General features: G+C 48.2%; 62 protein-coding genes and 2 riboswitches (2 of these 64 cut by a window edge). Of the genes, 46 read left to right on the top strand and 16 right to left on the bottom strand.

The window, feature by feature from the left end; all coding sequences use genetic code 11:
• From HP570_RS18290 to HP570_RS18235, 12 genes are all read left to right on the top strand, one after another.
• A protein-coding gene (locus tag HP570_RS18290; RefSeq protein WP_173626664.1) for an ABC transporter substrate-binding protein crosses the window boundary here: on the top strand, positions 1–689 show its 3' portion. It extends 307 nt beyond the left edge of the window; the window shows 689 of its 996 coding nt (coding positions 308–996); its start codon lies beyond the left edge, outside the window; the stop codon is at positions 687–689.
• Entirely contained in the window at positions 686–2,872 is a 2,187-nt protein-coding gene (locus tag HP570_RS18285; protein WP_173626663.1) for an ATP-binding protein, read from the top strand. The genes HP570_RS18290 and HP570_RS18285 overlap by 4 nt, the downstream gene beginning before the upstream one ends.
• 7 nt (positions 2,873–2,879) lie before the next feature.
• Positions 2,880–4,259, top strand: coding sequence for a sigma-54-dependent transcriptional regulator (locus HP570_RS18280; protein ID WP_173626662.1), 1,380 nt, complete (start codon positions 2,880–2,882; stop codon positions 4,257–4,259).
• Between the two features lie 159 nt (positions 4,260–4,418).
• Complete coding sequence (locus HP570_RS18275; RefSeq protein ID WP_015893053.1) at positions 4,419–5,351, top strand: c-type cytochrome; 933 nt, start codon at positions 4,419–4,421, stop codon at positions 5,349–5,351.
• Between the two features lie 152 nt (positions 5,352–5,503).
• Entirely contained in the window at positions 5,504–6,172 is a 669-nt protein-coding gene (locus HP570_RS18270; protein WP_173626661.1) for an HAD family hydrolase, read from the top strand.
• Positions 6,173–6,239: 67 nt separating this feature from the next.
• Positions 6,240–6,388, top strand: a riboswitch (FMN riboswitch).
• A 112-nt stretch (positions 6,389–6,500) separates the two neighbouring features.
• Positions 6,501–6,645, top strand: a riboswitch (FMN riboswitch).
• 131 nt (positions 6,646–6,776) lie between these two features.
• A complete protein-coding gene (gene ribD / locus HP570_RS18265; protein WP_173626660.1) occupies positions 6,777–7,883 on the top strand; it encodes a bifunctional diaminohydroxyphosphoribosylaminopyrimidine deaminase/5-amino-6-(5-phosphoribosylamino)uracil reductase RibD in 1,107 nt (368 codons plus the stop codon).
• A gap of 19 nt (positions 7,884–7,902) precedes the next feature.
• On the top strand, positions 7,903–8,559 hold the full coding sequence (locus tag HP570_RS18260; protein ID WP_173626659.1) for a riboflavin synthase: 657 nt from the start codon (positions 7,903–7,905) through the stop codon (positions 8,557–8,559).
• Between the two features lie 16 nt (positions 8,560–8,575).
• On the top strand, positions 8,576–9,775 hold the full coding sequence (locus HP570_RS18255; RefSeq protein ID WP_173626658.1) for a bifunctional 3,4-dihydroxy-2-butanone-4-phosphate synthase/GTP cyclohydrolase II: 1,200 nt from the start codon (positions 8,576–8,578) through the stop codon (positions 9,773–9,775).
• Between the two features lie 16 nt (positions 9,776–9,791).
• Positions 9,792–10,256, top strand: a complete 465-nt coding sequence (gene ribH / locus HP570_RS18250) for a 6,7-dimethyl-8-ribityllumazine synthase (RefSeq protein ID WP_015893048.1) — start codon at positions 9,792–9,794, stop codon at positions 10,254–10,256.
• 126 nt (positions 10,257–10,382) lie between these two features.
• Positions 10,383–11,885: a spore germination protein gene (locus HP570_RS18245; RefSeq protein ID WP_173626657.1), complete on the top strand. Its 1,503-nt coding sequence runs from the start codon at positions 10,383–10,385 to the stop codon at positions 11,883–11,885.
• 4 nt (positions 11,886–11,889) lie between these two features.
• Entirely contained in the window at positions 11,890–12,978 is a 1,089-nt protein-coding gene (locus HP570_RS18240; RefSeq protein ID WP_173626656.1) for a GerAB/ArcD/ProY family transporter, read from the top strand.
• Positions 12,975–14,093, top strand: coding sequence for a Ger(x)C family spore germination protein (locus HP570_RS18235; protein WP_173626655.1), 1,119 nt, complete (start codon positions 12,975–12,977; stop codon positions 14,091–14,093). The genes HP570_RS18240 and HP570_RS18235 overlap by 4 nt, the downstream gene beginning before the upstream one ends.
• A 23-nt stretch (positions 14,094–14,116) precedes the next feature.
• Here HP570_RS18235 and HP570_RS18230 read toward each other — a convergent pair whose 3' ends face one another.
• The 3 genes from HP570_RS18230 to HP570_RS18220 all read right to left on the bottom strand — a co-directional run bounded on the left by HP570_RS18230 (position 14,117) and on the right by HP570_RS18220 (position 17,392).
• The gene (locus tag HP570_RS18230) at positions 14,117–15,649 is read right to left on the bottom strand and encodes an aldehyde dehydrogenase family protein (protein ID WP_173626654.1); all 1,533 of its coding nucleotides are present in this window, start codon (positions 15,647–15,649) and stop codon (positions 14,117–14,119) included.
• A gap of 21 nt (positions 15,650–15,670) precedes the next feature.
• Positions 15,671–16,279, bottom strand: coding sequence for a TetR/AcrR family transcriptional regulator (locus tag HP570_RS18225; RefSeq protein WP_173626653.1), 609 nt, complete (start codon positions 16,277–16,279; stop codon positions 15,671–15,673).
• A gap of 105 nt (positions 16,280–16,384) precedes the next feature.
• On the bottom strand, positions 16,385–17,392 hold the full coding sequence (locus tag HP570_RS18220) for a M23 family metallopeptidase (RefSeq protein WP_015893042.1): 1,008 nt from the start codon (positions 17,390–17,392) through the stop codon (positions 16,385–16,387).
• A gap of 206 nt (positions 17,393–17,598) precedes the next feature.
• Between HP570_RS18220 and HP570_RS18215 the strand changes: the two genes are divergently transcribed.
• The 4 genes from HP570_RS18215 (at position 17,599) to lipA (ending at position 22,610) form a co-directional block, all read left to right on the top strand.
• Complete coding sequence (locus HP570_RS18215) at positions 17,599–18,150, top strand: DJ-1/PfpI family protein (RefSeq protein ID WP_015893041.1); 552 nt, start codon at positions 17,599–17,601, stop codon at positions 18,148–18,150.
• Between the two features lie 136 nt (positions 18,151–18,286).
• Positions 18,287–19,414, top strand: a complete 1,128-nt coding sequence (locus HP570_RS18210) for a metallophosphoesterase family protein (RefSeq protein WP_173626652.1) — start codon at positions 18,287–18,289, stop codon at positions 19,412–19,414.
• Complete coding sequence (locus HP570_RS18205; RefSeq protein ID WP_173626651.1) at positions 19,411–21,606, top strand: ATP-binding protein; 2,196 nt, start codon at positions 19,411–19,413, stop codon at positions 21,604–21,606. The genes HP570_RS18210 and HP570_RS18205 overlap by 4 nt, the downstream gene beginning before the upstream one ends.
• Positions 21,607–21,707: 101 nt before the next feature.
• A complete protein-coding gene (gene lipA / locus HP570_RS18200) occupies positions 21,708–22,610 on the top strand; it encodes a lipoyl synthase (protein WP_015893038.1) in 903 nt (300 codons plus the stop codon).
• Positions 22,611–22,676: 66 nt separating this feature from the next.
• Here lipA and HP570_RS18195 read toward each other — a convergent pair whose 3' ends face one another.
• Positions 22,677–23,639 carry a YhcN/YlaJ family sporulation lipoprotein gene (locus HP570_RS18195; protein WP_173626650.1) on the bottom strand — a complete coding sequence of 321 codons (963 nt, stop codon included), beginning with the start codon at positions 23,637–23,639 and terminating at the stop codon, positions 22,677–22,679.
• Positions 23,640–23,718: 79 nt separating this feature from the next.
• Between HP570_RS18195 and HP570_RS18190 the strand changes: the two genes are divergently transcribed.
• Positions 23,719–24,384, top strand: coding sequence for a YutD family protein (locus HP570_RS18190; RefSeq protein ID WP_015893036.1), 666 nt, complete (start codon positions 23,719–23,721; stop codon positions 24,382–24,384).
• Positions 24,385–24,481: 97 nt separating this feature from the next.
• Here HP570_RS18190 and HP570_RS18185 read toward each other — a convergent pair whose 3' ends face one another.
• The 3 genes from HP570_RS18185 to glpX all read right to left on the bottom strand — a co-directional run bounded on the left by HP570_RS18185 (position 24,482) and on the right by glpX (position 26,323).
• Positions 24,482–24,913, bottom strand: a complete 432-nt coding sequence (locus tag HP570_RS18185; protein ID WP_173626514.1) for a hypothetical protein — start codon at positions 24,911–24,913, stop codon at positions 24,482–24,484.
• Between the two features lie 153 nt (positions 24,914–25,066).
• On the bottom strand, positions 25,067–25,336 hold the full coding sequence (locus HP570_RS18180) for a DUF3055 domain-containing protein (protein WP_015893034.1): 270 nt from the start codon (positions 25,334–25,336) through the stop codon (positions 25,067–25,069).
• 12 nt (positions 25,337–25,348) lie between these two features.
• Positions 25,349–26,323, bottom strand: coding sequence for a class II fructose-bisphosphatase (gene glpX / locus HP570_RS18175; RefSeq protein ID WP_064201371.1), 975 nt, complete (start codon positions 26,321–26,323; stop codon positions 25,349–25,351).
• Between the two features lie 395 nt (positions 26,324–26,718).
• Between glpX and hepT the strand changes: the two genes are divergently transcribed.
• The 4 genes from hepT to HP570_RS18155 all read left to right on the top strand — a co-directional run bounded on the left by hepT (position 26,719) and on the right by HP570_RS18155 (position 30,409).
• Complete coding sequence (gene hepT, locus HP570_RS18170; protein ID WP_064201372.1) at positions 26,719–27,153, top strand: type VII toxin-antitoxin system HepT family RNase toxin; 435 nt, start codon at positions 26,719–26,721, stop codon at positions 27,151–27,153.
• Between the two features lie 111 nt (positions 27,154–27,264).
• Complete coding sequence (locus tag HP570_RS18165) at positions 27,265–27,894, top strand: helix-turn-helix transcriptional regulator (protein ID WP_064201373.1); 630 nt, start codon at positions 27,265–27,267, stop codon at positions 27,892–27,894.
• A gap of 336 nt (positions 27,895–28,230) precedes the next feature.
• Positions 28,231–29,472 (top strand): DUF4073 domain-containing protein, encoded by a 1,242-nt coding sequence (locus HP570_RS18160; RefSeq protein ID WP_173626649.1) that lies wholly within the window; start codon positions 28,231–28,233, stop codon positions 29,470–29,472.
• Positions 29,473–29,629: 157 nt separating this feature from the next.
• Positions 29,630–30,409 (top strand): TIGR01457 family HAD-type hydrolase, encoded by a 780-nt coding sequence (locus HP570_RS18155; RefSeq protein ID WP_173626648.1) that lies wholly within the window; start codon positions 29,630–29,632, stop codon positions 30,407–30,409.
• Here HP570_RS18155 and HP570_RS18150 read toward each other — a convergent pair.
• Positions 30,404–30,919: a phosphatidylglycerophosphatase A family protein gene (locus tag HP570_RS18150; RefSeq protein WP_173626647.1), complete on the bottom strand. Its 516-nt coding sequence runs from the start codon at positions 30,917–30,919 to the stop codon at positions 30,404–30,406. The genes HP570_RS18155 and HP570_RS18150 overlap by 6 nt on opposite strands.
• Before the next feature lie 120 nt (positions 30,920–31,039).
• On the opposite strand from HP570_RS18150, the gene HP570_RS18145 reads away from it, so the two are divergent.
• Genes HP570_RS18145 through HP570_RS18135 form a run of 3 tightly spaced genes read left to right on the top strand, consistent with a single transcriptional unit; the run spans position 31,040 to position 33,958 of the window.
• Positions 31,040–32,125 (top strand): protein kinase family protein, encoded by a 1,086-nt coding sequence (locus HP570_RS18145; RefSeq protein WP_142497085.1) that lies wholly within the window; start codon positions 31,040–31,042, stop codon positions 32,123–32,125.
• Positions 32,082–33,041, top strand: coding sequence for a 2-hydroxyacid dehydrogenase (locus HP570_RS18140; RefSeq protein ID WP_173626646.1), 960 nt, complete (start codon positions 32,082–32,084; stop codon positions 33,039–33,041). Before HP570_RS18145 ends, HP570_RS18140 begins: the two co-directional genes overlap by 44 nt.
• Positions 33,038–33,958 (top strand): alpha/beta hydrolase, encoded by a 921-nt coding sequence (locus tag HP570_RS18135; protein ID WP_173626645.1) that lies wholly within the window; start codon positions 33,038–33,040, stop codon positions 33,956–33,958. The genes HP570_RS18140 and HP570_RS18135 overlap by 4 nt, the downstream gene beginning before the upstream one ends.
• A 51-nt stretch (positions 33,959–34,009) precedes the next feature.
• Here HP570_RS18135 and HP570_RS18130 read toward each other — a convergent pair whose 3' ends face one another.
• Positions 34,010–34,237: a NifU family protein gene (locus HP570_RS18130; RefSeq protein ID WP_007715787.1), complete on the bottom strand. Its 228-nt coding sequence runs from the start codon at positions 34,235–34,237 to the stop codon at positions 34,010–34,012.
• Between the two features lie 195 nt (positions 34,238–34,432).
• Between HP570_RS18130 and HP570_RS18125 the strand changes: the two genes are divergently transcribed.
• From HP570_RS18125 to HP570_RS18090, 8 genes are all read left to right on the top strand, one after another.
• Positions 34,433–35,356, top strand: coding sequence for a PLP-dependent cysteine synthase family protein (locus HP570_RS18125; protein ID WP_015893023.1), 924 nt, complete (start codon positions 34,433–34,435; stop codon positions 35,354–35,356).
• A gap of 1 nt (position 35,357) precedes the next feature.
• Complete coding sequence (locus HP570_RS18120; RefSeq protein ID WP_064201381.1) at positions 35,358–36,491, top strand: bifunctional cystathionine gamma-lyase/homocysteine desulfhydrase; 1,134 nt, start codon at positions 35,358–35,360, stop codon at positions 36,489–36,491.
• A 29-nt stretch (positions 36,492–36,520) separates the two neighbouring features.
• The gene (locus tag HP570_RS18115; RefSeq protein ID WP_015893021.1) at positions 36,521–36,856 is read left to right on the top strand and encodes a YuzD family protein; all 336 of its coding nucleotides are present in this window, start codon (positions 36,521–36,523) and stop codon (positions 36,854–36,856) included.
• Positions 36,857–36,992: 136 nt separating this feature from the next.
• Positions 36,993–38,204, top strand: coding sequence for a hypothetical protein (locus HP570_RS18110; RefSeq protein ID WP_173626644.1), 1,212 nt, complete (start codon positions 36,993–36,995; stop codon positions 38,202–38,204).
• Between the two features lie 115 nt (positions 38,205–38,319).
• Positions 38,320–39,213 carry a hypothetical protein gene (locus HP570_RS18105; RefSeq protein WP_173626643.1) on the top strand — a complete coding sequence of 298 codons (894 nt, stop codon included), beginning with the start codon at positions 38,320–38,322 and terminating at the stop codon, positions 39,211–39,213.
• A gap of 144 nt (positions 39,214–39,357) precedes the next feature.
• Positions 39,358–39,699, top strand: coding sequence for a hypothetical protein (locus tag HP570_RS18100; RefSeq protein ID WP_173626642.1), 342 nt, complete (start codon positions 39,358–39,360; stop codon positions 39,697–39,699).
• Positions 39,700–39,810: 111 nt separating this feature from the next.
• Positions 39,811–40,716: an ATP-grasp domain-containing protein gene (locus HP570_RS18095; protein ID WP_173626641.1), complete on the top strand. Its 906-nt coding sequence runs from the start codon at positions 39,811–39,813 to the stop codon at positions 40,714–40,716.
• A 15-nt stretch (positions 40,717–40,731) separates the two neighbouring features.
• The gene (locus tag HP570_RS18090) at positions 40,732–41,490 is read left to right on the top strand and encodes a carbon-nitrogen hydrolase family protein (protein ID WP_041749615.1); all 759 of its coding nucleotides are present in this window, start codon (positions 40,732–40,734) and stop codon (positions 41,488–41,490) included.
• A gap of 70 nt (positions 41,491–41,560) precedes the next feature.
• Here HP570_RS18090 and HP570_RS18085 read toward each other — a convergent pair whose 3' ends face one another.
• The 3 genes from HP570_RS18085 to HP570_RS18075 form a co-directional block, all read right to left on the bottom strand.
• Positions 41,561–42,421: an MBL fold metallo-hydrolase gene (locus tag HP570_RS18085; protein WP_173626640.1), complete on the bottom strand. Its 861-nt coding sequence runs from the start codon at positions 42,419–42,421 to the stop codon at positions 41,561–41,563.
• An 82-nt stretch (positions 42,422–42,503) separates the two neighbouring features.
• Positions 42,504–42,974, bottom strand: coding sequence for an NUDIX hydrolase (locus tag HP570_RS18080; RefSeq protein WP_173626639.1), 471 nt, complete (start codon positions 42,972–42,974; stop codon positions 42,504–42,506).
• Between the two features lie 78 nt (positions 42,975–43,052).
• The gene (locus tag HP570_RS18075; protein ID WP_015893012.1) at positions 43,053–44,120 is read right to left on the bottom strand and encodes an NAD(P)/FAD-dependent oxidoreductase; all 1,068 of its coding nucleotides are present in this window, start codon (positions 44,118–44,120) and stop codon (positions 43,053–43,055) included.
• Positions 44,121–44,293: 173 nt separating this feature from the next.
• Between HP570_RS18075 and HP570_RS18070 the strand changes: the two genes are divergently transcribed.
• On the top strand, positions 44,294–44,557 hold the full coding sequence (locus HP570_RS18070) for a DUF1450 domain-containing protein (protein ID WP_015893011.1): 264 nt from the start codon (positions 44,294–44,296) through the stop codon (positions 44,555–44,557).
• Between the two features lie 103 nt (positions 44,558–44,660).
• On the opposite strand, the gene mqnE is transcribed toward HP570_RS18070, so the two are convergent.
• Complete coding sequence (gene mqnE / locus HP570_RS18065) at positions 44,661–45,764, bottom strand: aminofutalosine synthase MqnE (RefSeq protein WP_015893009.1); 1,104 nt, start codon at positions 45,762–45,764, stop codon at positions 44,661–44,663.
• A gap of 381 nt (positions 45,765–46,145) precedes the next feature.
• On the opposite strand from mqnE, the gene HP570_RS18060 reads away from it, so the two are divergent.
• The 4 genes from HP570_RS18060 to HP570_RS18045 all read left to right on the top strand — a co-directional run bounded on the left by HP570_RS18060 (position 46,146) and on the right by HP570_RS18045 (position 48,594).
• Positions 46,146–46,367, top strand: coding sequence for an aspartyl-phosphate phosphatase Spo0E family protein (locus HP570_RS18060; protein WP_041749614.1), 222 nt, complete (start codon positions 46,146–46,148; stop codon positions 46,365–46,367).
• 150 nt (positions 46,368–46,517) lie between these two features.
• Positions 46,518–46,877, top strand: coding sequence for an iron-sulfur cluster insertion protein ErpA (erpA, locus tag HP570_RS18055; protein WP_015893007.1), 360 nt, complete (start codon positions 46,518–46,520; stop codon positions 46,875–46,877).
• 240 nt (positions 46,878–47,117) lie between these two features.
• The gene (locus HP570_RS18050) at positions 47,118–47,702 is read left to right on the top strand and encodes an RNA polymerase sigma factor (RefSeq protein ID WP_173626638.1); all 585 of its coding nucleotides are present in this window, start codon (positions 47,118–47,120) and stop codon (positions 47,700–47,702) included.
• A complete protein-coding gene (locus tag HP570_RS18045) occupies positions 47,677–48,594 on the top strand; it encodes a hypothetical protein (protein WP_173626637.1) in 918 nt (305 codons plus the stop codon). The genes HP570_RS18050 and HP570_RS18045 overlap by 26 nt, the downstream gene beginning before the upstream one ends.
• Positions 48,595–48,629: 35 nt before the next feature.
• Here the strand turns inward: HP570_RS18045 and HP570_RS18040 are convergent, their stop codons facing one another.
• Positions 48,630–49,211, bottom strand: a complete 582-nt coding sequence (locus tag HP570_RS18040; protein WP_217364710.1) for a hypothetical protein — start codon at positions 49,209–49,211, stop codon at positions 48,630–48,632.
• A gap of 55 nt (positions 49,212–49,266) precedes the next feature.
• Between HP570_RS18040 and HP570_RS18035 the strand changes: the two genes are divergently transcribed.
• The 4 genes from HP570_RS18035 to HP570_RS18020 all read left to right on the top strand — a co-directional run bounded on the left by HP570_RS18035 (position 49,267) and on the right by HP570_RS18020 (position 51,975).
• The gene (locus HP570_RS18035) at positions 49,267–50,061 is read left to right on the top strand and encodes a metallophosphoesterase (RefSeq protein ID WP_173626635.1); all 795 of its coding nucleotides are present in this window, start codon (positions 49,267–49,269) and stop codon (positions 50,059–50,061) included.
• Between the two features lie 120 nt (positions 50,062–50,181).
• On the top strand, positions 50,182–50,556 hold the full coding sequence (locus HP570_RS18030) for a cupredoxin domain-containing protein (protein WP_015892999.1): 375 nt from the start codon (positions 50,182–50,184) through the stop codon (positions 50,554–50,556).
• Positions 50,557–50,949: 393 nt separating this feature from the next.
• A complete protein-coding gene (locus HP570_RS18025; RefSeq protein WP_015892997.1) occupies positions 50,950–51,309 on the top strand; it encodes a hypothetical protein in 360 nt (119 codons plus the stop codon).
• A 45-nt stretch (positions 51,310–51,354) separates the two neighbouring features.
• Positions 51,355–51,975: a hypothetical protein gene (locus HP570_RS18020; protein WP_173626634.1), complete on the top strand. Its 621-nt coding sequence runs from the start codon at positions 51,355–51,357 to the stop codon at positions 51,973–51,975.
• 30 nt (positions 51,976–52,005) lie between these two features.
• Here HP570_RS18020 and HP570_RS18015 read toward each other — a convergent pair whose 3' ends face one another.
• Positions 52,006–52,296, bottom strand: coding sequence for a hypothetical protein (locus tag HP570_RS18015; RefSeq protein WP_015892995.1), 291 nt, complete (start codon positions 52,294–52,296; stop codon positions 52,006–52,008).
• Between the two features lie 114 nt (positions 52,297–52,410).
• Positions 52,411–53,421, bottom strand: coding sequence for an NAD(P)/FAD-dependent oxidoreductase (locus HP570_RS18010; protein ID WP_015892994.1), 1,011 nt, complete (start codon positions 53,419–53,421; stop codon positions 52,411–52,413).
• A 348-nt stretch (positions 53,422–53,769) separates the two neighbouring features.
• Here HP570_RS18010 and HP570_RS18005 point away from each other — a divergent pair, with 348 nt between their 5' ends.
• The 5 genes from HP570_RS18005 to HP570_RS17985 form a co-directional block, all read left to right on the top strand.
• Complete coding sequence (locus tag HP570_RS18005) at positions 53,770–54,960, top strand: NAD(P)/FAD-dependent oxidoreductase (protein ID WP_173626633.1); 1,191 nt, start codon at positions 53,770–53,772, stop codon at positions 54,958–54,960.
• 4 nt (positions 54,961–54,964) lie between these two features.
• The gene (locus HP570_RS18000) at positions 54,965–55,216 is read left to right on the top strand and encodes a hypothetical protein (protein WP_007716742.1); all 252 of its coding nucleotides are present in this window, start codon (positions 54,965–54,967) and stop codon (positions 55,214–55,216) included.
• 65 nt (positions 55,217–55,281) lie between these two features.
• Positions 55,282–55,770 carry an NUDIX domain-containing protein gene (locus tag HP570_RS17995; protein ID WP_015892992.1) on the top strand — a complete coding sequence of 163 codons (489 nt, stop codon included), beginning with the start codon at positions 55,282–55,284 and terminating at the stop codon, positions 55,768–55,770.
• 148 nt (positions 55,771–55,918) lie between these two features.
• Positions 55,919–56,083 carry a YuiA family protein gene (locus tag HP570_RS17990; protein WP_015892991.1) on the top strand — a complete coding sequence of 55 codons (165 nt, stop codon included), beginning with the start codon at positions 55,919–55,921 and terminating at the stop codon, positions 56,081–56,083.
• A gap of 206 nt (positions 56,084–56,289) precedes the next feature.
• Positions 56,290–56,520, top strand: the 5' portion of a protein-coding gene (locus HP570_RS17985) for a YuiB family protein (RefSeq protein ID WP_015892990.1). It continues 30 nt past the right edge of the window; only the first 231 of its 261 coding nucleotides appear in the window; its start codon is at positions 56,290–56,292; the stop codon falls past the right edge of the window.

Genomic DNA, 56,520 nt, shown 5'->3' with positions numbered 1-56,520 from the left:
ACGAGACCTTTTTGATTCAACAGGAGACAACGACGGTTCCTATCGTTTTTATTGGTGTCGCTTCCTTGGTCGAGCTACCACTTGTTGAGACAGAGGGGACGGTTACGTGTGGAATCAGCAATGGCCAAATGAATGTGATTGGGAAAAGGTTGGAGCTGACAACGCGTTTGTTGCCTGATGCCAAGCGCATTCTGGTCATTGCCGATTCTCATGCTCCTACGACAGAGCAAGCCATCGTAGAAGCAGGGTCAGCTGCTTCTTTGCTCGGTGTTCACTTGCAGGTGGAGCAGGTTGCTTCCCCAAGAGATTTAGAGCTATTGCTCAGTAGGCTCTCTCCAGGAGAATACGACGCCATGCTTCCTTTACCTAGCTATGTTCTGGAAGACGCGATTACCGATTGCTTGCCTCTTTTGATCGAGAAGCAATTGTTTGTCATGGGCTCTTACCCCGAGCAGGTGAAGGCTGGTTTGTATGCCGCTTACGGCGTTTCTTTTCATGCACAAGGCATGCAGGCTGCTCATATGGTGGCGCGGGTGTTGGATGGAGTGCCGCCTACCGCTCTGTCTATCGAATGGCCGGATGACGTGCGATTCGTTGTCAATGCGACTTCCCTGTCCAAGCTTCCGATTACTGTAACCGATCAACAGTGGTCACTGGCACAGGAATGGTATGGAGTGAAGGACAAATGAGGAGGAGCAGACTACCGCGCATCAATCGACTGAAGACAAAGATGCTCCTGTTTGGACTATGCATGTCCATCATCCCTTTTCTGATTCTTGGTTCAATCAATCTGCATACCAGTAAAGAAAAGGTTCGAGAAGAGGTAGACAGAGCCAATCAGATCTACGTGGAAAATACGTTGGCACAGTTGGATATGCTTTTTTTACACACTTCCCAATCCATGCAGGTGGTTCAGCAGCGTTTTCTCAATGAGCGCCCTAGCGATGAAGATGCTTATTTTTTGTTGAATACGTTATTGAAAACCTCCCCTTACATGGAGGAGGTCGCGCTGTTTCATCAGGATGGAGAGCCGCAGTTTTTGCTGAATCGCTGGAAGCACCAAAGACTGGACACAACCAGGGAGCAGGACAACCAACTTCTTCCCACCATCCAGTCAGGAAAGCCATACATCGGAAGCATTGTCCGATCAGCGGAAGGGAAGCTGCTGGTAACAGTCGCGATCCCTCATGTATCTGCCAACGGTGTAAAAGGCGGCATGTACGCAAAGCTCAATGTAAAGCAGTTGCTGGAACAAGTCACGCTGCGAGCCCGATATGAAAACGAGGCCTATTTGTTTGTCACAGATGGGAAAAGCGATCGGTTTGCAGATCCGTTTATGCTGGGCAAGCCTTCTGATGGCTCCTTGACCTATTATGAACAAGCGGTTCCTCCCTCCTGGACACTACCAGATCGAACAGACAAGCCTGTTATCCGTACGTATCAAGCCTCCAATGGAGATGTCATGGTCAACTATGCCATGCGCTCCTTTGTCACACATTGGGTCATTATGCTGGAGCAGTCGAGCCAAACGGCGTTTGCTGCCTTTTCAAAATTGGAACAGTCTCTGCTCTTTACGACCTTATTCATCGCACTTATCGTGTTGGGGATTAGCATTGTGTTTTCTGTCTCATTTAGCCGATTAATGGAAATGATCGAATCCGCTGTGCAAAAAATCGCAGGTGGCGACTTATCCGTGCGAATACCAGTGACGACCTCAGATGAAATTGGCAGACTAGCAGCGTCCTGCAATGAAATGGCACAGAGTCTGGAGACGAAAACCAATCAGCTTCTGGATGAAAAGAAACGGCTTGATCTTGTCGTCAGTGGTATGGGGATGGGGCTGATTCTCGTAGATGAATCTTTTCGCATTCGCTGGATTAACCAAACAGCGTCGGCGTGGTTCCAGGATGCCGCGAATCTCCTAGGGAAAGACTGCCACCTGACGATTGGTCAGCAATTCAGTTCATGCAATAGTTGCATGCTCCGAACGCGACAAATGGTAAACGAAAAGCAGACTGACCTTATTTCGTCTAGAGTCGATCAAGATGGACGTGTCCGCTCTTATCGCCATCAGGTTTTCCCTCTGTATCCGGAGAAAGAGTCGTCTGCTTTTCTAGAGGTTATCGAGGACATCACGGAGAAACGAGAGCTGGAAGCCGCAATCGCACAAGCAGACAAGCTCGCTGCTATTGGACTCTTGGCGTCGGGCATCGCTCATGAAATCAATAATCCATTAGGCATTCTGTCGTTGTATGGACAAGACTTGCGAGACCGTCTGGTGGAAGAGGATATTCGAGAGTTACAGGACACAGGAGAGCTTACCCAATACTTGGACACGATGGACAAACAAATTAACCGCTGCAAGGAAATCACGACCCGATTGCTGCACTTTTCGGGGAAATCACCCGTTATCGTAGAAAAAGTAGATATTCATCAAGTCCTATCAGACATTCTCATTCTTCTGTCCCATGAAATACGTGTCAAACAGGTAACAGTGAACCAGTCTCTGTCGGCCTCTGCTCCTTTTCTTCTTGCTACCCCTGGACAGCTTCAGCAGATTTTGCTCAATCTGTTAACCAATGCGTTGTACGCGACCGAGGAGCGAGGAACTATTGAGATAGCAACGGATTCTCCATCGGTTGATAGACTCCGTCTGTGGATCAGAGATGATGGATGCGGAATACCCGCAGCAGATTTGCCACACGTTTTGGAGCCCTTTTATACAACCAAGCCTCCTGGAAAAGGGACTGGTCTCGGGTTATCAGTCTGCTACGGGATTGTGACGAATTTAGGCGGAGAAATCGAGATCGAAAGTACGCCAAACATAGGCACGACTGTTACGGTCATCCTGCCGTCGGCAAAGGGGGAATGAACTAAAGATGCACACTGACACACGTATACTCATTGTTGATGACGAAGCAGATTTCCGCCATCTATTAACCAGTCGATTGAAAAGAAAGGGATATACCACGCTGGAAGCATCTGACGGAATCAGCGCACAGAAGCTAGTAACCAGCGAAACGATTCATGTCATTCTGCTTGATTTGAAAATGCCCGGGATGGACGGTCTCTCCTTTTTGCAATGGTGCAAGGAAACCGCTCCTGCGATTCAAATCATTGTTGTGACGGGACACGGAACCATCGAAACAGCGATCGAAGCAATGAAACGCGGCGCTTATGATTATTTGACAAAGCCTTACAACCTCAATGAATTGGAGGTTTTGATTTCCAAGGCCGTCGAAAAACAGCAGTTGACCGAGGAAAACCAACAGTTGAGAGAAGCGCTATCGACAAACGGGAAAACGACGTTTCAAATCGTTGCGGAAAGCCCGAAGCTAAAGGAGGTCCTAGCTACTGCCAAGCGAGTAGCCAGTACGGATTTTCTCGTTCTCTTGAAAGGGGAAAGTGGGACAGGGAAGGATGTCATCGCGAGACTCATATATGAGTATAGTGAGAGAGCATCAAAGGCATTCGTACCGATCAATTTGGGAGCAATACCAGAAACGATGCTGGAAAGTGAACTGTTCGGGCATGAAAAGGGAGCCTTTACAGGCGCAACTGCTCAGAAAAAGGGACTGGTAGAGATTGCCCATCAAGGAACGCTCTTTTTGGATGAAGTAGGGGATTTGCCGTTTCCTTTGCAGGTCAAGCTACTCCGTTTTCTGGAAACCGGTGAATTTCGCCGAATAGGGAGCCCGATTCTGCACAAGGTGGATGTGCGGATCATCGCTGCTACCAATGCCGATCTGGAAAAGAAAGTGGAAGAAGGAACGTTTCGATCCGATCTTTATTTCCGGCTGCATGTCATGGATATAACAATTCCACCCCTCACGCAGAGAAGAGAGGACATTTTGCCACTGTCTGCTTTCTTTTTGAATCGCCTCAAGCGTAAGTATCCGGTCAAACCGCTTTCTGTGAAAGCGCAGGCAGCTCTTTTGGCCTACTCATTCCCGGGGAATGTTCGGGAGTTGGCTCATATGATCGAACGCGCTGTCGTTTTGGCAAAAGGAGAGGAGATAGACGACAAGGATCTCTTTCCGCATGAACAGCCAGTACCTCACAACCCATTAGAACGGAAGCTCCTTTCATCAGCAGAAACGGGCGAGGAAGAGGCATTTTTACTGAAAAATGTAGAGCGAGAACATATCAAGCATGTGCTGGACGTTTCCCAATGGAACAAGACCAAGACAGCTGAGAAGCTGGGGATCAGTGTACGTAATCTGTATCGAAAAATCGAAGAGTACGAGCTGCGACCGTGACATTTTGTCGCGAACTGACCATGACATTTTGGCATGGTCTTTTCTTTTTCTTGCTCTTTGGAAGCCCCAAGTCGTTCGTTTTCCAGCTTTTATGGCTTGGCACGCCTCTTGCTACTCTTACCCTAGTGAATACACGATCAACATGGAGGAGTGAGACCTATGATCAAAAAAGAGAAGACAGGCTGGAAGAAGCTGTCCATGGTTGTAGTGGCGATGCTAGTCTTTGCTGGCTGCGCTACACAGCAGACCGCCCAACCCACCTCAACAGCGAGTGAGGCCAAAGATAAAACAGCGAGTGGGGCATCGGGAGCAATCAATCTAGATTCCTACACCCCGCCTAGTATGGACAAGGTGCCAGAAGGGCCATTGGGAGAATCGATTAAGTATGGACATAAGTTAATGAATGAAACGAGCACAGTGATCCCTGAATACACAGGGAATAAGCTCTCCTGCTCTAGCTGTCACGGTAATGCCGGAATGGATGCGACCTCCCCTTTAACGGGTGTCACCGCAGTCTATCCCCAGTACATTCCAAGGTCTGGCAAAGTGGTTACCATTGAAGATCGCATCAATGGTTGTTTTCAACGAAGCATGAACGGAAAGCCATTGCCTTATAACAGCGATGAAATGAGAGCGATGGTAGCCTATCTGTCGTATATCTCAACAGATGTACCAGTAGGCATTAAAGAGCGCCCGTGGATAGAGAAAAATGATATGAAGAGCGTACCTCAACCGAATGTGGCAAATGGAGAAGCCCTCTTTCAAAAATCGTGTTTACAATGCCACGCAGCTGATGGTTCAGGAACAGGACCAAACTCTGGACCAGCTCTATGGGGGGATAACTCCTTCAATATTGGTGCAGGTATGGCCCGTATTTCCAAAGCTGCTGGCTACATTCAGCGCAATATGCCTCTAGGGGAAATGGGCGGTATTAAGCAAGGCTCGTTAACCGATCAAGAAGCAGCGGACCTAGCTGCCTATATTTTGTCCAAGCCGCGTCCGGACTTTGCCAAAAAGGCACAAGACTGGCCAGCTGGAGGCGTTCCAAAGGATGTGCCGTATGAAGTAGACAGCGCCAAGAAGAAGCAATAGGAACTCAATACCGAACCCAAGAAAGGGGACTGTCCCAAAAGTTATAAAATGACGGAGGGGTAGTCCTCTTTTTGATAAAATGGGAGGAGCGCACCAGATTATTCCGTCATTCTTGGACAAGCATCGCGTATTATCAAAAAAGGAGACCCAAAATGAGTAAAATCTTTCAAAAAGGCATTATTTTCGATATGGACAATACCTTATTGCAATCCAGGATCAACTTCGCAGAGATGAAGCGGGCCATCTTTCAGCTATGGGTGGACAATGGGATCGTTTCTCCCACACTTGAGTGGGAAAAGCATACCGCATCACAGCTCATTGAGATCGGGCGAAAAGCAGAGCAAATGACGAGAGAGCTGGAGCAAGCGATGTGGGATGCGGTAACCGCGATCGAGAAGGAAGGGATGCATGGAGCTGTGCTGGAGCAGCACGCGGTAGAAGTGTTAGAAGAATTGAAGAACCGCTATCAGCTGTATATCCTGACCAACAACGCTTATGCCGCTGCGGAGGAGGCTTTGAACGAGACGGGAATCGCCTCTTACTTTGACGAAATCGTCGCCCGCGAGCAGATGACGATCTTGAAGCCATCTCCATCGGGCATTCACTATATTCGCAGCCGCAAGCCGGATTGGCCTGTTTCAGCTTGGACGATGATCGGGGATTCGTGGATCGATGGTAAGGCGGCATGCGACGGACAAGTCGCTTTTATTGCCTATCAAGGGAACGAGCAGGACATGGAGCGAAATGGTGTTGTGCCAAGGGCATACATTAGGGACTTAAAAGAACTACTGACGGTCCTCGAAATGTGCGAGCAAGGGTAAAGTGCACTTCTCCCATAAATGATTACAGACTATCGCGAAAAATATGCTATACTTTGCCTAACTGAATACCAGCCTTCAGGGTAGGGTGCAATTCCCGACCGGCGGTAATGACGAACGCACGTCTGAGCCCGCGACTCGCTATCGTAAGCAGTTGATAGCGACTGACTTGGTGCAAATCCAAGGCCGACGGTACAGTCCGGATGGGAGAAGGTATTTGGAACGGCCTGTTTCGCTGTTTTTTTCAAAAAACGGTAGAAGCAAGGCTTCTTTCTGAACGCCCTGAGCATAATATTCATGGGCGTTTTTATTTTTCACAAAACTTCATAGCGACAATCTTCAGGGCAAGGTGAAATTCCTGACCGGCGGTAATGGCGTACGTACGTCTGAGCCCGCGACTCGCTGACCACACTTGCAGCGACTGATCTGGTGAAAGTCCAGAGCCGACGGTACAGTCCGGATGGAAGAAGATTATGTGCTTTCTTCATTTGTTTTTTTTGGAAAACGGATGAGGTAAAGCTTCTTTCCCTATGCCCTGAAACGCTTTGAGGTTTCAAGGGCTTTTTGTGTTGTTTGGCTGGAATGATGGAACAGAAAGGAGTGCGGTATGGAACAGGACAGCAAGTACATGGATCTGGCGCTGGAATTGGCACGATCGGCACGAGGTCAAACCAGTCCGAATCCCATGGTCGGAGCTGTGATTGTGAAAGATGGAACCATCGTCGGAATGGGAGCGCATCTGCGAGCAGGAGAGCCCCATGCTGAGGTGCACGCACTGCGGATGGCTGGGGAAAAAGCGCAAGGTGCGACCGTGTACGTGACCTTGGAGCCTTGCAGTCACTATGGGAAAACACCGCCGTGTGCAGAGGCGTTGATCGCAGCTGATGTACGTCGTGTCGTTGTAGCGACGCTCGATCCGAATCCATTGGTGGCGGGAAGAGGAGTGGAGATGCTGCGGGCAGCAGGAGTGGAAGTAGCGGTGGGCGTGAGAGAAGAGGAAGCGAAGGCGCTCAATGAAGTCTTTTTCCATTACATCCAAACCAGACGTCCATTTGTGACGGTAAAGACGGCCAGTACATTGGATGGAAAAATCGCTTCGTTCACGGGACACAGTCGATGGATTACTGGTGCAGAGGCTCGGGCAGAGGTGCACGAACTGCGCAGGCAGCACGATGCGATCCTCGTTGGGGTTGGGACGATTCTCGCGGATGACCCACTGTTGACGGCGCGTCAGGAAGAGCAGCGTTTTGGAAGCCAACCAGTTCGCGTGATTTTGGACAGCCATTTACGGACGCCGCTGGATGCCCGTGTGGTCCAGAATGCAGATGCGAAGACATGGATCTTTGCGACAGATGCAGCCCCAAAGGAAAAGCAGGAGCTACTTGCGGCAAGAGGAGTAAAGGTCATCTCAACGGCAGGGCCAATTCGCGTGGAAAAGGTGCTGGATACGTTGGGAGAGCTGGGAATTACCTCGCTGCTTGTGGAAGGCGGGCAGGAGGTCAATGGCTCCTTTTTGCAGGCGAGAGCGATTCAAAAGGTCGTGAGCCATATCGCGCTAAAGCTGATCGGGGGAAGCAGTGCACCTTCGCCATTCGGAGGTCAAGGCTTTTCGACGATGGGAGAAGCGGTACAGCTGGCAAATGTCACGATCACGCCGATCGGGAAAAGCGATGTACAGATCAGCGGGTACCCACAATGGGAGGATCAGACGTAGCGAGTGAGGAGGAGAGAGCATGTTCACAGGACTGGTCGAAGAAGTGGGCGTGTTGGAATCGATTCAAGGGAACGAGCAGGCGAGTCGACTGGTCATCCGCGCACACCAGGTACTCGAAGGGGTGAAACTCGGTGACAGCATCTCGGTCAATGGTATTTGCCTGACCGTTACTTCTTATACCAATCGCCAGTTTAGCGTCGATGTGATGCCAGAGACGATGAACAAGACGAGCTTGCGCCAATTACGCAATGGGCAGCGAGTGAATTTGGAGAGAGCGATGCGGCTGGGGGACCGATTCGGCGGTCATATCGTCTCCGGACATGTAGACGGGACTGGAATGGTTGCTTCACGAGAGGTGAATGCGAATGCTGTCGTGTTTCGGATCGAGGCCAAACTGCAGCTGTTGAAGTACGTTATTGCCCGTGGATCGATTTGCATAGATGGCATCAGTCTCACTGTGGTGGAGGTAAACGATAGCGGTTTTACCGTTTCGATCATTCCGCATACGCTGGCGAATACGAGTCTTGCAGACAGACGCCCTGGGGACTTGGTAAATCTCGAAACGGATGTCATCGGCAAATATGTGGAGCGTTTGTTAGGTTATCAAAACCATGGCAGTACAGAAAAATCTGGCGGGCTCAGTCTAGACTTTTTACAGGAAAACGGCTTCGCGTGAATAGGAGGGAGAAAGCATGTTTCACAGCATAGAAGAAGCATTGGAAGATTTGCGTCAGGGCAAGGCGGTCATCGTGGTAGACGATGAGGATCGGGAAAACGAAGGAGATTTTGTCTGCATGGCCGAAGCGGCTACGCCTGAAATGATCAACTTCATGATCACACATGGCAGGGGACTCGTTTGCGTACCAGTGACAGAAGAGCACGCGACTCGCTTGCAGCTGGCTCCGATGGTGAATGCCAATACAGACAAGCAAGGAACGGCTTTTACCGTGTCTATCGATGAAGGGAGTACACATACAGGGATATCCGCTCATGAGCGCTCTCAGACGGTCTTGGCGATGCTTGACGAGCAGAAGGTCGCAGACGATTTCCGCAGACCGGGACATATTTTTCCGTTAATCGCGAAGGCTGGCGGTGTATTGCGCAGAGCGGGACATACAGAGGCGGCAGTTGATTTGGCTCGCTTGGCGGGGGGCATTCCAGCGGGAGTGATCTGCGAAATTATGAATGAAGATGGCTCTATGGCACGTCTGCCGCAATTGGTAGAGATCGCACGCCGCTTTGATCTCAAGCTGATTACCATTGCAGACTTGATCGCGTATCGGATGCGGACGGAATCCATGGTGAAAAAGGAAATCGAAGTGCAGCTTCCGACCGCCTACGGTGATTTTCGGATTGCAGCTTACACGAATGAGCTGGATGGCAAAGAGCATGTAGCTCTCATCAAGGGAGAGATCGGACCGGATGAGCCCATTCTCGTCCGCGTGCATTCGGAGTGCTTGACAGGAGATATTTTCGGCTCTCATCGTTGCGATTGCGGCCCACAACTGCACGCAGCATTGGAACAGATCGAAGCGAATGGACGCGGCATTTTATTGTACATGCGCCAGGAGGGCAGAGGCATTGGCTTGATTAATAAGCTGCGTGCCTACAAGCTGCAGGAGGAAGGCTTGGATACGGTTGAGGCCAATGAAAAGCTAGGATTCGCCGCTGATCTGCGAGATTACGGTATCGGTGCGCAAATTTTGCGGGATTTAGGCGTGCAACGCATGCGGCTTTTGACCAACAACCCACGAAAAATCCGCGGGCTTACCGGTTACGGATTAGCAGTAGAAGAACGGGTGCCGCTTCAAACGCCGGAGCATATGCACAACAAACAGTACCTATCAACAAAACAAGAGAAGCTGGGTCACCTGCTTCAACTTAACGGATAAGGAGAGGGAATAAACGATGAGAACATTCGAAGGACATTTGGTTGGAACAGGCTTGCGTGTAGGGATTGTGGCAGGACGCTTTAACGAATTAATCGTTAGTAAGCTGGTCGGAGGGGCTCTCGATGCCCTGAAGCGTCACGGCGTAGAGGATGAGCAGGTAGACGTGGCATGGGTACCGGGAGCGTTTGAAATTCCGTTGATCGCCAAAAAAATGGCGGAATCCGGTCGCTATGATGCGGTGGTTACATTGGGAGCTGTTATTCGTGGCTCCACTCCACACTTCGATTATGTCTGCAATGAGACCGCAAAAGGAGTTGCGTCTCTATCACTATCGACTGGGATACCCGTTATTTTTGGTGTTTTGACGACAGACAATATCGAGCAAGCCATCGAGCGAGCAGGAACCAAAGCAGGCAATAAAGGCTGGGAAGCAGCAACGGCAGCGATCGAAATGGCTAACTTATCTAAGCAGTTCGCCTAATCATTTCATATGGGTAGCGAGATAGTTCAACGGGGGCTTCGGCTCCCGTTTTCTATTTTTTTGGATAAAGTAACCACAGATAGGTCAAAGTAAGAAAGATTTTCCTGAAAAAAAGGGGGATCTAGCATGAAGCCGACTGATTGGTGGAGAGCGCAAGTAGAGGCCATACAAGCAAAGCAGCGCATCCGTTCGGTTCATGCGCGGCGAAGCGAACAAATTACACCGGATATGGTAAAACAACGTATGCAAAACGTGGATGACCTCAGCAGCTTGTCATTGAAGATGAATGACGAGGAGGTACACGTTTTTTTTCTCGATACGCTGGTGGATGTGTCCCAGATTTATGAGAATGTCTTTCTTCCGTTGCAGCGTTCCGATGGTAGAGATCCGATGGAGGTGCTCCCTTTCTCACAGGAATGTCTTCTTGGCGATATGGAGACGTTGATGAGTAACTTGCTACGCGGTCATACCATCTTGTTTTTTCTGGAAAGGGATCTCATTCTTCATGTAAATACATTTCAGGTCGCGCATCGTTCCATTACGAAATCCGAGACGGAGGCGACCGTCCTTGGACCGCAAGACTCCTTTGTTGAAATGCTGGAGATCAATTTGTCCTTGCTTCGGAGAAGACTCGCTACACCTCATCTGAAAGTATCGAGCTACACGATCGGCACTGAGGCGCACAACAAGGTAGCCGTGATTTATTTGGAGAACATCGCGAACGCGGAAAATGTGGAGCGCGTGAAAAAAAGGATCGACAATGTCAATTACCATGGATTTGTCGGGATGCCAGTCCTAAAGCAAATGCTGGAGGACAAGCCGTACTCTCCGTTCCCGCAGTTTGGCTTGACGGGTCGGCCTGACAATGCAGCAGCAGCTTTGTTGGACGGCAGGATCGTAATCATGCTGAATGGCAGCCCGGATGCCGCGATCTGTCCGACGTCCTTTCTGGAGATGTTTAGCAGCCCCGAAGACTTTTACAATCGATGGTCTACGGCGAGCTTGCTGCGGATGATTCGTTTTTTCGGATTGTTTATCACCATTATGCTCACCTCCAGCTACGTCTCTGTCTTGACGTATCATCCGGAAATGCTTCCTCCCGCTTTGCTGACGATTTTGTCTGAATCGCGCAGTCGGGTGCCTTTTCCACCCGTGATCGAGGTGCTCATTATTGAGCTCGTCATCGAGATCTTGCGGGAAGCGGGGATACGCATGCCGACTAAAATCGGTCAGACAATCGGTATCGTTGGCGGTATCGTGATCGGGACAGCCTCTGTACAAGCGGGGTTAGCCAGTAATATCCTGATCGTCCTTGTTTCTGTATCGGCATTGCTTTCTTTTGTGCCACCCAATTTTTTGATGAGTAATGCGATTCGGCTCGTTCGCTATGGTTTCATCCTGATGGCAGGTGTATTGGGCATGTACGGCCAGATGCTGACACTGGCGTTTTTATTCGCGCATTTACTCAATTTGACTTCACTCGGTACGCCGTACATGACCCCGGGAGTTCCGCGTCAATGGACGGATTTGATGAATGGTCTCGTACGTGCACCATTGAGGTTTATCGTCAATCGCAACCGCATGTCCCGGGCAAAGCAAAAGCATGTCCGGCCAGTTGGGGAGGACTAGGGGGATGGATAGAGGGAGAATTGCCAGCCTGAATCCGATCCTGGTAATCGGATTGATTATGAATACGATGGTGGGTGTTAATTTACTTGGATTGGCTCATTCTGCTAGCAAACTAGGCTACAATCTGTGGTGGTCTCCGATTTTGTTGGGAAGCATCGTCAGCTTAACGTTAATTCCAATGATGGCCTTGTGTCGTCGCTATCCAGAGGATAATCTTTTTCGGATTCACGAAAAGCTGTTGGGAAAATGGCTGGGACGCTGTTTCAATGTGCTGATTATCCTCTACGCCATTCTGAGTGTATCTACCGCCAATGAAGGATATGTTAGGCTGGTGCAAACCTCCATGCTGAACAATCAGACAGTCACATTACCTTTGATCGGATTGACTTTGGTCATGGTCTACATTACAAATGGCGGCATCAAATTGATCGCGCGTTTTTGTCTGCTAACCTTCTTTTTTACGGGCTGGATGGTTTTTCTTTTGCAGTACGGATTTCAAAAGGGAGGAATCACGCATATTTTTCCTCTTATTAATACCGATTGGCGCAGTATAGCCGAAACCATACACAATTCTTCCGCGAGCATGCTGGGGTATGAATTGGTCCTGTTTTTCTATCCATATATCCAAGAGAAGAACAAGGCACAGAAGCATGTGCTGATTGGGGTATGGAGCGTGGTTTTGTTATACGTCCTGATTCTGATCACAAGCGTATCTTATTTTTCCGAATGGCAAATGGACAATCTTATTTATCCTGTATTGAATTTGTTTAAGGCTGTAGAGCTGTCTTTTTTGGAGCGGATCGAAAATCTCGGGATTGGTCTCTGGGTCTTCCTCATTCTCAGCACGAGTACGGGATATTTGTGGGTTGCCCGTACCGGTCTGGAAGAAATGGCAGGCAAGACGAAGCTGTGGCATCTGTTTTTACCGACAATCATTTCGTTTCTATTCATTGTGGGACCATTATCTGTAGAAAGACAACGCTACATTTATGACAAGGTTTCTGTTTATATGGCCTATGGATTGATCTTATGGCCGATTTTTTTGTTATTGCTTCATTCCTTGAGGTTCGGTAGAGGAGAGCGGGTATCATGAAGAGGGCGAGCAGGTTCTTTGTTACGGTTATCCTCTTGCTCAGCCTTTGCGGTTGTGGGGGCGAACTTGAACGGCCGTCACTGGAAGACATGGCCATGATTGGGGTTATGGGCTTCGATTATGTGGATCGTGAAAAGATAGATGTCACCGTATCCGTACCGGTTCCCTCCAAAAATAAAGAATCCACGCAAGTGTACGCTACGTATGCCTCGATGACGAGTGAGGCGATGCTGAATCTCGCGACAAAAGCGGAGAGGACAATGTCGCTCTCGCAGTTGCGCGTGATTTTGTTCGGGGAAGAATACGCACGCAAAGTAGGGATCGGAAAAGTCATCCTTGATCTCTATCGCAATCCGATTGTCGGAGAAAATGTATACATTGCCATCGTAAAAGGAAAAGCGAAAGATGTTATCAAAGGAACCTATAGCCACAGTCCGGAAATCAACACGTATATGAACAACTTGCTCCGTCCGCGAATGGAAACGGCCTTTTCGTCTTTTGCGACCATTCACGATTTTGTTTTTATGATGACCAGCAACACGATGGACCCCAATCTCCCTTATCTTATCCGCAGTGACGGAGAGATTCAGATCACCAAGGTGGCCCTTTTTCGAGTGGACAAGATGATTGGAATGTACTCACAGCGAGAGGGAAAGCTGGTTCAGGGGTTTCTGGGTAGAAAGCGCTTGCCCCGTATGAGCTTCGAGTTCAAGCACGAAGCGAAGACAGGTAAAAAACAAACGGAAAAGGTCGTCTTCGATTTTGTACGGGCAAAAACGAAAGTAAGAAGCAATGGTAACATGAAAAAGCCTGTCATCCACATCGAGCTTCGGGTGAGAGGGATGCTGGTGGGCTATTCAGGCAGCAAGGATTTGGAGAAGCGGGGTCAATTTCGGACCATGGTTCAAGAGCTTGAGAAACGGATCAGTAAGGAAAGCATGGAAATGCTGGTACGTTTTCAAAAGCAAGGGGTTGACCCGTCGCAGCTCGAGGAGAGCATTCGCCAAAAATATGTTGGCAAATGGACACGCGAAACGGGTCTCGCCCTATATAAAAAAGCAAAATTCAGTATCAAAGTTCATGTGGACATCGTCGGGTTTGGCACACTGAAATAAGGAGCAGCAGCATTCCGCTGTGGTTAGAACAGACGCTTGAATTCGCGCCAAATCGCACCCAAAGTCCGGTGATTTACATTTTGGAGCTTGCCGTACAGCAGATTCGTCAAACCAATAAAGGTGAGCTCCTGATCTTTCGTATACGGATACCAATTAAACTCACGCTTGCGTTTGCCCGGATCATGGATGACAGAAATGCTATGCGTAAAGGCTTGCAATCCTGAAGGCCCGCGATAACGACCGATGCCACTCTGTTTGACCCCTCCAAAAGGAAGATGGGGATTGGCGTAGCTGATAATGACGTCGTTGATGCACACATTGCCGCTGTCGAGCTGACGAGCTACGCGATCCGCTTTTGTTTTATCGCCTGACCAGACGGAGGCATTCAGCCCGTACGGTGAGCTGTTAGCCAGACGAACAGCCTCCTCTTCGGTGGCAAAAGTCATGATGGGTAACACTGGACCAAAGGTCTCTTCCCGCATGATTTTCATGTCAGATGTCACGCTTGTGAGAATGGTCGGCGCGATATACATGCTGTCAGAGGAAGGAAGCCCTCCGGTGACCGCAGTCGCCCCAGCGGCCAGTGCTTCGTTCACATGCTCACGGACAATTCCGATTTGTTGGGAAGACGTCATCGAACCGACCTCGGCCTGATCCGGATAGCTTTGGCGCAATGCTTTTGTCTTTTCGGTGACCAGCTTGAGAAAATCAGGATATACCTTTTCATGGACAAAAAGCCGTTCGACAGACATACACACCTGTCCCGAGTTCGTAAAAGCCCCCCACACCGCGCCATTTGCTGCCCGCTCCAGATGAGCGTCTTCGAACACGATCATCGGGTCTTTGCCACCCAGCTCCAATTCAACAGGGATCAAATGCTCCGACGCCGCAGCCATAATTTTTTTGCCTGTCGCAACAGAGCCTGTAAAAAATATTTTATCTGGGCGAGCAGCCACTAGCGCCTGTCCAGCTTCGCGTCCCCCATGAAGGACGGTCACGACTCCATCTGGCATTGAAACAGCGGAAAACACCTCTTCAATGAGCAGTCCGGTAGAAGCAGTCACCTCGGAAGGTTTTAAAATAACGGTATTGCCTGCTACAAGGGCTGATAATACAGGAATGATGGCAAGCTGAAACGGATAATTCCACGGAGAGATGACCGCGACGACACCCATTGGCTTGTAGTGGATATACGATTTCTTCGGCCACAGCACGATAGAGGTTGGTACCGGCTGATCGGCCAGCATCTGATAAGCATGTTTTTCATAAAAACGGATCGTGTCGACGGTGACGAAAATTTCGGTCATGTACGCTTCCAGCGTAACCTTTCCGGTAGCCTCACTAATTTTTCGGGCGATTTCTTCGCCATGATCGACTAAATAGTGCCGCAACCGCGTCAAATAGTCCAGACGCTTGGCCAACGATGTAGTAGACCAAGCTGGAAAGGCAAGCCGCGCACGTGCCACCGCGTCTTCTACCTGTGCTGGAGTCGCTTCCTGTAAAGAGCCAAGCTGCTCACCAGTGGCGGGATTTTGCATAGACATGACTGCCATCATGATTCACCTCGATTCAGGAGATTAGGATTCAGATGAGAAGAGTGTATGCATCAAATGGGCAAAGGTCTGTTCAAAGCGGGCAATCGCTTCTTCCGGACTCTGTAACTCATCGAGTAAAAAATGAAAAAGGAATCCGTCGATTGCAGAGTAAATGAGTGAGATTGCGGAGTCTTCGTCGATGGTCAATGAAGTTTGTTCTTCGAGCTGCAATCGTACGAGCATACGAGAGATGAGCTGATGCAGACGGGATCGAATGACTTTTACCTGTTCACCAAACACTGGAACGTACATGGCCTGTACCTGCAAGTCATACCAGAGCCGATGCAGCTTTCGATCTTCTTGTAGACTACGGCACAAAACACGGCCTAAAGCTGCTGACCATTTTCCGGATGGAGCTGCGAGTACTTCGCGTTCCAGCTCCTCCATAAAACGTCCTTTGTAGCTAGAGATTACAGCGAGCAAAAGCTCTTCTTTGCTTGTAAAGTAATAATGCAGAATGCCAAGTGAGACGCCAGATTCCTTGGCAATGTCGCGCAAGGAAACAGAGGCATACCCTTTGTCAGCCAAACAAGCAGTCGCTTGCTCAATCAAAAATGCCCGTTTTGCTTCGGCTTTTTTCTGGGTAGTCACTTTCTCACCTCTTTTTTGGACAACTGTCCAGTTTTTCTGTTTTTATTGTATTTTTACGGATGATGTCTGTCAATGAAAAGAGCAACCCATAAAAAAGAAGCGGCTTCATTGCCGCTTCTTTTGCCGTTCCCATCGTCGTAAATACGGATAAGGATCAAATGACCAATCTGCGCCACCTGTCTCCCGGTACATACCGTAATGCAGATGGGGAGGGAATTTGCCGGAAGTACCGGGTTTCCCATAACCAGAGCTGCCAATATATCCGAGGACTTCTCCTGGCTCCACGATGTCACCTGGCTTCAACCCCTTTTTAAACGAGGACAGATGTGCAAAGTAATGATACACATTGCCCATGTCACGCATGCCGATTCGCCATCCGCCAAATCTATTCCAGCCGATTACTTCGATGACTCCGTACGCTGTGCTGAGGACAGGGGTACCGTGACTCGCAAAAATATCTGTCCCCTCGTGGATGCGACGACCACCCCAGCCGCGTGGCGCTCCCCATGTACTGCGGTAGCTGTAATCGTACCTGGCGGGGATAGGAAAATGCCGCTCATCTAGGTCCAGGTGTTGATACTTTGCATACACCTGCGCGAACTGCCTGATCGTCTTCACGGAACGATCCCGCTGATAGTACGACCAGAGACCGATTTGCCAATCTTCGTGGGAGAAGCCGTACTGGGATAGGTAATGTATGAAAGTAGTGAGTGCATCGAGATCGTTGTGACGATCTGCGACACCATCGCCATCCCCATCCATGCCAATCCCTTGAAAAAATTGGATAGATACCGGATTCGTATCCTCCGCGTCAGGATTGAACGCTCCTGCCCAACGATCACTTGGGATGTCCACAGCTGTTAGCCGCGAAACGTTTTCCTGCTCCTGCTTCTTTCGGCGTATTTTCATGGTACGCTCGTATTGATCAATTGCTGCTAAATAATTCCACGGAATGCCATACATCGATTCCAAGCGCAAAAAAACTTGCAGGCGTTCTTGAAGAACCGGGTCTTGCTCTTTGGCGGACGGAGCGATTCCGGCGGCGGATTCTAGTGGAGAAATAGCTGCAACCACGCACAAGCTGATCTGAATGATTAGGCGGAAAACTCGCATGCCGTCTCCCTCCTGCCTCGTAGTCTTTTGTTGTAGTTTCTGCCAGTTGGAGTGAATTATCCAAGATACTTTTGGAAGGGCTTTTGGTTGTTACCGAGGAAAGTTTTGTAAATTTGCGGTAAAAGAGGCAGGAGCACACCCTATCGTCAAAGAATTGAAATCTGGAGGAGTGTATTCCTTAAAAATCGTCATGAGGAGGCTGTGTGATGAGCAAAAAAGTGTTGATTGTAACAGGCGACGCTGTAGAGGCACTGGAGGTTTTCTATCCGTATTACCGCTGCTTGGAAGAAGGGTATGAAACGGTCATTGCAGCGCCCAGCGTGAAAACCCTGCACACCGTTTGCCATGATTTCGAAGCACACAGTGAGACATACACAGAAAAGCCAGCTTATCAGCTTCCCGCCCATGTTGCCTTTTCGGACATTAATCCTGAGGCGTTTGACGCTTTGATTATTCCGGGAGGACGAGCACCAGAGCATATCAGGCTCAATGAACACTTGAAGCCGATTGTCGCGCACTTCTTCGAGACGAACAAGCCAGTCGCAGCCATCTGCCATGGCTCCCAAGTATTGACGATTGTTCGCGAGCACTTAGCCGGTCGTGAAATCACAGCGTACCAGGCTTGCAGACCCGATGTAGAAGCGTGTGGAGCGATCTACCAAACGGAAACGCTCCATGTCGATGGTAATCTTGTTTCCGGACATGCTTGGCCAGACTTGCCAGGCTTCATGCGTGAATTCCTCCATTTGCTCAAGTAAACAACCAGTTCCCCAAACTTCCGTCATTGCTGGCGGAAGTTTTTTTCGTTCTGACAATGCTTTTCATCCAGCCTTTTCCTCTGTATCATAAAGGGAAAATATGTTCGTCTGTTTCATGTGAGGAGTGGAAATAATCGTGCTGTCATTTATTCATACAGCGGATGTCCATCTGGATGCGCCGCTTCAAATGTTGGGGGAGCGCTACGAGCTGCGTCAGGATGATTTTCGTCAAACGATGAAAAGAATCCGTGACCTCGTTCAGGAAAAGGAAGCAGACTTCTGGCTCATTGCTGGAGATTTGCTGGAATACCACGGGGGAAGACGATCCACTGCTTTGTTTTTACGTGATCTTTTTGCTAGCATCGCACCAATCCCTATCGTGATCGCACCTGGCAATCACGATCCGTGGAGAGCGGATTCGTTTTATCAAACATTGGAATGGCCGGGGAACGTCTACTGGTTTACATCCGAGTGGGGGGTCTATGAATTTCCCGAAAAGTCGTGCGTGATTTACGGCTGGGGCTTCGGGCAGCCACATGTGTACGAGTCGCCACTCGATACATTTCCAGGAAAATTGGAAGGGTATACCCATCATCTGATGGTTCTACATGCAAGTGTGCTTTCCAATTCAGGAGAAGGAGAGCATCATCCGTATGCGCCTGTCACCTTGCAGCAGCTTGTACAGACGGGCATGGATTATGTTGCGATGGGACACATTCACAAGCCGGAATCATTCATGCATCCTGTCAAAAAACAACCGTTCGCAGCTTACCCAGGCTCTCCAGAAGGATTGACGAGCAAAGAAGCGGGAGAACGACATGTTTTGTATGGAGAGCTGGATCATGATGGTAGGTTGCAGCTCACGGCGATTCCTGTCCAGTCACGCAAAATTCAAAAGCTGGACATCAAAGCGAATGGAGTCGAAACAACTGAGCAGCTCATTGATCGAATGGAGCAGCAACTCATAGAGGAAAACGATTCCGATATGATGTACATCACGCTGATAGGGGAGCGAGCAGCCCATTTTCAACCTCCCTTGTCCGTCCTTCAACAGCGATTTTCCCGATTTTTTTTGTTGCAGCTGACAGACCAGACCTGGCCTGATGTGGATGAGGACAAGCTGATCGCAGATGGTGGCGTCTGGGGGAGATGGCTTTCCAAACTGGCAGAGGCGGAGTCCCGTGCACAAAATGAGGACGAGCGAGAAATCGTCAGGCTAGCCAAACAAGAGGCTTTGGCGCGGATTGGAGGGACCATTCGATGAAAATAGAGGAGTTAGTGCTGGGGAGCTTCGGAAAATGGCAGGATGCTTCCTTTCGTTTTACTCCAGGCATCAATCTGTTTTATGCCCCCAATGAGTCAGGAAAATCAACCATCCTACAAGGTATTTTCGCTGCCTTGTATGGAATGAAACGCGATTACGTCAAAACGGCGCGATACTTGCCTGAATATGAAAAGTACCGTCCGTGGCAGAGTGGCTCATATGAAACGATTATTACGTACAAATTAGCGGGCAAAACCTATCGTCTGCACCGTCAATTGACGAAGGAACGGGAGGAGGCACGCCTCTTTTTGGACCCCGAATGGACGGAGCTGACTGAGCTTTATTTGGAAGACAGGCGCAAGGAACGGAATTTTATCGAAAAACATACTGGCCTTACACGCAGTCTATTTACGGATTTGACGTGGATCAGAAGGGAACCGCTTCAAGCGGCTGAGCATTTGATTCCGACTTTTACGACTGCGGAAGAAGCCAATCCGGCTGTCCAACAAATTTTGGCGGAGCTGGATCGAGAGGTTGCCCTCATCGGTAAAAAAGAACGGGCCGAAAATACACTTTTGGGAAAAGCCGCTACAAAGGTGGCGCAAAAAGAGCAGGAGAAAGAAAACGCAAAGGTAGCTTGGCGAACAATCAGCCAACTGACGCTGCAAATAGCGGAAGCGAAAGAAGAATGTCAGCAATTAGAACTGCGGAAAAGCCGATTGCAGCAGCATCTGGAGCGTTCGTTTGGACAAGCAAAAGTGTTGCAGGAACGCTGGCAACGAAGCCATGCTCCTGTCAGTCAACAAGACTGGGAGTGGTGGGAGCAAACAGCTCATTCAGAGGGTGAATTGGCCATTCATCAAGAGGCAAGACGAGGTCTCACTCAAGTAAACATGCCGACGGTAGCCGTACAACAGATGGATGACCAGCTTATCCCCTTGCAGCACGATTATGAAAAAGGAACACAATTGCTCAAACAGCGAGAAGCACTGCATATTCGTTTGGCGACATTGGCGGTGTCCGCCCTTTCTACAAGTCCGCGAAGATCAGCATCACGCAGCACCCGACAAGGCAATCAGGCAAAAAGGAGACGGGGAGCTGCCCTTATGTGGGGCGGCGCAGGGATATTGTCTGTTCTCGGGTTAATCGGCTTTGTAAGTGGACATTCCATTCTGGGAGGGATTTCTGCGACTGTCGCTTTGTTGCTGTTTGGTTTTGGGGTTTTCTTGCTGCGAGTAGGCGGGAGTACGGGCGGAGTCAAACAAACAGCAGATCAAGATGCGGTACAGGATAGTCAAAGGGTACAAGAAGAGATCGCTTCCATCGATGCTGAGGTCACCACACTCGTTCAGAGATGGGGGGCGAGTAATTGGGATACATTTTTGGAAAGACGGGAAGGGCTACTGAAAAGCACAAACAAGCAACAATCTGAGCAGCTTCTATCGGAAATGGCGAAAACGAAGCAGGAAGCTGATCTGTCTGCAAGCTGGGGTGAGGCACTTCGCAACTTGCTGGATCAGGAAAAAAACGCGCTTGAAACCGAGCAAGGCAAATTACGCATCGAGATGGCAGGGATTGAGGATAGGCTGCAGGAGCTGCGGGAACAAATGGCAAGAGGAAGTGGGGAGATGGCGGTTCACGAGAGCCTGTCATTATCTCGCGCAACGGATGAGCTTGAGGAAGCGCAGGCAGCACTTCGTCAGCTGCAAAATAAGCGAGATGCCCTTCAGCTGGCTCGGGAAATGCTGCAGGAGGCAGTAGGGGAATGGCGGCGAGATAGCACACCCGCTGTGAATCAGCAGGCTTCGGAGATCATCGAGCATATTACAGGGGGAGCGTATCGAGATGTCAGACTCGATCCCCGTGACGGATTTGCCGTTCGTTTGCTTGCGCCGACCAAACAAATAGTACTCGAGCAGGACCAATGCTCTACTGGGACTATCGATCAGCTTTACCTTGCCCAGCGTTTAGCCTTGATGCATCATGCCAAGCAGGCGGAGCCATTGCCTCTCTTTTTCGATGATCATTTTGTCCATTATGATGAAGAACGGCTTCGTCGAACGCTTGACTATGTCACCATGCTGGCACAAGAACATCAAGTGTTTCTCTTCACCTGTCATGAGCGAGAGCTGCGCATGCTTGCGCCATTGCTTCGTCAAGAGGAGCGCCATGCCGTTCACCGAATCGGGTAATTGTTTCCGGGGCAGGAAAGAGGTTGCCCCTCCGAAATCCAACCTCTATAATGGAAATTGTTATTGTCTTGTACCATGATGTCACATGAGGAGTGAGCCCTATGACGCAACGCAAGCCGGAGTGGCTCAAGATCAACCTTGTTTCAGGATCAGAACTAGCCAGCTTTAAAGAGCTTAAGCAAACCATGCGCACGAAGACGCTACATACCGTTTGTGAAGAAGCAAAATGCCCCAACATTCATGAATGCTGGGCAAGCGGTACAGCAACTTTCATGATTTTGGGTGATATATGTACCCGTGCCTGTCGGTTTTGTGCAGTAAAAACGGGGTTACCGACGGAGCTGGATACAGCTGAACCGGAACGTGTAGCAGAAGCAGCTGAACAAATGCGTTTGAAGCATGTCGTTGTTACTTCCGTTGCTCGTGATGATTTGGCAGATGGAGGCGCACAGATTTTTGCCGATACGATTCGTGCGATTCGTCGTCGACTGCCGTTTGCTTCCGTAGAAGTATTGATTCCCGATTTTATGGGGAACTGGGATGCGTTAAAAGTGGTCATGGACGCAAAGCCTGACGTACTCAACCACAACATTGAGGCGGTTCGCCGGATGTCAGATCGTGTACGGGCAAGAGCCAAATACGATCGGACGCTGGAACTGTTGAAAAAGGCGAAGGAATTCCAGCCGAGCATTCCGACGAAGTCCAGTCTGATGATTGGTGTAGGCGAGACGATGGAGGAAATCATCGAAACGATGGATGACCTGCGTTCTGTCGACGTCAACATCATGACGATTGGTCAGTATTTGCAACCGACCAAGAAGCATTTGAAAGTAGAAAAGTTTTACCATCCAGATGAATTTGCTCGCTTGAAGGATGAAGGCATGAACCGTGGTTTTAGCCACGTAGAATCAGGGCCATTGGTGCGCAGTTCGTATCACGCTCACGAGCAGGCGAGTGCCGCGAAGGAAACGATTGCGAAAGAATCCATGCCGAAAGCGCAATAATAAGTAACCCCCTCAACCGCCCATTAGAGCGTTGAGGGGGTTTTTCACTACTTGGGGGAGAGGCTTTTAGCGGCTGGTTGTTGTCTTCACGTTATGGGATGTTCCACCCATACGCTTGACGAGCGTGTCAATGCTTCTCGCATCTTCTGTACGCGCTGTACTCACATTGCTGGAGCGACTTGCTACACGAGCGATTTCTTGAATGTCATTCGGATTATCGGTGACATACACTTTGTAATAGCGTGGTGAAACCGATTCGGCGTTCATTCTTGCCTGTTTTTTCGCTGTGCGCGCATCTGCTCCTTGTGTATGCAAGCCTACAAAAACTTCTTTGTCCGTTACCAAGACGGTAGAACGCTGTACGCCAGGGCAGCTAGCAGTGACATTCCCTACAGCTTTTGCCAATGCTTCACGGTCTACATAGACGTTTGTTACACTGGCAGTTCTCATATGCTGACGGTCAGTCTGCACATAGCCCATGTGTGGCATTCCAGTTTGCATGACACCTGCTCCACCGCGGTTTGTACCATGCTGCTGGTAAATGGAATGGTTTGTACCAGTTGGCGCATTGTAAACACCCGTTGTACCCATACCAGCTTTATGATCCGTAAAGGCATTGTACGGTCTCATTCCACTCGTGTAGGCGTTGTAGTTGTTTACATGTGGGTAAGTACCATTTGGATATGCACCATAGTTATTCCCAGCATTGTTGGTCAGTCCCATGCCATTGCGAACATGAAGTCCATCACGAGTGCCGTCGTAGTTGCGGACGTGGAGCCCGTCGAGACTAGTGGTGCCAGCACCAGTGTAATTACGGGTATGATGATACCCGTCAATGTTCGTCGAGCGCATGCCATCGTAGTTACGGACGTGCACTCCATCAAAATTTCGGACGTGCGGAGCAGACTGGTTCGACATCGTCTTGTTCGGATGCGTGTAATTAGGCGCAGCATTATTTGCACAACCAGAAGCCAACAGCACAATACCTGCAATTGCAGGATACAACCATGTCTTTTTCAATGGTAACACCCCCTACACGATAGAATGTCCAAAGGCACAGGTCAGTTATCGTGGGAAATTTAGCTCATGCTGCGTGAAATATGATAAGATGGACGTAGTATACATGCGTAAGGAGGAAGCGAGTTTGATTCGCACGCAAGCCGGTACTTATGAAGTCATGGAAGTAAATCGAGACGGCTGGAACCTTGAGGCGTTCAAGGAGCGCTATAGCGACATCCTCGACAAGTACGATTATATTGTAGGGGACTGGGGCTATGGTCAGCTTCGTCTTCGTGGGTTTTATATTGACGCTAATCGCAAAGTACCGTTCGAGCAGCGGATCGCCGCTTTGGATGAGTACCTGCATGAGTTCTGCAATTTTGGTTGTCCGTACTTCGTTTTGCGCAAGGTAAAAGCAAACGTTGGCAACAGTGATGACCAAAGCGGGCAAGACGAAGCTGGTTTTGATGCCATCATTGATATTCGTCAGGACATTCCTCGTGAAGAGGGTGGCTCTTCGCCTTATGTAGAACGAAAAGAACGTAGACGTTATCACCCGCGTCAAAATAAACAGGATCGCCAGAACAATGCTGGCGCCGATCGCAATGGGGCAGGGAGAAACGAACGTGGGGAGAAGCCAAAGTTCCAAAAGGATCGCCCTGATAAAAATGGCAAGGACTCCAACTCACGAGAGCGCCGTCCCAATCAATTCAAACCCAATCGCGAACGCGATAAAGTCCCAACAGGACCAAATACACCAAAGCGTGAGTCCTAAAAATGAATCAGAATAACCGAAGCATAAAAAAGAGCCCTGGATGTCAGGGCTCTTTTCGTTTTGCGATCGAATAACCTCAGCCAAAACCATTAGGGCTTCAAAAACCACCGGGTCCACCGAAACCACCGGGTCCACCGAAACCACCGGGTCCACCGAAACCGCCGGGTCCACCGAAACCACCAGGTCCACCGAAGCCACCGGGTCCACCAAAACCACCGGGACCCCAACCAGGCCAGCCCCATGTAGGCCAATAACCAGGCCAGCAAGTATTGCATCCCCACCAAGGATATGGCTGTGGGACGACAACGACCTCAGGACCTCGTCTTCTACGGAAAAAGACTGGGTGAGCCTGATCTTCTGGGATGTATTGAAAATCCTGGCCTGAAGAGTAATAAGGTGGCTGGTCATATTGTGCAGGAGCAAATTGGTTTTGATCGTATTCGTTTTGATCATATTGGACTTGATCGTATTGGTTTTGGTCATAAGAACTTTGGTCATAAGAGCTTTGGTCGTATGGATAAGATTGCATGATGCGATTCGCACTCCTCTCGTTATCTGTCTGTGCATCTGTGCAGTAGCAGTATACGAGGCATACGCCTGTAAGGAGCATTGTCCAGCAGGAAATGGGCGGAGGTAATCAATAAAAAAAGGAAGAGCCCGCAATGGCTCTTCCTTTGGTGAATTAAATGGCTGCTTCCAAAAATGCTTTCAATTCTTCGGCTTCACTCTCATTCAAGTTGAACGCGAATTCCAGATAGCCTTCTTCTTCCAGATCATCATGTCCAATAATAGCGGAGCGTCCATTTTGAATGTTGATGACAATCGCCTTCCCATAAAAACGGTTGGTCGTTGTAATCGCGAGGTCAAAACGCGTAGCTTCGCCCGTGAAGCTAACAAAGCGCGTACGAGTATCCTCGGCTTCGTCGTACAAGTAGAACAAATCATTTGCCATGTAAGTGTCCCTCTACTTCCATAAAAGATTTGGTTTGTGTTCGGTATTGTGTACAGCACGGACAAAGCGAATGGTTTTGGTTTTGGCACGCATGACGATCGAATGAGTTTCCACCATATCATCGCCGAGGTAGCGTACACCTTGCAACAGCTCTCCATCAGAAACACCTGTTGCCGCAAAAATGGCGTCGTCCCCTTTGACCAGATCGTTTAGCGTCAAGAGCTGCTCCGGATTATCGAGCCCCATTTTGATGCAACGCTCGCGTTCACTGTCGTTTTGTGGCTTGAGCTGGGCTTGCATGTCGCCACCCAGGCACTTGATCGCTGCGGCACTGATTACGCCCTCTGGCGCACCACCGATTCCCAAGAACAGGTCAATCCCTGTATGCGGCAGACAGGCAGCAATCGCTGCACCCACATCGCCATCTCCAAAAAGCTTGACGCGCGCACCCTTTTCACGAATGGCGTCAATTATCGCCTGATGGCGGTCACGTTCCTGAATAATGACCGTCACATCTTGTACGCGCTTGTTGTTTGCTTTTGCTACAACCTCTATCATTTTATCCACGGGATCGTAAAGGTTGATTTGTCCGGCAGCACGTTTGCCGACGGCCATTTTCATCATGTACATGTCTGGTGCATGCAACAGGGTGCCACGGTCTCCGATGGCGATAACAGACATGGCATTGTTGTGACCCTTCGCGACAATCGTCGTTCCTTCTAGCGGGTCAACCGCCACATCTACCTCAGGCCCGTCTGCTTCCTGGTTACCGAGCTTTTCACCGATATAGAGCATGGGGGCCTCATCCAGTTCACCTTCGCCAATAACGACGGTACCCCTCATGTTGATCGTGTCAAACATGGCGCGCATGGCGCTGGTCGCTGCTCCATCTGCTTCATTCTTTTTCCCGCGTCCCATCCAGTGAGAAGAGGCGAGTGCAGCCATTTCCGTTACCCGCACAATTTCCAGTGCCAATTCGCGTTCCACAGTGTGTTCCTCCCCTTATGCTTGCCGACAAAAATTCACCCCATCATTGTAACATAAAGTTATCACTGATTCGTCTTTTCAGCACCGAGAAAGTGGCGAGAACCTGAAAAGGAGGAGCGGAGTGTAGGGGATCTACATGAGCACCGGACTTTGAAAGGTGAACGCCACTTTCGATGTCGAATAATCCCCCGGTACAACTACGTGATCAAAAGACGAACACGATTCGTGACAGGTCGTACAAATTTGGTATACTGAGGGATGAAAAGAGGTGAAACCGGTGAGCAATTCCTATTTGCAGGAAGGGGAATTGGTGCTTCTCGTCCTGGTGCTAACATTTGTGTTTACTGTTTACTACTCAAAACGCAAATCAAAAAAGCGAAAGTAAGGAGAAATATATGTACGACGTGAATACAAAACGAATCGACCAAGTATTGGAACATATGTCTCGTATGCTGGATCTGTTGGACAAGCTCAGTGAACGAGGAGCCAAAGAGGTTTTGGCAGATGAAGTAGCTGTTGCTGCGATGGAGCGAGCCCTGCACTTGTCTATCGAAGGAATAGTGGATGTGGGAAATGCGCTGATCGACGGATTCATTATGCGAGATCCAGGAAGCTACAGCGACATCGTGGAAATTTTGCGGGATGAGCAAGTTATCACGGATGAACAGGCTTTGATCCTGACACGTGTAACTGATTTCCGCAAGCATCTGGTCAATGATTATACAAGTGTGCCGATCAATGAGATGTACAGCCTGGTAGAAGAAGCGACCAGTACTATTCGTCAGTTTGAGCCACAGGTAAGAGCCTTCTTGAAAAAAGAACTTTTTTAAAAAATCGTTTTTAGTCTATCGCCATGTAGCGGATATTTTATACAAAAGACTTTCGTTTGTTTACTAAAACGTCTTCATCCACTACAATAGGTAGAAAGGACGGTGATACGTATGACAAACGAAGGAACGTCCACTCGTGATCAAATCCTGCACATGCTCAAGGTCAAAGGCTCACTCCCTGTCAGCGACATGGCCGTCGAGCTGGGGATTACTGAAATGGCGGTACGGCGTCATTTGAACACCCTGGAGAGAGATAATTTGATCAAGTCTACGCTTGTTCGCCAAGCGATGGGACGCCCAACGAATGTTTATTCATTGTCGCAGGAAGCAGACGAACTGTTCCCGCGCAATTATTCTCATTTGACATTAGATTTTTTACAAGACATAAAGGAAATCGACGGTTTGTCCAAAATAGAAATGCTATTTAGACGCCGCGAGAATCGCTTGGAGGAGACTTATCGCTCCTACATGCAAGGCGACCTGGAAAATCGTGTAGCCAAGTTGGCCGAGCTGCAAAACGATAAAGGCTACATGGTGGAATGGGAAAAGGACGAAAACGGAGACGGCTATCGGATTCAAGAGTTCAATTGCCCAATCTCGCAAGTAGCCCGTGAATTCAACCAAGCGTGTAGCTGTGAGCTTTCCTTGTTCCGTCGGGTTTTGAAAGCCAATGTGGAGCAAACCACGTGCATGGCAAAAGGCGGAGACAAATGCGTGTTTCACATCAAGGAAGCGAAATAAAATAGCTATAACGACAGTCCACTCGAATCGGGTGGATTTTTTCTTTTGTTTACAACCGGCTTTTCTATATAAGAACGTAAGAACGATGCAGGCACAGGATTCAGTTAAAGTCCTGTGTCTTTTTTCTATAATCAGGCAGGTATTAAGTACCTTTTTTTCTCCATTCTAGCAATCTTAATGTTGGTTTAACGTTTTCTTTATGTTGGACATTTACTATTTATGGTGTAAAAGAGCAACTAAACACACAGAAAAGCAATAGAAAGGTGGAATGATATCAGGAAAACATTGGTAGAACGGATGGGCGTCGTGACGAAAACAGATGAGGAGAGATCCGTAATGAAAAAAATGGTATCAAGTATAGCTGCTTCTGCCATCTTGTTGGGTGGAATCCTGCCAGTCGTTGATTTTGCTCATGCAAAAGACAAAATTCCTGAGAAAAAGATGACGATGACATTTGACGTGATCAGTGATATCCAGGGAGACCTCCGAGATTTTAGTCACGTTTTGCAAGACATCAATGAGGAAAATCCAAAATCCAAAGCGCTGATCATTAACGGTGATATTACTCCTCGCGGTTACGATTTTGAATATCAAGCCGTGCAAGATGTGCTCGATAAAAATCCTCATCCCGAAAACGTGTGGTCCAGCATCGGCAATCATGAGTTTTATGTGCCGAAGTGGAAGAATCCCCAAACGCTTGCACAAAGTTCATGGCCAAACGGCACAACGGAAGAAGAACTGTTCGATAACTTTTACCAATTCAGTGGAGAAGACAAAGTCTATCACCAAAAGGAAATGGATGGATATCCCTTCCTTTTCCTCGGCACAGAAAAATACATGAAATACCACGATCCAAAATTGTGGGATGAAGTTTACATGAGCGACGAGCAACTGGATTGGCTGAAAGATAATCTGAAGCGTTATAGCAAGAAGGACAAGAATAAGCCCATTTTTGTATTCTCCCACCATGTGCTTCCAGACAGTATCTCGGGCTCCAGACAAAGTCCATACACGAACGATTACCTGGATGTGGACAAGCTTCTCGACATCTTGAAAGACTATCCGCAAGTTGTTTTCTTTTCGAGCCACACCCATTGGGACCTAAACCTGCCGGATTGGGCAGGCAAAAAGAAAGTCAAAGGCGGAGACAAACGCGGCTTTACCGTCGTAAACACGGCAGGCATTGAAACGGGATGGATGTCAGCAGGTCCAGACGGGGGCGAAAAAGTCACGCCGGATGGAGGAGCTTTCAAGCAAGGACTGCGCTTGCAGGTGTACGGTAATGATGTCGTCATCCAAGCGTATGACTACCAACACGACAAAGTAATTAAGCAGCTCAGCATCCGTTATGGAAAAATCGAGCAGTTGCCGCCGGATGTACAGGCGGATGATGAGAATAATGTGCTTGTGAACGCGACGGAATACATGGAGTACGCAGTTGGCAAGCAAAAAAACTGGAAGGATTATGATCCCGAAGATCCACCGACATTTCCAGGATACCAGAACGTGTATGTCCGTCATAAAGGGGAAATGAACCTGGAAGCCGGCACGCCAGTCATGGTCAAATTCAAGAAATAACGACATTGTGAATAAGAGGGCCGATCGGGTCCTAAACAAAAAGCAGGAAGCGGTGGATGCCGTTTCCTGTTTTTTGCGATAGGAAGGAGGAAGGATTACACTAAGAGGGGAGAGCCTGTTCAATCGGCTTACGACAACAGATGGGAGATGGAACAACGTGAAACCATATAAAGGCTATTTGCTTGATCTGGATGGGACGATTTATCGGGGAAAAGAAGCGATTCCGGGCGCAGCAGCATTCATCACCCACTTGAAAACTCATCAAATTCCGTATTTGTTCCTGACAAACAATTCTTCAGCCTCTGCACAGCACGTCGCAGAACGGCTGGTAGCAATGGGCATAGAAGCACAGGCTCGGGACGTGTATACCACGAGCATGGCGACCGCTACCTATTTACAAGAGCATGCACCAGCGGGAACACGCGTTTACGTGATTGGAGAGGCGGGTTTGCATGATCAGCTGACGGATGCAGGCTATGTAATCACCGAAGAAGATCCGGCTTATGTCATAGTCGGGATTGATCGTGCTTTTACGTATGAAAAGCTGGCGATCGCCGCACGCGCTATCCGTGCAGGAGCAACTTTTCTCGCTACAAATGCAGATGCTGCCCTGCCGACAGATGCTGGTCTGTTCCCTGGCAATGGTTCACTGGTGGCAGCCGTCTCCGTTGCATCCGCGACCAAACCAATCGTGATTGGCAAACCAGAGTCCATTATCGTCCGGTACGCACTAGATCAGCTTGGTACTGCTGCGGCTGACACGCTGATCGTCGGGGACAATTTATATACGGACATTGAGGCAGGTGCCAACAGCGGCTTGGACAGCTTGCTTGTTTTGACAGGCTATTCCACGCGCGAAGAAGCAGAACAGCATCATGCTGCTCCTACCCATATTGCGGAGGATTTGCCGGAATGGCAGCAGCGAATCTCACTATGATTCAGGGCATTCTTCCTGCTGCTTCTGGCGGTGGGCAATGCGGCTGGAGGCGGCGGCTGCGACCGCACCAACAAGATCGTCCAAAAAAGTATGGACACCATTACGCTTGTCGTTGAGATCGGCGAGTTTGCCGTGCTTCAGCTTGTCTACATAACCGAAGTTGGTGAATCCGATGCTTCCGTACAGGTTGACGATGGCGAGGGCGAGTACCTCGTCTATGCCGTATAGCGGCTCGTCTGTTTCAATAATCGCCTGGAGCGGGGGAAGCAGCTGCTTTTGTTCAGCGAGGATATCGAGCTGAATCCCGGTCAGCAACGCGTTTTGGACTTCGCGTTTTTTCAAGACGGACGACACACTGTCGAGACACATGTCCAAGGTGATGTCCGGGATATATTTTGACTGTAGGAACATGACAATTTCAGCAATGTCGTTCATGCTGACTCCTCGTTTTTCCAACAGCTCAAGAACGAAATCTAGACAACTCTCACTATTTAGTGGATGCTCACTCATGCTTGTCGCTCCTCCTTTTCGGCATGAATGCATCTAGTATCTGCATACAGATAGGCACCTATCCCGATCTACCGACATACAATGCCAGAAGAGCAGTATGCAAGGAGGGTGAACAACTGTATGGAAGAAAAAGAGCTTCTTCAGGAGAAGTACGGTTTTGAACTCCAGGGATATCGTACGACGGGGGCAAGCAAGGTACTGGAAACCGATCGAGGCCTTTACTACATGTTCGAGGCGCCAGCCGGATATAAATACAAAAGCAAATTTATTGAGAAAGTAAAACAGCATTTGAGTCAACAGCAAAACATTCGCTTGTTAAAGCTGGTGAACACAACAAGCGGGCAGGCTCACATCGTTGATGATGAGCAGCTATACTATTTATACAGAGGCGTGCGAGAGGCGGTTCCTGAAAATCCCTATTATGCCGGTGGGCAGTCGCTCGCAAAGTTCCATCTGGCCACGAGTGATTTTTCATCTGACAAGATGTTTATCCCCTACAGTTCACTTGGCAACTGGCCGAGCACGTGGCACAAAAAGCTGCGGAATTTTAATGAGTACCGGGATGCAATGGATGAGGAGAATGTAGAGCTCGCGCCAATGGATGAATATTTGTTGACCTGCTTCACGTACATTACTCAGCTCGGGGAATTGTCCGTTCAATATTTGTTGGATGCTGGTTACGATAAAGTCGTGAAGGAAACTGCTAGTCTCGGGAAAGTAGCCTACCAAAATTTTGATCAAGGGTATATGCTATGGAAAGAGAAGGATGTACGTCTAATGGCAGGCGAATGGAACTGGGTTCTTGATATGCGTACGCGAGATGTGGGGCAGTGGATCAAAGCCGAGACAAAGCGAAATGGCTGGAATGAAGAGGCTGTGTCCAGCTTTCTCGACGGCTACAACAGCGTCTCTGCTCTGCTGCCAGCTGAATATGCCGTGATTTATGCGCTCATGCTCTACCCAGGCAGGTTTTTGAAGCTCGTGGAGACTTATATGGAGTTGCCGGTAGAGGAGCGCCAAGAAGTCAACATTCAAGCATGGCAAACGCAGTTGGAAGACGAGCTAACCAAAATGGAAGACGGACTTCGAAAGTACCCGCTATTCATTGCTGAGCGTTATGACGTATCCATTCCACAAATTGATTGGTTGTGGAGGAAAAAAGATGATCAAGCAACAAGTTTTCGTTACGAGGAAACTCAATCCTGAAGTGATCGCGATGCTTGAAAAAGTAGCCGAGGTCGAGCAATGGACAAAAAATGCGCCGATCCCGCGTGAATTATTGCTGGAAAAGATTAAACATGTAGATGCCGTCTTGACTATGCTGACAGAACGAGTGGACGAAGAATTTTTGACGAGTACAAAACGACTCCGTATCGTGGCGAACATGGCGGTCGGTTACGACAATATCGATTTGGAAGCGTGCAGACGACACGAGGTCATCGTAACCAACACGCCAGATGTCCTGACAGAGTCTACTGCCGATTTGGCTTTCGCTTTATTGATGGCGACAGGCCGCCGATTGACGGAAGCCAACCGATTTTTATTGCAGGGAGAATGGACAGCGTGGAGTCCGACCCTCATGGCTGGGCAAAATGTATATGGTTCGACTATAGGGATTATCGGGATGGGGCGAATTGGGGAAGCTGTGGCGAGACGCGCCAAAGGATTTGGCATGCGAATCCTGTATCACAACCGGAAGCGCAAACCGCAGGCTGAGCAAGAGACAGGAGCACAGTATGCTGATTTGGCGGAGCTTCTGCAAGCGTCCGATTACGTCGTTCTGCTTACACCGTTGACAGAGGACACACGCATGTTAATGGGGGAAAAACAGTTTTCGCTCATGAAAGAAACCGCTGTTTTCATCAATGTTTCTCGTGGTGGGACAGTCGATGAGTCCGCACTGTATCAGGCGTTGGTAGATAAAAAAATTTGGGCGGCCGGACTGGACGTTTTTGCGGTCGAGCCAGTCCCGATGGATAACCCGCTCTTGCAACAGCCGAATGTAGTCGCATTGCCACATATCGGTAGTGCAACTGTACAAACAAGGGCGGAGATGGCGAGGTTGGCTGCTGTTAATATCGTAGAGGTGCTCAGTGGAAGGGGACCACTGACTGCCGTATGAACACGTTCTTTGTTTTGATTACGGGACTCTTCGTGCTGCTCTTGATTGCAGCAGTAGCCGTTTCGTTTCACGTAACCTGGCGCTTGACGCATCCTGTAAGAAAACCGATTCACATGGAACCCCGAGAGTTTGGAATTGAACAGGTGGAGCCCGTTGTTTTTCCGAGCAGAGAAACAAAGATTTCGTTGGCTGGATGGTACGTGTCGGCAGAAAAAAATGGGCAGGCTTCGAATGGAAGTACGCTGATCTTTGCTCACGGGTATAGTCAAAACAGATTAGAGCCACATCTGCCAGCGTTGTCTCTGGCTGCAAGACTGGTTCAGGCTGGGTTTGATGTATTGATGTTCGATTTTCGCAATGCAGGGGAGTCCAGCAAAGCACTGACTACGATTGGTCTTCGAGAACAGCAAGACCTCCTTGGGGCCATCGATTTTGCAGCAGCGAAGAAGCCGGAGCACAGACTTGGTCTCGTCGGATTTTCCATGGGGGCGGCAACCTCTTTGATGGTTGGCGGAGTGGATGAACGCGTTACAGCGATTGTAGCAGATTCACCGTTCTATTCCTTACGTGAGTACTTGGCTGAGAACTTGCCGCAGTGGACGGGCCTGCCCCGATTTCCATTCAACTGGCTCATCCTTACCTTGTGTCCTGTTTTACTAGGAGCCAACCCGCGAGACGTCAATCCGTATCAGGCAGTCCAGCAAGCGAATAAGCCGATTCTTTTTATACACGGGACAGGCGATACGACGATCCCACTGGTTAACAGCGAACGACTTTTTGAGCTGACCCAAGACGAAGATTCCGAGATTTGGATCGTACCGCGAGCGGGTCACGTCCGTAGCTATGCGTTAGTTCCTGAGGAGTACGGGAAGCGCATGATTGCCTTTTTGGAAAAAGGAATGAATAAGGGGAAATGAAAAAAGCAGCTACGCATTTGCTGTAGCTGCTTTCATGTCGATGTGACTGGATTAGAATACTTGTTGAACTTCTTTGATGCCTGGGATTTCTTCCACCAGTGCACGCTCGATTCCTGCTTTCAGGGTGATGGTAGAGGAAGGGCAGCTACCGCAAGCACCCATCAGGCGCAGCTTCACGATGCCATCTTCTACATCAACGAGTTGTACGTCTCCGCCGTCACGTTGCAGGTAAGGACGCAGTTTATCGAGAACTTCTTGTACTTGATCCATGATATCCATGTTACATTCACTCCTTTCCAACCTCTCCTTTATTATAATCATACCATGGTGAGAAATCCATGGCTTACATGCCCTGTTGACACTTTAAAGTTCAGCTGGCATACCGAAGTTTAGTAGCATGGACTTTTTGTAATCTTTGCATGTTATAATGAAAAAGAAAGAAGCAAGTACTTCAATATAAGGAGTCAGATCTTCGTGAACGTATTTCGCAATGTGAAGGAACTGATTGGTAATACGCCGATCGTCGAAATTACTCAATTTGAGCTTCCAGAGGGTGTCCGCTTGTTCGCCAAGCTGGAGTATTTTAACCCAGGAGGCAGCGTAAAAGACAGACTCGGCATAGAGTTGATTCGTGCCGCTGAGGAAAACGGCCAATTGGCCCCAGGTGGTACCATTATTGAACCGACAGCAGGTAATACAGGAATTGGTGTAGCGCTGGCCGCTGTAGGAACAGGTTATAAAGTCATCTTCTGCGTACCAGCGAAGTTTTCCGAGGAAAAGCAAGAGCTGATGCGCGCCCTTGGAGCAGAAGTCGTCAATACACCAACAGAGCTAGGGATTAAGGGTGCAATCGCAAAGGCAAAAGAACTCGCAGAATCCATTCCAGGTGCTTTTGTTCCACAGCAATTTGCTAACCCGGCGAATCCAGACGCACACTACAAAACAACAGGTCCAGAAATTTGGAGTCAAATGGACGGACAAGTAAACGTATTTGTGGCAGGTGCTGGTTCTGGCGGTACTTTTATGGGTGCAGCTCGCTACTTGAAGGAACAAAACCCAAACGTAAAAACGGTCATTGTCGAGCCAGAAGGTTCCATCTTGAATGGGGGAGAATCCGGCCCGCATAAAACAGAAGGGATCGGCATGGAGTTCTTACCTCCATTCATGGATACGAGCTACTTTAATGCCATTCACACGATTCTCGATGTGGAAGCCTTCGATCTGGTCAAGCAGCTGGCTGCGAAGGAAGGCTTGCTCGTAGGTAGTTCTTCAGGTGCAGCTATGGCAGCGGCACTGCGCGAAGCAAGAGAAGCAGCTCCAGGGACAAATATCGTTACACTGTTTGCCGACGGCAGCGAACGTTATCTAAGCAAGAAAATTTACCAGGGGGGAATTTAAGATGCGCATCAAAACTCGTCTGATCCACGGCGGAATCGATGGAGATCCACATACAGGAGCCGTATCCGTTCCAATTTACCAGGTAAGTACGTATAAACAGGAAGCCATTGGCGTCCACAAGGGCTTCGAATACTCCCGTACCGGGAATCCGACCCGTCACGCATTGGAAACATACATCGCAGAAATCGAAGGCGGCGCACGCGGCTTTGCATTTGGTTCTGGGATGGCGGCACTGTCTACCATCCTCTCGATGTTCAACAAAGGCGATCATCTCGTAGTAGGGGACGATGTATACGGTGGTACTTACCGCGTCGTTACACGTGTATTCTCCCGTATGGGTCTGGAAGCAACCTACGTAGATACGAGTGATCTGGCAGCAGTAGAGGCGGCAATTCGCCCGGAAACCAAAGCAATCATTATGGAAACACCGACAAACCCGCTGCTGAAAGTAAGCGATATCAGCGCGTTGGCAGGAATCGCGAAAGCGAAAGGCGTGCTGCTCGTAGTAGACAACACGTTCATGACGCCATACTGGCAAAATCCGCTGGATCTCGGTGCTGACATCGTGTTCCATAGCGCAACGAAATATTTGGGCGGACACAGCGACGTAGTAGCTGGTCTGGTTGTAGCAAAAGATGCGCAAGTGGGCGAAGACCTCCATTTTGTGCAAAATGCAATTGGCGGCGTGCTTGGACCACAAGATTCTTGGCTCTTGCTGCGCGGTATGAAGACGCTGGGAATTCGGATGGAAGAGCATGAACACAACGCTCGTACGCTCGCAAAATGGCTCTCTGAGCGCAGCGACATCAAACGCGTCATTTATCCTGGTCTGACCAGCCATTCCGGTCATGAGCTGATTCAAAAGCAAGCGCGTGGCTTCGGTGGCATGATTTCCTTCGACGTAGGTAGCGCAGAGCGTGCTGACGAAGTGTTGGCAAAGGTAAAATACTACACGCTGGCAGAATCGCTGGGTGCAGTGGAGAGCTTGATCAGCGTACCTGCACGCATGACACATGCTTCTATCCCGGCAGAGCGCCGTGCTGAGCTGGGTATTACAGATGGCCTGGTGCGCATCTCTGTTGGTATTGAAGATGTTCAGGACTTGATCGAGGACCTCGACCAAGCATTGTCCTAAGCTAGCTGACCCGGGGGAGGGCGGATATAGTGACTGTCGATATCAAGGTTTTTGGGACAGAGCAATTGTGCGCAAGCTGCGTCAATTTGCCATCTGCAAAGGAAACAGCCGAATGGCTGGAGGCGGCACTCTCTCGCAAGTATGGGAGTGACAGCATCCGCATCGTTTATAGCGACTTTCAACAGCCGCAGACAGACGATGACAAAAGCTGGGCGAATCGCATTATCGAGGAAGATTTATGGTATCCGCTTGTCGTAATTTCCGGGGAAATTGTCGGTGAGGGAAATCCGAAATTAAAGGATATTTATGAAAAGCTGGAGAGCATGGGCGTGCAGCCGATTGCTTCGACAGCAGAAGCCGAATAAACGCATAGAGGGAACGACAATCACTTTTTAAAGCGACCAGATGCATGAGCCTGGTCGCTTTTTTCAATCTGTCCGAAACCGAACAGTTCATTTTTACGTCTAACTAACAATATTGATAGCGAAGGGTGTTTTTGGTATGGGTGGAAAAACAATACTGAGTGGTGTGCTAATTTGTACGCTGTGTTTTACGGGGATACTGGCTCCTACTACCACTCAAAATATCGCAGAAGCAGAATCTGATTACATGATTACATACGAGCTTCCGCCGAATCCAGAAAAGTACTTGTTTTCGAAAAGACAGGAAGTATCGATTGCGAATCCACAACCGATACCTTTTGGACTACGTCCTTATTCTTCTAATGACTATATAAATGACATGCACGTTAAAAGCGATGAATTTCAAACCTCTAAAAAAGGCTTTCTATGGAATGTCTATTACTTTATCGGAGTACTCCCTCCAGCATATCCCACAGACGTCAATATGGAAGACCTGGACCGACAGATCGACAATGGAAAGGACTTTTCGGATGAGGGGGTAAAATTGCGCGAAGCCCGTGCGCAAATCGAAATGAACGCTCGTATGCAACCACTCGTTCAGGTTGGGTACGTCATGTCAAACGAGATTGACGATGGAATAGCGACAAAGGAATTCGTCGCTACGGTACTTTATCGCATGTTTGGGAAGACCCGACCCTATCATGGTGGAATTGACCTGAAGGATTCGGAGAATGTTGCCGTTCGCTGGGCTGTTGAGGTAGGGGTGCCTGGTTTTGTAGTAAACAAAGAAAAGTATATTGACCCGCAGACACTACTTACTATGAACCTTGATCCGCATACACTACTTAGTATGAACCCTGGTCCGGAACCATACGTGGATTCTAGTACGTATGATGACTTGTTTTATTTTATTACGCTTATTATGCCGGGGAAAAAGACGGACTCGGGATGGGAGTATTATCAAGTGGAGCTGAATGAAAGCATGCTGTCCGACTACGCGGCACAGTTCATCCTGTTGAATGGAGATCCGTATTTGAGTTATCGAAATTACGCACTTCATGGAACAGCCGAATACAAAAATGCAGCGAGAAGCATCCGTGAATGGATGATCCCGCGATTCCCTCAGATACTCGATCTAGCACGCAAGGATGCGAAGAAGCCCCGCGTATGGGACTGGAGCCGTGATCTGATCCACCATCCGAAGTTTGCCAAGCAAGTAGCTGCCTATCGCAAGAATAAAAGCAGCAAAAACGTAGATGCCGTCTATCATGCGGTCAGAGAGCATTACAATCTGAACATCCGTCAAGACTCGTCAGCCATAATCAAAAGTGTGCTGGATAACGTCAAGTAACGTGCTGTTTACTTTTTGTATATCATTCGTAAACATTCTGTAACGAAATAGAGCAGGCTTCGTCCTATAGTAGTAAATGTAACCAATAACTTACCATCTAGTGGAGGCCATAACGATGAATAAAAAATGGATGAAGCCTGTTACATATTTGCTGCTTGCAGGAGTTGTAGGCGTAGCTGGATTTTCTGCAATGAATACACAAGTAGCTCACGCAGATTCGGAAAAAGGAAAGCTGTTCTCTGCCGCAGCTGAATTGAAGCTCGCGAAAAACACCTATGTGATCGATCAAAAAACGGCTGACGTGAATGGCGATAAGAAGGATGACGTCGTATACCTGATTGGCGAAAAAGAAAAAGCGGATGACATCTATTCCTCCAATATGAACATCGTAGTGAAAGACGGAAAATCCGGCGCGTATAGCCAAACGAATATCAAAGAGCTGGGCGGCTATGAAGGCGAGCTGACCCTCGTTGACTTCACCGGTGACCATGTTGCGGATGCCTTCGTGAAAACAGCGACTGGCGGAAGCGGCGGTGTTTACAGCCACGTAATCGCTACCTTTGAAAACAATAAGCCAGCCGTGATTTTTGGTGAAAAGGAAAACGAAGGAATTCGTTACGAGGGGAAATTCGTAGATGGCTTTAAAGTAGAGGGCAAAGGCTCCCACCTGGATAAGCCGCTGACGCTTGATGTGAGTGCCAACCAAGATGTATACGTAGCTGCCAAGCTGTATGACAAGGCAGGAAAAGTACAGCCAACAGAAGATGCTGTTTCTGTATTCTCGTATCCATTCGGTTCTTTGACGCCAGTCGATATGGATGCGAACGGTACATTTGAGCTCGTAGGGGAGCAACGACTTGTAGGTATGAACAACACAGATACTGTTTCCCGCATCAACTCCGTTTGGGGCTACCAAGGGGAAGGCAAATGGAATCCATGGGAAGTAGAGTACTCTACTTTCTTGAAAAAGCACCCAGGTGAAGCGATCAACACCATGATTGAAAAGTAATAATAGTAGAGCTTGATCCGCAGCCTCCTTTTCATGACAGTAATGAAAAAGGAGGCTGTTTTTCGTTGCCAGCGAATGGTTCTAGCAACCGACTTTTTCTCATATGGATTTTGGGTACAGGGGTAACCAAAGGAGGAAGAGCGGATGGACCAACCGATTGCTCGCTATTACGAGTTAAAGGAAATTCAAAAACAGCTAGAGGAAGAATTGAACGAGCTGCGGAGTAAACTAATTGAAGCTTACAGCGAAGCCGGCAGCGCAGAGGAAGGCGAATACAAGCTGCAGATATCTTATCAGGAGAGGCGAGAATACAACGATGATCTCCTTTACAACGCCTTGCCAGATCCTTCGCTTTGGCGCCTCATGTCGAAGGCCGATATCGGGAAAATTTCGAGTTTGCTCAAGCTGAATGTCATTCAAGAGAAGATACTGGTAGACACCTTTGAACCGAAAAAAGTACCTGTTTTACGTGTCCAAAAGCGATAAGCCAGCAAAATGAGGGAACTGTCAGGATTAGTCTTGACGGTTTTTTACGTTCAAACAATTATCTTGTATAATGGGATGGTATTGCCAATTTTTGAGAGGAGGATCGTGCAGATGAAAGTCTTATTTTGCAATCAGCCATTTCAAGAAAACAAAGTCGATGAAACCTACGAATATGAGTATACGTGCGCAAAACAACTCGGCTTGGATATTCATCTGATCAGCATGGAACAACTGATATACCAGGACAACCCGTTAGCAGCTGTGAAACAAATCCAACCCTCTCCTGAAAAAGTATTGGCTATCTACAGGGGATGGATGCTAAAACCGTTCCTGTACCAAAAATTATACGACGCCCTGCTAGCCAAAAATATAGAGTTAATCAATACACCCGAGAAGTACGTGCATTGTCATTACCTGCCTGAATCTTATGAGGTCATCAAAGATTTTACCCCGCTGTCAGTCTGGCTGCACAAAGAAGAGATAGACGCGTCATTTGAAAACGTGTATCGGATATTAAATAGATTTGGACAGGCTCCGATCATGATCAAAGATTATGTGAAATCTCGAAAACACGATTGGAATGAGGCGTGCTATATTCCCGATGCTTCCGATAAAGAAAAGGTACAGCAAGTGACCAGCCGATTTTTGGAGCTGCAACAGGATGAGCTGAATGAGGGAGTCGTCTTTCGAGAATTTGTAAAGCTTCAGTTTTTGACCCATCACTCGCAGAGCAACATGCCATTGTCCCAGGAATATCGCGTTTTCTTTTTGGATGGCGAACCCATGTACATGGCAAATTACTGGGAGGAAGGACAATATGATGATACGCCGCCAGACCTCCAGCCATTTTTAGAGGTAGCGAAAAAAATCAAGAGTCGCTTTTTTACTATGGATATCGCCAAGCTGGAAAATGGCTCATGGACCATCCTCGAGCTAGGGGATGCACAGGTGTCGGCTCTGCCTGAACAGGCTGATAGATGTGAATTTTTCACGAGGTTAAAAAGAAATTTTCTATAGAAAGAAGGATTTCCCATGAAAATAGGCCTGGCTCAGACGAGGTTCCCCCAATCAGCGGCGGAGGGGCTTGCAATCATTAAGGAGCAGATGATAAATGCTGCGCAAAACAATTGCGATCTGATTTGCTTTCCTGAATCGATGATTCCGGGGCTGCGCGGTGTTGGCTATGAAGTGGAAGCATACGATCATGAGGTACAACGGAGAGCTTTGGAAGAGATTCGTGCTCTGGCGAAGGAACGCCAGCTCGCCGTCATTTTACCGATGGAATGGAAGGATGAGCGCGGCTATCGTCTAGTCGCCTTTGTGGTGGGGAAACAGGGAGAAGATCTTGGGTTGCAAATAAAAAATCAGATCGACCCAGATGAGGATCAGTTTGACTATATTCCGGGTGAAGGGCGGCAAATGTTTACGATAGAGGATGTGGCGTTTGGCATTGTCATTTGCCATGAAGGATGGCGATATCCAGAGACGGTACGGTGGGCGGCACGCCGTGGAGCGAGCATTGTTTTCCATCCGATGTTTACAGGGGAGGTCAGCAATCCCGATTTTTACAACGGGGCGATGGTTTGCCGAAGCTTGGAAAACAATATCTACTTCGCCAGCGTGAACTACGCGATTCCGAATCAACAGGTGACGACGGCTTTGATCTCACCGACCGGGGAACGGCTGTGTGTGGCGGCTTCAGGGGTCGAGGAGCTGCTTGTGTTAGAGATTGATCCTGCGAAAGCAACGCGATTATTGGCCCAGCGATTCCAACCCGGGTTGGTTGAATAGGAAAAGGTATCTTCTAACCAACCATAAAAAGCTGACGTCCAACCATCCCGACGTCAGCTTTTTTGCCAGTCTACAACTCCTTGTCCACATATCGCCCATACTTGGGGACAGCTACCTGATCAAACTCCGCAACCAATTGGACCAATCCATCGGCTAACTCCTCGCCATACATAGGCTGACCGTGACCAGTGATTGCATACGCAGGGGCGAGATTGGCAAGCTTTTCGACGGATTGTCGAGCTGCCTGCCAATCAGTTGTCAAATAAACTGGGGGACCGGTCAGTTGCTTTTGCTGAGTCACGACTTGATACAATGAGTCCTGTTTTACCGTAACAAAAGCGTCCCCTGCGAGGAGAGTTCTGTCTTCATCACGAAAGAAGGAAATGTGCCCGGGGGAATGTCCGGGTGTATGTATCCAGCGCCATCCAGGCATTCCAGGAACACTCCCGTCTTCGGGCAAAGGATGAACATGGCTTCCCAAATCGATTGGTTCATTTGGAAACAACGGGGATATCTTCGCAAGCAGCCCGCCCTCAACCGTTCCATCTGGCTCCGGATAGTATGTTTGGCCTGTCAAATAAGGGATTTCAAGCGAATGGGCATAAACGGGCACCCTCCACGTTTTTACGAGCTCGATGACTGCCCCGACATGATCGAAATGACCGTGAGTGAGCAGGATGGCTCTCGGCTTGGCATCCTCACCAAAGCGCTCCTGGGCAATCCCGATGATTTGTTCCGCTGATTGTGGCATCCCCGCATCTACCAGAACCCATGATTTTGCATCTCCGACCAGGGCGATGTTCACAATTTGAATGGTGTAGCATTCTACATCTGGTCTGACTGTCTCTTCGACGCCACTTCGAAAGGAAGTCATCGGCATGTAATTGTCGGCCAGCGTATCTTTCATATCCTCATATGTGTTGGGTTCCACTAAAAAACCTCCAAGCTGGTTATTCCGGTCTACGATATTATGTGGGTTTCGCTCGGAGATTATCATTGGTACGTTTTTTGAATTATTTGACGATGGGTCCCATAAGCCCTTCCGCCCAATCCAATATAAACGCTGCCTGACCGGGATTAAGTGTTTGCGGGAGGTTGTCCCGTGTAAAGAACGTATGCTCAGAGCTCTCAGGGCCCTCTTGTTTGAGTTCCCCATGAAACGAGGTTACTCGAAAGATGATTTGAACACTGAACACCTTGTCGCCGTTCGGGTATTCTCTACAACCCGAGGGGCCGGAATATATCCCAAACAGCTCTGGCGCCTCAATGATCAGATTGGTTTCTTCTTCTACTTCACGAAATAGTGTCTCTACAAAGGTTTCCCCGATTTCCATCAAACCTCCAGGTAGACACCAGTTGTTCTGGTCTTTACGCCTTTGCAGCAAAATACGTCCAAGCTCGTCCTCGATGATCGCTCCACAGCCTACAGTTATCAGCCGTTCTTGCCCGATCAAACGGCGCATTGTTTGAATATAATCATTCATCTGGAAAAATCACCCTCCTAATCCTTTGATTATACAAAAAGAAAACCTGTTAGACCATCCGGTCAACAGGCTTGTTTGCTATCCCATATGCTTTTTGTACATCCATAGCTGACCGCTCTTGATGACACGAGCCATCTGACCAACCAGAGACATTTTCCCCATGCTGGCAAAGCCTTCCTTTTTGCCGAGGGAACCGAGGAAGCCCTTATGCTTGAGAGCAGGCAATGAAGCTGGATACTCCTCACCTTTGATGTCTTTTTTCAACATCAAGGCAATTTGTTCGCCTTGGATCTCAGCTGTTTGCGCGCTCGGCGCGATGATGGTGCTTGCACAGTCACCTACTACATACACGTTCGTATGTGATGGGATTTGATGGTACTGATTGAGTTTGGCGCGTCCGATGTTGTCTGTTTCGATCGGCAGAGAGCGCACGATTTTGTTCGCTTGAATACCTGCTGTCCATACGATTACATCACTTTCAACAGGCTGGTTGTGGTTGTACACGATCCCTTGCTCGATGCCAGTGACATTCGCCATGGAAACAAGCTGTACATCGTGCTCAATGAACCATTGAGATGCATATTCCTGAAGCTTTTTCGGGAATGGGCTCAAAATGCTTTGACCGCGGTCGATGATGCGCACATTCAGGTCGGGACGGCTCTCGCGCAGCTCAGCAGCCATTTCCACTCCGGAAAGACCACCGCCCACAACGCTAACCGTGCCGTATGGGTTCACATTATTGATTGCCATGTATGTGTTGCGAGTAGCTCCCATGGTTTGAATCGAACAAGTAAATTGATCAGCACCAGGGATATCATGGTAACGATCCTCACAACCCAATCCGATTACAAGCCAATCGTAGGAGAGGGTGTCCCCGTCAGCAAAATTGACGACCTGCTCGTCCATTTCCACGCCAGCAATTTCACCGTATTTGACGGTCAGACGCGGATCGTTTGGAAAAGTAACACGCAGGTGAGATTCCGGTGTAGTACCTGCCGCCAGAGCGTAATACTCTGTTTTCAAGCCATGAAACGGCATACGGTCTACGAGGGTTATAAACACGTCATCTGGTAAATCAGGGGACAGGACTCGCTCAATAATACGAAGACCCCCGTATCCTCCTCCAAGGATCACAAGTCGTTTCATAGAAGGTCTAGTCCTTTCTTCTGTCCGTTTTTTACAGCACCCACTCTATTTTTAGTCTCTTTCACTAAAAATGCAAGCAGAATCTTTTTCCCGTTTTCTCCGCTGGATTTTTATCAAAGTCGCGGTACAATAAAGTACGTGATGATGTCGAAATAATCGGTAGGTGACAATAGATGAAACCACTAGTAGAATTTTGCGCGAGCAATGTTTCCTCTTATACGCAATCCGTCGTGGATGCATTGGAAAATGATCCAGATCTGGATGTGGACGTACTCGAGTACGGCTGTCTGGGGTATTGCGGTGAATGCTACATGGAGCCATTCGCGCTTGTAAATGGCAGCTTGGTACAAGCTCCAACAGCCGATGAATTACTGGTGAAAATCAAGAATAAATTACGGGAGGAAGAAGAGCTGCTGGATGCAGATTTTCCTCTGTAGATTGTTCTCTTAGGATGTTCATTGGGGAGCATGATCAACCGCGCACGTATCAAAATAGTAAAGCTGATGCCCAAGTGATCTGGAGCATCAGCTTTTTTTTGGATTAATGTTCTTTGATCACGTTGTAGAAGGTATCGCGTTCCAGAGCGCGTTTTCCTGCGCCTTTGATCAACCAAACCAATTCATCTACTGTCAGGGCTTGCTGGGTAAGTGCACCGGCTGAGTGGCTGATGCGTTCCTCGATCAAGGTTCCGTGAGCATCGGAAATTCCCATTTGCAGAGAAAGCTGTGTGAGTTGGGTACCGATGTTGATGAAGTATGCTTTGATATGCTGGAAGTTATCGAGCATCAGACGGCTGATTGCCATTGTTTTCAAATCATCAATGGCAGAGTTACGGCGTTTGATACCTGCTGTTGCTTTGATCGGTTGAACAGCCAATGGAATAAATACCATGAAGCCGTTTGTGTCATCTTGCAGCTCGCGTAGGCGGAGCATGTGGATCACGCGCTCTTCTAATGTCTCGATGGAGCCGTACAGCATGGTGGTATGTGTTTTCAAGCCCAACTCATGAGCCGTGCGGTGTACTTGCAGGTACATGTCTGTACTTGCTTTTTCCGGGCTCATTTTCATCCGATAGCGCTCAGTCAAAATTTCAGCGCCACCACCAGTAAGGCTTTGAAGACCAGCCTTCATCAGCTCTTGCAAAACCTCGCGGATGGAGAGACCGGAAATGCGGGAGAAGAACTCAATCTCTGCACCTGTATACGATTTAATCGTCACATCCGGGTACGCTTTTCTCAAGGTACGAAGGGTGTCGAGGTAGTATTCAAATGGCTTGTGCTGGTTATGTCCGCCAACGATATGAAATTCACGGATACCCGGATGGAAGCGCGTTTCTACATAATGAAGCAACTCTTCCATGCTCATCGTGTAGGCACCTTCATCCCCTTCATCGCGGCGGAAGCCACAGAATTTGCAATGAGCTTCACATACGTTGGTTGGGTTGATGTACAGATTTTGCAAAAAGTAAACGTTATCCTGATTCTTGCGATAGTTAACAACGTTAGCCAATTGTCCAATCGTCAAAAGATCGTTGGAATTAAAAAGGGTGACACCGTCTTCCAAGGTAAGTCTTTCGCCATGCATAACTTTTTCAGCGATTCCGGCGAGAGCTTTGTCTTGTATGGCAATCGTTTCAAGCGCCATTCCAAACACTTCCTTTCAAAGTCAATGGTTCTTAGATGAAAGAGCTTTAATCCAGTCCTACCCAATCGATATTCGTTCCATGGGAGTGGAAAGCTCTTAGGAATAAAGTGAATCTCGGGCAACAAGAGCACCTATATTATAAACCTCTTGGTAAGTACGAACAATATCATAAGTTCTCCAACTCTACACTTGGCTCCTTCTCACCCCATTTTCCCACTCGATTGGTCATGAAAAGCCGTTATTTCTTTGTGTGAAATATTGTAAAAAACTAACAAATATCGGCATTAAATGGGGAAAGTAGGAATTTTTCGTTTGCGAAATTCTAGCTGTTCTTGTAAAATATAGTAAGAAAGCCTGATCTATTATTAGGAGGAGCTTCAAATGCGGGACGTTTTGCTCGAGAAAATCGAACTCCTTCGACAGCGTATGGTAAATATGGGGTTAGAGTTTGGGTTAGATCATCCAGATGTCCTAGAATACAGTATACAAATTGATCAACTACACAACGAACTGAACCAGATCGATCATAGTCTGTCTAAGGCAGAGAACCGGAAGAAATCGTATAGATTTTATTTAATGGAAAACAATGCACATTTTGCATAGGAAGGGGAAACCCTTCTTTTTTATTTGGAAAGAGAGAATGAGCTCGTAAAGTGCAGGGGAAGCTTGTGGGAAGAAGCGTTTCTTAGTAAACTGAATATACTGGTTGTAACAAGTGCAGGAATGATGAGCCTGTGAAGGAGGGAAAGAAGCATGATTACATTGACAGAGAGCGCCAGTCTGAAAGTAAAAGAAATGCTGGCAGCAGAAGGCAAGCCCGATGTGTTTTTGCGGGTAGGTGTCAGAACAGGTGGTTGCAGCGGCTTTACCTACGGGATGGGCTGGGACGAAGAGATGAAAGAAGGCGACGAGACCTTCGAGCAAAACGGTGTGAAAATTGTTGTCGATAAGGACAGCTACCCATACATTAAAGGTACACAAATCGATTTTAAGGAATCGATGATGGGTGGAGGCTTCTCCATCGAGAATCCGAATGCAGTCGCTTCTTGTGGTTGTGGATCTTCGTTCAAAACAGCGTTGGCTGAAGGAAAAGCGGAGAAATGTGACGACTAAGACAAAAAAAGTCAAATAAAACGGAACCCCTTCGACTTGTGTGGAGAATGATTGCGCACGAGTTGAAGGGGTATTTTGTTGTGCGAAATAAAACAAATTTACAAAATATGGACTTGTACTTATATTAGGAATAATTGGAATCGTACCCACAATCCATACTTCGGTATGGATTTTTTTGTGGCAACCTGTCACAAAATGACAGCTTTGTTTGTTATACATGCGAATCGGAGGTGAGAGGGCTTGGATCATAACGAAATGGAGCAAGTGTTAAAGGAGGTCAGAGCTGGGGATATCGAGCAATTTGGTTTGATCATCGATGCGATGCAAAAGCCGTTGTTCGTGTATTGCTATCACATGCTGGGACACCGACAGGAAGCGGAGGATGCTGTCCAGGAGGTTTTCTTGAAGGCATTCGAACAGCTGGATAGCTATCGACACAACGTTTCTTTCTCGGCATGGATGTATAAGATCGCGTATCATCATTGCCTGAACCTGTTAAACAGGGCGAAGCTGAATCGCGTGGTCACTTTTTTGCGTGCGGGGATTCAGACGGTCAGTCGCCATGAGGGTGAAAAGAAGATTGAAGATACGGAGTACTTGAACAACCCTCTTCATGTAGCGATATCAAAGCTATCCGTAAAGGAGCGGAATCTCCTGATCTTGCGTGTGGTGGAAGAACGCAGCTACGACGAGCTGGCCTTGTTGTTTGATATAAAGCCAGCTACGCTGCGAAAACAGTATGAGCGGGCATTGAAAAAATGTAAATCTTACATGCTCGTGAGTGAAGGCGGTGATAGACATGACTCGATCTCAGCAACCCGATGATTGGAAACAGCAGTTACTAGCAGCCGCCGATGATTTCGATGTCAAGGATCAAGTCCTTCAAAAAATCAAGGAACGAAAAAATATATCGGAGGGAAAACAGATGAAAAAAAGATTGGGATTACTTGTCGCGGCTATTCTTGTGTTTGGGGGAACATCCGCTTATGCAGCTATAAAGGTATACGAATTGAAGAATGAAAAAGGGGAAGCAGTAGTGAAAGTGCAGCAGACTACTACACCGCAAGAAAAAAGTAGCGAAGAAACGATAAAAACCTTTGAAGATGCGCGAAACTCGCTTAAGCCAGGAGAAGGTGCAGCGATTTATATACCTGGACCGGACAATCCGAAAAAACGTGTTTCCTTCACATATATTCCTGTTGAACATCTGACCACACCACCGTTGCAGAAAGAAGTGGGCAGCTTTTACGAGGTACCGGCAGAGATAGCGGGTGGCTACAAATTCGTAAAAGGACATGTCGAGTATCCATTTGATTATAGCCAACCAGAATTATTCGCTGAAATGCACAAGGAGGCTGAGAAGGACAAGAAACAAATCGTCATGCGAAAAGTATCTCCTAAGCCGACAATAAATAGAGTCTTTACGTTGTACAAAGGGAGTGAAGGCACAGAGACAGACGGAGACGTGTACATTGCCATCACGAACTTTGAAGGGGTGAAATGGATCGAACAACAAGCAGGAGAGGATGCAATTGTCGAAAAAGTGAAAGTGCAAAAATATGAGGGAATGTATGTGGCCAAGAAGCTATTGGACGGAAAAGAACAAAAAGAGCTACAGGTTTATCAAGAAGACAAAAACAGACTTATTGAAGTGGGTGCCATGAATCCTGCTTTGACGAAAAAAGATTTACTGATGATTGCCGAAAATTTGAAGTAGATAGCCATGAAAATAGAGGGCGGAGACGAGGGAATCTATCGTCTCCGTTTTGTTTGGAACCAAAAGAGATAGAACAAGAAACCCACAGCGATGATGACCACGATCCCTGTAAAGACATAATCAGTCCATACTAGATTGGTAGAACGGATCGGCATGGCACCAGGACCTAGCGCTTGCAGATCCCCTCCGGCATCGGACTTGATGGCTGTTCGTGTACAGATATTGGTTTCTAGCTCATTTAGCTCCCAATAAGAGGCGTAGACAAGATATTCTTGACCCGGTTGAAAAGGAATGCCGCATGAACCTCCAAGACCGCTGGTGACGATCTGAACTTGTGTCTGATCTACTCCTTTCCACGTGGACTGCACCTCGAAAATAACATCAAAGCCGCCTCGCTCTGGTTTATCCCAAAAGGGAAGCCAACGAAGCCAGTCTGTCCGCTCATTTACCTGGAGCACCTTGCCTGTAAATACAGCAGCAGATTGATCCTTTGCTGTTAAAGGGTCAGGAGGTCTGGCACAACTACAGGCCGACGCAGGAAAAGGCTGGATGAAAAAGGTGAAAAGAAGCACGAACGAGAAAACGATAAGATTACCTTGAACGTTCCTAAAAATCATCACTGATCCACTCCTCTAAACCATAAGACGGAGAAAAGAGAGGATTGTTCCGAAAATGATGACAACGATTTTTTTGTGTACTCTGGTGGGAATAATCTTTCTCGCCTACCATACGACTTATGTCAAAACATCGACAGTGAAGCTGACGATCCCTTCTGTCCCTCCACTTACATTGGTTCATCTTTCTGATCCTCATGGACGAATACGGTTTTGGAATGGAGAGCTGCACAAACTGGTGAATGTCCACGAGCCGAATTTGGTGATGGTGACGGGAGATTTGACACAGCACAGTGGGCAGTTGGCGCGTGTGTTAAATCAGCTAGCAAAAGTAAAGAGCAAGGATGGAATCTTCTTTGTTCCTGGCAATTACGAGAGAGAGGCAGGAAGATTTCAGAAAAGGGTCTATTCCGCTGCTGTTTCCCGTTCCCAAAAAGAAGCCTGGCAGCAGGTGATGACGGTATTGGAAAACGAGAGTGCCGTGATAGAAAAAGACGGCAGTCTCATTTGGATATACGGCTTCGATAACTCGATTTACGGCAATGAACGGCATACGGAAAAAGAGATCCGGCAGGCGAACTTGACGATCTTTTTAGCTCACTCTCCGAACATTATCTCGTTGATTCACAACGAGGGTTTGAAAGCTGACCTTCTCTTGACCGGACATACCCACGGGGGACAAGTCCGCATGTTCAATCGTACTGTCGGTGCTTACAAGCATTTTCATATCGGGCAAAAAGAGGATCCATTCGTTGGCGTATTTGGCATTAGTCGCGGATTAGGTGCTTCCAGGCTACCAATCCGGCTCAATTGTTTTCCCGAGATCACGGTATACATGATCAATCCATCATGAACGCTCAAGTTCAATAATCGTTCCCCAATTCGTCACGGTTCGTTCACAGGATGTCAGATTTTGGATTGGTCTCATCGAGTAAGATGGAAGTGTAGAAAAAGAAGAAAGAAGGGGTCAAAAGTGAACAAGAAGTGGGGTCTATTGATTTCTTCAGTTGCATTGTCTGCAATGTTGATGACAGCATGCGGCGGAGACAAGGAGCAAGCTGCTAGCACGGATGCTGCAGCGACTACTGGCACACAAGTGAATATCGAAGCTAGTAACTGGAAATTCAATCAAGAAACCTATGAAGTAAAAGCTGGCGAAGAGTTCACGCTCAACTTCAAGTCGACAGAAGGCTTTCACGGTATTGGTATCCAAGGGCTGGATGTAGACCTTCAAAAAGATGGCAGCAAAACGATGAAAATCGATGCCGCTGGTGAGTACACCATCTTTTGCAACGTGATCTGTGGACCGGATCATGGCAAAATGGTAGCAAAATTAGTCGTGAAATAATTCGATTCTTTTAATAGCATAAAAACAACAAACAAGCACTTTGGCCTGCATAGCAGGTCAAGGTGTTTTTTCATTTCACTAGTGGGGACATACTACATGGGCAGCCACTCATCGAGTAAGGGAGGGAACCACATGTCCAAGCACAACAACAAAGACAAACGCCCAACGGAAGCATCCGCTGGCTCACGCAGCACTCCTCCGAAAACGGGAGAGAACACTGGGCATAATCTGCGGAAAGAAGACCGATCGTAACATACAGGCTAAAACGAAAGTAGGAAAGAGTCCTCCCTGACGGAGGGCTTTTTTGCTTGTTATATACATGTTTTCGCGATTTTTGCACATCGTAAGGAGGAAAAGTTTTCAAGTCGGTGATGCGATCCAAAAAGGAGATGAGTGACACTGGATAAGAAACACTACTACGTGACCTTGCAAGCGGGTACGACCGTGGCAGAAATCCGCGATGAAAAAGGCTCCGCCACGTACGATTTTGAGATCGAAGCGACCGATGTAGAAGTTGGCATGATGCGCGATCTGTTCAATAACTGTATGCACGGCGATTTCATGATGTGGATGCATGGGCATACGCTATGGTCTGACATGCCGGATCGGGACAACGACGAATACGATGACAACCTGCGGGCCATCTATCAGCTTATTTATGAGTATGGCACGGAAAAAACGAAAAGCGATCTGGAGCAAATGGGCCTGGTAAAGCTATTGGGGTTGGATAGAGAAGAACTGCGTCCTTTTTAACGGATCAATCATAGACGTTTTCTAAAAGAAGAAGGAGTGAACAGCATGAAGATGTGGAAGCAAGGAATGATGACTACAGCACTGGTAATGGGTCTCGCGATGCCAGGTATCGCGTTGGCACAAGATGTGTCTGCAACAGTTGCGCAGGTGACCAAGCCGACTCACGGCCATGAAGAGCATGGAGAAAAGCACATGAAGGTGCAACATAGCTCAAACAGAGGCGTTCATCAAAAAATGTACATGCTCTTGCTGGCGGAAAAATATGCACCGGATAGCGTGGGGAAATGGCAGGCAGCGTTTAAAGAACGCGATCGTTTAATGAACGAGTTCGGGACGTTGAGTGACGACCCGAAGTGGCAGGCGAAGCGTGAAGAACGCAAGCAACTGATCAACAAGCTGAATGAACAAGTGAAAAAGGGCGAAATCACCAACGAACAGATGGAAAAGCAGTTCAAGGAATGGAAAGACAAAAACATGGGGCCGAAAGAAGAACGTGACGCCCGAAGAGCCCGAATCGAGCAAATGAAAAAGACACACGATGCTTTTGACTCGGCGATTGAATCTGGTGATACTGCCAAGATTAAGGAGTCGCTTCAACAAATGCTGGAACAAATGCAAGCAAACAATTCTCGCATGGCGGAAAAGCTGGCCATGAAGAAAAAATAACGATTCGAACAAAAAAAGGACGTGGCCGACTTACTGGTACGCGTCCTTTTCCATATCGGTTACAAGCATAACGGGGGTCCATTCATCCAGAAAGACCTTCTCTTCAATTTGGCAGGAAGGACACCAGCCTGTATGGACGCATTGGTGGCGGGTACGATCTAAGTAACCGTTGTCCATCTTGGCATCGTCTATCTCCCGGTACGGGCTGTAGCTCCCATAAAAGTCATACAAACGGCCTGCATCTTGCAGAGCTTGACCGCATGCTGAACAGGGTTGTTGGAGCGGTGTGAAGCCATTGCAAACTGGGCAGAGATGATTCAAAGTGTAATCGCCTCCTCGTTGCTTCTACTGTGCACGCCAACAAAAGCGGTTATGCAATGGAATGAAAAATCCCTGTCGCAGCCATCGGAGGCAACAACAGGGACGAAACATTTTTTACGATTTGAAGTTGTCCATACTTGAAGAATGACCAGGCTGCAATTTGGCATCCGGATTAAAGTAGGAAACCGCATTGTTTACAGCGGTAGGTGCTTCACCAAATCCGACAGCGATCAGCTTGACCTTACCAGGGTAGGTAGCGATATCGCCTGCTGCGAAAATGCCAGGGATGTTTGATTCCATGCGTGTATCGACCACGATAGAGCCTTTTTCGAGCTCCAGCCCCCAGTTCTTGATTGGACCGAGAGAGGAGATGAAGCCGAAGTTGACAATGACTGCATCGACTTCCAGATCCATTTCTTCTTTTGTCGTGCAATTAGCCAGCGTGAGTTTTTCGATGCGCTCCTCGCCGTGCAAAGCTGAAATTTCGTATGGTGTCGTGACGTTTACTTTGGAGGACATGAGCATTTCTACGCTATGTTCATGTGCGCGGAACTTGTCTCTGCGATGGATGAGGTGTACTTCTTTTGCGATAGGTTCTAGCATGAGGGACCAGTCCAGAGCGGAATCACCGCCGCCAATAACAGCTACACGCTGTCCCTTGAAGGAGTTCAGATCGGTAACAAAATAGTGCAGATTGGATTTTTCATATTTGACGGCATCTGGGTGTTCCAGCCTGCGAGGTTCGAACGCTCCTACCCCAGCAGTGATGATGACGGATTTGGAGTAGTGAGTGCCTTTGTCCGTAGTGATTTCAAACACATCGTCTACTTTTTTTACGACATTTTCCACTTTTTCTTCCAGGCAAACCGTTTGCTGAAAGCGGGAAATCTGATCCTTCAGATTATTGATCAAATCTTGTGCTAAAACCTTTGGAAATCCGGCAACATCATATATGTACTTCTCCGGATAAAGAGCGGATAATTGCCCGCCTAGCTGGGGCATGCTCTCAATGATTTTTACACTGGCCTGCCTCATCCCGCCATAGAAAGCGGTAAATAACCCGGCAGGGCCTCCACCAATGATCGTAATGTCGTAGATTTGCTCGTCCTTTTGCAGAAAATTCAATCCAAAGCACCTCCGAATTAATCGTAAGCGAACTCCTCAACCATTATAACCCATCTAAGTGGAAAAACAGGAGAGAAAATTCGAAGGATGATAGGCAAAAAAACCTTGCAAATCCAATTGGTTGCCGATAAGATGAGGATGACTGTAAAGAAATTGTCACATTTTTCTATGGCTGACTTTGTGCATTTTTTCACAGAGTGGTTCAGATGGCATCGGAGGCAATAATTCCGATACTACACGGATCATAAATTGGGGCATCTTAATTTGTACCAGACCACGTGAAAAATCGCACAATCTTCCTGAAGTTACCATGAACAATGAAATCATACATGATTGGAAGGGATACTGATGGGTACACCCAAAATCCTGATTCTCGGCGCTGGATACGGTGGTTTGCTCACAACGTTGCAGCTTCAGAAAAAGCTCAACTACAATGAGGCGGAAATCACCTTGGTCAACAAGCACAACTATCACTACATCACGACTTGGCTGCATGAGCCGGCTGCAGGTACTGCACCAGCGGATCACGCCCGTGTCAGTCTGGATGGCATTTTGAACAAGGACAAAGTCAACTTTGTCAAAGGAACGGTGCAAGCCATTCAGTCAGAGGAGCAGACCGTTACGCTCGATAATGGCGAGGTGCTATCATATGACTATCTCGTCATCGGATTGGGCAGCGAGCCAGAAACGTTCGGAATTGAGGGACTCAAGGAGCATGCGTTTAGCATTCGCAGCATCAATGCGGTCCGCAATATTCGCGAGCATATTGAATACATGTTCTCCAAATTTAAAAATGAGCCGGATCGTATGGACTACCTCACGTTTGTTGTGGGTGGAGCTGGCTTTACAGGCATTGAGTTTTGCGGAGAGCTCGGCGATCGTCTGCCAGAGCTGTGCCGAGAATTTGATGTTGATCCAGAACTGGTGAAAGTCTACTGCATTGAGGCAGCACCAACTGCATTGCCTGGCTTTGACCCAGAGCTGATCCAATACGCCATAAATGTATTGGAGAGAAAAGGCATCGTGTTCAAAGTTGGAACACCCATCAAGCAGTGCACGCCAGATGGCGTACTGTTGAATACTGGAGAAGAAATCAAATCGAAGACCGTTATCTGGGCAGCAGGTGTCCGCGGCAACAGCATCGTGGAAAAAGCAGGCTTCGAAGTCATGCGAGGTCGCGTCAAGGTAGACGAATACTTGCGTGCGCCTGGCCATGAAAATGTTTTTGTCGTAGGGGATTGTGCCTTGATTTTCAATGAAGAAGGACGTCCGTATCCGCCAACTGCGCAAATCGCGGTGCAGGAAGGCGAGACGCTGGGTGAGAATCTCGCTGCCTTGATCCGGGGCGATCTTCCACAAAAATTCATCCCGCATCTGCAAGGGACACTGGCCTCTCTTGGAAAAGGTGAGGGTATCGGGCAAGTTGGTTCGAAAAAGCTGTTCGGCAGCACAGCAGCCATGATGAAAAAAGCGAGCGACCTGCGCTACTTGTACAAAATTGGTGGCGTCGGTCTCGCACTGAAGAAAGTAAAGCTGTAAAACGATGCGTCACGCGAGCATTCAAGTCCGGGGGCTCATGGTCCGCGAAGAGATGGATCGGTACAACGCTATGATGGAAGTGGGCCTTTATCTGGAAGAGCAGGGGCGACACGATTTGGCATGGCATGTACAGCGTGAAGTAGATATTCTCATCCTGCCTGCCATCGAACGGCTCAAGGAAAAGGGCCGCGAGAGGGATCGGGAAAATCTGCGATACATGATCGATAATGGGCTCCTAGATGACGAGGATGATTGATAGGTACCCCCGGCGAGGAAGAGCCGGGGGTTTCGTTTAGCTAGGACATGAAAGGAGCGAGCCGGATGCGTGAAGGGAAGGTTTGGTTAGGCGCCTGCGGAATTGTCATTCGCGGGCAAGAAGCATTGGTTGTCAAAAAAACGTACAGCGGACTAAAAGGGCAATGGTCATTTCCTGCGGGATTCGTGCAGGAGGGTGAGACAGTAGATGAAGCAGCAGTACGTGAGGTGCTGGAAGAAACGGGTGTCGAGGCAGTCGTGCGACAAGTAGCGGGAATCCGTTCAGGCGTTATTCGAGAGTCCATTAGTGACAATATGGTCGTTTTTTGGATGGATTACATAGGGGGAGAACCGCGGCCGCAGGAAGGTGAGATCGCGGAGGCGAGATTTATGCCCATACAAGAGTTGCTTCATGATCCGTTGTCTTCGACTTATTTGAAAATCATATTGCCGGACTATATCAAACGGGAACAGGGAATGACAGGTCAATCGTTTGCAATCGATCCCATTTTTCAATACACTTCCTATAAAATCTTTAAGCAATCCTGCGAATAAGCTAGATAAACTGCAATGTTTCCGTTTACATTGCGGTTTTTTTATGATTTTTTCGCGATGAACTGCATTGTAAACCAAGGGGAGATTCTGATATAGTTAGATACATCTAAATAATCTGAAAATACATGCAATTAATCTTCGCGCATGTATGCCGAAAGGGGAGCTCAACATGAGACAAAAACAAGAACAGTGCCCATACTGCCATGGCCAAGGGTATTTCCAACTGCTCCTGGGGGGCTCGGAGAATTGCCCTAACTGTGACGGAGCCGGTACACAGGAAGCTCAGAAGGAAGCTGTTTCTTCTCATCCATAATGAGTAAGGAACCTCGCATAGAAAACCGTCGAAGCGAATGCATCGGCGGTTTTTTCTGTCAGGCGTGCAACACATACGCTTGGCTTCTCTTATTGACCGATCCCTCGCCTTTTTGCTACACTTAATACCGAAAATAGCCCGCCTTTCCTGTATTTGCATAAAAAGTGGCAAAAGGTGGAGAAGGTGGCAGGAGGTCTTTTTCGGCGATGAACTTGATGCAATTTATGGTATCCATTGTTCTGTTCTCCGTGCTAGGGTTTGGCATTGGGTTTATTTTAAACATGATTTTGAAAACGACATGGTTTCCAGTTGTAATCGGCGTTGGTGTAGTCGTAGGTGCACTTGTCTATCAACAAATTGTGCCGGGAATTTGGGATTCGCTCATTCTGGGCTGCGGCATGGCAGGTACAGTGGCGAGTGGCTGGACCATTCACACG

It is taken from the genome of Brevibacillus sp. RS1.1, from assembly GCF_013284365.1.
Taxonomy (GTDB): Bacteria; Bacillota; Bacilli; order Brevibacillales; family Brevibacillaceae; genus Brevibacillus; species Brevibacillus brevis_D.
Note: the sequence above shows the minus strand (reverse complement) of the source record. Positions and strands in the feature narration are given on the sequence as shown.

Excerpts from the sequence above, each read along its gene's own strand:
- HP570_RS18285 (WP_173626663.1), top strand. The coding sequence starts at position 686 with ATGAGGAGGAGCAGACTACCGCGCATCAATCGACTGAAGACAAAGATG.
- HP570_RS18280 (WP_173626662.1), top strand. The coding sequence starts at position 2,880 with ATGCACACTGACACACGTATACTCATTGTTGATGACGAAGCAGATTTC.
- HP570_RS18275 (WP_015893053.1), top strand. The coding sequence starts at position 4,419 with ATGATCAAAAAAGAGAAGACAGGCTGGAAGAAGCTGTCCATGGTTGTA.
- HP570_RS18270 (WP_173626661.1), top strand. The coding sequence starts at position 5,504 with ATGAGTAAAATCTTTCAAAAAGGCATTATTTTCGATATGGACAATACC.
- ribD (WP_173626660.1), top strand. The coding sequence starts at position 6,777 with ATGGAACAGGACAGCAAGTACATGGATCTGGCGCTGGAATTGGCACGA.
- HP570_RS18260 (WP_173626659.1), top strand. The coding sequence starts at position 7,903 with ATGTTCACAGGACTGGTCGAAGAAGTGGGCGTGTTGGAATCGATTCAA.
- HP570_RS18255 (WP_173626658.1), top strand. The coding sequence starts at position 8,576 with ATGTTTCACAGCATAGAAGAAGCATTGGAAGATTTGCGTCAGGGCAAG.
- ribH (WP_015893048.1), top strand. The coding sequence starts at position 9,792 with ATGAGAACATTCGAAGGACATTTGGTTGGAACAGGCTTGCGTGTAGGG.
- HP570_RS18245 (WP_173626657.1), top strand. The coding sequence starts at position 10,383 with ATGAAGCCGACTGATTGGTGGAGAGCGCAAGTAGAGGCCATACAAGCA.
- HP570_RS18240 (WP_173626656.1), top strand. The coding sequence starts at position 11,890 with ATGGATAGAGGGAGAATTGCCAGCCTGAATCCGATCCTGGTAATCGGA.
- HP570_RS18235 (WP_173626655.1), top strand. The coding sequence starts at position 12,975 with ATGAAGAGGGCGAGCAGGTTCTTTGTTACGGTTATCCTCTTGCTCAGC.
- HP570_RS18230 (WP_173626654.1), bottom strand. The coding sequence starts at position 15,649 with ATGATGGCAGTCATGTCTATGCAAAATCCCGCCACTGGTGAGCAGCTT.
- HP570_RS18220 (WP_015893042.1), bottom strand. The coding sequence starts at position 17,392 with ATGCGAGTTTTCCGCCTAATCATTCAGATCAGCTTGTGCGTGGTTGCA.
- HP570_RS18215 (WP_015893041.1), top strand. The coding sequence starts at position 17,599 with ATGAGCAAAAAAGTGTTGATTGTAACAGGCGACGCTGTAGAGGCACTG.
- HP570_RS18205 (WP_173626651.1), top strand. The coding sequence starts at position 19,411 with ATGAAAATAGAGGAGTTAGTGCTGGGGAGCTTCGGAAAATGGCAGGAT.
- lipA (WP_015893038.1), top strand. The coding sequence starts at position 21,708 with ATGACGCAACGCAAGCCGGAGTGGCTCAAGATCAACCTTGTTTCAGGA.
- HP570_RS18190 (WP_015893036.1), top strand. The coding sequence starts at position 23,719 with ATGGACGTAGTATACATGCGTAAGGAGGAAGCGAGTTTGATTCGCACG.
- HP570_RS18185 (WP_173626514.1), bottom strand. The coding sequence starts at position 24,913 with ATGCAATCTTATCCATACGACCAAAGCTCTTATGACCAAAGTTCTTAT.
- HP570_RS18180 (WP_015893034.1), bottom strand. The coding sequence starts at position 25,336 with ATGGCAAATGATTTGTTCTACTTGTACGACGAAGCCGAGGATACTCGT.
- hepT (WP_064201372.1), top strand. The coding sequence starts at position 26,719 with ATGTACGACGTGAATACAAAACGAATCGACCAAGTATTGGAACATATG.
- HP570_RS18165 (WP_064201373.1), top strand. The coding sequence starts at position 27,265 with ATGACAAACGAAGGAACGTCCACTCGTGATCAAATCCTGCACATGCTC.
- HP570_RS18160 (WP_173626649.1), top strand. The coding sequence starts at position 28,231 with ATGAAAAAAATGGTATCAAGTATAGCTGCTTCTGCCATCTTGTTGGGT.
- HP570_RS18150 (WP_173626647.1), bottom strand. The coding sequence starts at position 30,919 with ATGAGTGAGCATCCACTAAATAGTGAGAGTTGTCTAGATTTCGTTCTT.
- HP570_RS18145 (WP_142497085.1), top strand. The coding sequence starts at position 31,040 with ATGGAAGAAAAAGAGCTTCTTCAGGAGAAGTACGGTTTTGAACTCCAG.
- HP570_RS18140 (WP_173626646.1), top strand. The coding sequence starts at position 32,082 with ATGATCAAGCAACAAGTTTTCGTTACGAGGAAACTCAATCCTGAAGTG.
- HP570_RS18135 (WP_173626645.1), top strand. The coding sequence starts at position 33,038 with ATGAACACGTTCTTTGTTTTGATTACGGGACTCTTCGTGCTGCTCTTG.
- HP570_RS18130 (WP_007715787.1), bottom strand. The coding sequence starts at position 34,237 with ATGGATATCATGGATCAAGTACAAGAAGTTCTCGATAAACTGCGTCCT.
- HP570_RS18120 (WP_064201381.1), top strand. The coding sequence starts at position 35,358 with ATGCGCATCAAAACTCGTCTGATCCACGGCGGAATCGATGGAGATCCA.
- HP570_RS18110 (WP_173626644.1), top strand. The coding sequence starts at position 36,993 with ATGGGTGGAAAAACAATACTGAGTGGTGTGCTAATTTGTACGCTGTGT.
- HP570_RS18105 (WP_173626643.1), top strand. The coding sequence starts at position 38,320 with ATGAATAAAAAATGGATGAAGCCTGTTACATATTTGCTGCTTGCAGGA.
- HP570_RS18100 (WP_173626642.1), top strand. The coding sequence starts at position 39,358 with ATGGACCAACCGATTGCTCGCTATTACGAGTTAAAGGAAATTCAAAAA.
- HP570_RS18095 (WP_173626641.1), top strand. The coding sequence starts at position 39,811 with ATGAAAGTCTTATTTTGCAATCAGCCATTTCAAGAAAACAAAGTCGAT.
- HP570_RS18090 (WP_041749615.1), top strand. The coding sequence starts at position 40,732 with ATGAAAATAGGCCTGGCTCAGACGAGGTTCCCCCAATCAGCGGCGGAG.
- HP570_RS18080 (WP_173626639.1), bottom strand. The coding sequence starts at position 42,974 with ATGAATGATTATATTCAAACAATGCGCCGTTTGATCGGGCAAGAACGG.
- HP570_RS18075 (WP_015893012.1), bottom strand. The coding sequence starts at position 44,120 with ATGAAACGACTTGTGATCCTTGGAGGAGGATACGGGGGTCTTCGTATT.
- HP570_RS18070 (WP_015893011.1), top strand. The coding sequence starts at position 44,294 with ATGAAACCACTAGTAGAATTTTGCGCGAGCAATGTTTCCTCTTATACG.
- mqnE (WP_015893009.1), bottom strand. The coding sequence starts at position 45,764 with ATGGCGCTTGAAACGATTGCCATACAAGACAAAGCTCTCGCCGGAATC.
- HP570_RS18060 (WP_041749614.1), top strand. The coding sequence starts at position 46,146 with ATGCGGGACGTTTTGCTCGAGAAAATCGAACTCCTTCGACAGCGTATG.
- erpA (WP_015893007.1), top strand. The coding sequence starts at position 46,518 with ATGATTACATTGACAGAGAGCGCCAGTCTGAAAGTAAAAGAAATGCTG.
- HP570_RS18045 (WP_173626637.1), top strand. The coding sequence starts at position 47,677 with ATGACTCGATCTCAGCAACCCGATGATTGGAAACAGCAGTTACTAGCA.
- HP570_RS18040 (WP_217364710.1), bottom strand. The coding sequence starts at position 49,211 with ATGATTTTTAGGAACGTTCAAGGTAATCTTATCGTTTTCTCGTTCGTG.
- HP570_RS18035 (WP_173626635.1), top strand. The coding sequence starts at position 49,267 with ATGATGACAACGATTTTTTTGTGTACTCTGGTGGGAATAATCTTTCTC.
- HP570_RS18020 (WP_173626634.1), top strand. The coding sequence starts at position 51,355 with ATGAAGATGTGGAAGCAAGGAATGATGACTACAGCACTGGTAATGGGT.
- HP570_RS18005 (WP_173626633.1), top strand. The coding sequence starts at position 53,770 with ATGGGTACACCCAAAATCCTGATTCTCGGCGCTGGATACGGTGGTTTG.
- HP570_RS18000 (WP_007716742.1), top strand. The coding sequence starts at position 54,965 with ATGCGTCACGCGAGCATTCAAGTCCGGGGGCTCATGGTCCGCGAAGAG.
- HP570_RS17995 (WP_015892992.1), top strand. The coding sequence starts at position 55,282 with ATGCGTGAAGGGAAGGTTTGGTTAGGCGCCTGCGGAATTGTCATTCGC.
- HP570_RS17990 (WP_015892991.1), top strand. The coding sequence starts at position 55,919 with ATGCCGAAAGGGGAGCTCAACATGAGACAAAAACAAGAACAGTGCCCA.